Origin of the sequence: Vibrio caribbeanicus ATCC BAA-2122, from assembly GCF_000165125.1 — a bacterium.
Classification (GTDB): domain Bacteria; phylum Pseudomonadota; class Gammaproteobacteria; order Enterobacterales; family Vibrionaceae; genus Vibrio; species Vibrio caribbeanicus.
In genome coordinates, this window is sequence record NZ_AEIU01000068.1 from 1 (window position 1) to 57,671 (window position 57,671).

49 protein-coding genes and 1 tRNA gene (1 of these 50 running past the window's edge) are annotated in these 57,671 nt (G+C 43.3%); 33 read left to right on the plus strand and 17 right to left on the minus strand.

The genetic code is table 11. The annotated features are described in order from the left end of the window. Nucleotides 1-43 precede the first annotated feature (43 nt). Together RH40_RS08070 and RH40_RS08075 are read left to right on the plus strand one after the other, a co-directional pair. Nucleotides 44-134, plus strand: a tRNA-Ser gene (locus tag RH40_RS08070). A 225-nt stretch (nt 135-359) separates the two neighbouring features. Continuing rightward, nucleotides 360-1,058, plus strand: coding sequence for an ester cyclase (locus tag RH40_RS08075; RefSeq protein ID WP_009600943.1), 699 nt, complete (start codon nt 360-362; stop codon nt 1,056-1,058). A 71-nt stretch (nt 1,059-1,129) separates the two neighbouring features. Here RH40_RS08075 and RH40_RS20035 read toward each other — a convergent pair whose 3' ends face one another. The 4 genes from RH40_RS20035 to glnA all read right to left on the minus strand — a co-directional run bounded on the left by RH40_RS20035 (nt 1,130) and on the right by glnA (nt 6,283). After that, nucleotides 1,130-1,879 carry a class I SAM-dependent methyltransferase gene (locus RH40_RS20035; RefSeq protein ID WP_009600944.1) on the minus strand — a complete coding sequence of 250 codons (750 nt, stop codon included), beginning with the start codon at nt 1,877-1,879 and terminating at the stop codon, nt 1,130-1,132. Nucleotides 1,880-2,192: 313 nt separating this feature from the next. Beyond that, the gene (gene glnG / locus RH40_RS08085; protein ID WP_009600945.1) at nt 2,193-3,596 is read right to left on the minus strand and encodes a nitrogen regulation protein NR(I); all 1,404 of its coding nucleotides are present in this window, start codon (nt 3,594-3,596) and stop codon (nt 2,193-2,195) included. Next, nucleotides 3,589-4,665: a nitrogen regulation protein NR(II) gene (glnL, locus tag RH40_RS08090; RefSeq protein ID WP_009600946.1), complete on the minus strand. Its 1,077-nt coding sequence runs from the start codon at nt 4,663-4,665 to the stop codon at nt 3,589-3,591. Before glnL ends, glnG begins: the two co-directional genes overlap by 8 nt. A 208-nt stretch (nt 4,666-4,873) precedes the next feature. Then, on the minus strand, nt 4,874-6,283 hold the full coding sequence (gene glnA / locus RH40_RS08095; RefSeq protein WP_009600947.1) for a glutamate--ammonia ligase: 1,410 nt from the start codon (nt 6,281-6,283) through the stop codon (nt 4,874-4,876). Nucleotides 6,284-6,763: 480 nt separating this feature from the next. Between glnA and typA the strand changes: the two genes are divergently transcribed. The 9 genes from typA (at nt 6,764) to RH40_RS08140 (ending at nt 16,794) form a co-directional block, all read left to right on the plus strand. After that, nucleotides 6,764-8,593, plus strand: coding sequence for a translational GTPase TypA (typA, locus tag RH40_RS08100; RefSeq protein WP_009600948.1), 1,830 nt, complete (start codon nt 6,764-6,766; stop codon nt 8,591-8,593). A 391-nt stretch (nt 8,594-8,984) separates the two neighbouring features. Further along, nucleotides 8,985-10,661 carry a peptide ABC transporter substrate-binding protein gene (locus tag RH40_RS08105; RefSeq protein ID WP_009600949.1) on the plus strand — a complete coding sequence of 559 codons (1,677 nt, stop codon included), beginning with the start codon at nt 8,985-8,987 and terminating at the stop codon, nt 10,659-10,661. 15 nt (nt 10,662-10,676) lie between these two features. Beyond that, entirely contained in the window at nt 10,677-11,603 is a 927-nt protein-coding gene (locus RH40_RS08110; protein WP_009600950.1) for an ABC transporter ATP-binding protein, read from the plus strand. Between the two features lie 2 nt (nt 11,604-11,605). Continuing rightward, nucleotides 11,606-12,433, plus strand: a complete 828-nt coding sequence (locus RH40_RS08115; RefSeq protein WP_009600951.1) for an ATP-binding cassette domain-containing protein — start codon at nt 11,606-11,608, stop codon at nt 12,431-12,433. 31 nt (nt 12,434-12,464) lie between these two features. Then, complete coding sequence (locus RH40_RS08120; RefSeq protein ID WP_009600952.1) at nt 12,465-13,433, plus strand: ABC transporter permease; 969 nt, start codon at nt 12,465-12,467, stop codon at nt 13,431-13,433. Beyond that, nucleotides 13,430-14,338, plus strand: a complete 909-nt coding sequence (locus RH40_RS08125) for an ABC transporter permease (RefSeq protein WP_009600953.1) — start codon at nt 13,430-13,432, stop codon at nt 14,336-14,338. The genes RH40_RS08120 and RH40_RS08125 overlap by 4 nt, the downstream gene beginning before the upstream one ends. Nucleotides 14,339-14,504: 166 nt before the next feature. Next, nucleotides 14,505-15,419 (plus strand): virulence factor BrkB family protein, encoded by a 915-nt coding sequence (locus RH40_RS08130; RefSeq protein WP_009600954.1) that lies wholly within the window; start codon nt 14,505-14,507, stop codon nt 15,417-15,419. Next, nucleotides 15,391-15,825, plus strand: coding sequence for a D-aminoacyl-tRNA deacylase (dtd, locus tag RH40_RS08135; RefSeq protein WP_009600955.1), 435 nt, complete (start codon nt 15,391-15,393; stop codon nt 15,823-15,825). The genes RH40_RS08130 and dtd overlap by 29 nt, the downstream gene beginning before the upstream one ends. A 45-nt stretch (nt 15,826-15,870) precedes the next feature. Beyond that, a complete protein-coding gene (locus RH40_RS08140; protein ID WP_009600956.1) occupies nt 15,871-16,794 on the plus strand; it encodes a bifunctional GNAT family N-acetyltransferase/hotdog fold thioesterase in 924 nt (307 codons plus the stop codon). Here the strand turns inward: RH40_RS08140 and RH40_RS08145 are convergent. The 4 genes from RH40_RS08145 to hslR form a co-directional block, all read right to left on the minus strand. Next, the gene (locus RH40_RS08145) at nt 16,782-18,683 is read right to left on the minus strand and encodes an AsmA family protein (RefSeq protein ID WP_009600957.1); all 1,902 of its coding nucleotides are present in this window, start codon (nt 18,681-18,683) and stop codon (nt 16,782-16,784) included. The two genes, RH40_RS08140 and RH40_RS08145, sit on opposite strands and share 13 nt — an antisense overlap. 112 nt (nt 18,684-18,795) lie before the next feature. Beyond that, nucleotides 18,796-20,424, minus strand: a complete 1,629-nt coding sequence (gene pckA, locus RH40_RS08150; RefSeq protein WP_009600958.1) for a phosphoenolpyruvate carboxykinase (ATP) — start codon at nt 20,422-20,424, stop codon at nt 18,796-18,798. Between the two features lie 321 nt (nt 20,425-20,745). Continuing rightward, entirely contained in the window at nt 20,746-21,624 is an 879-nt protein-coding gene (gene hslO, locus RH40_RS08155; RefSeq protein ID WP_009600959.1) for an Hsp33 family molecular chaperone HslO, read from the minus strand. A gap of 29 nt (nt 21,625-21,653) precedes the next feature. Continuing rightward, nucleotides 21,654-22,040, minus strand: coding sequence for a ribosome-associated heat shock protein Hsp15 (gene hslR / locus RH40_RS08160; protein WP_009600960.1), 387 nt, complete (start codon nt 22,038-22,040; stop codon nt 21,654-21,656). A gap of 366 nt (nt 22,041-22,406) precedes the next feature. On the opposite strand from hslR, the gene gspC reads away from it, so the two are divergent. From gspC to RH40_RS08220, 12 genes are read left to right on the plus strand one after another with little or no spacing between them, the layout of a single operon-like run. Then, on the plus strand, nt 22,407-23,291 hold the full coding sequence (gspC, locus tag RH40_RS08165; protein WP_009600961.1) for a type II secretion system protein GspC: 885 nt from the start codon (nt 22,407-22,409) through the stop codon (nt 23,289-23,291). A 39-nt stretch (nt 23,292-23,330) separates the two neighbouring features. Next, on the plus strand, nt 23,331-25,355 hold the full coding sequence (gspD, locus tag RH40_RS08170) for a type II secretion system secretin GspD (RefSeq protein WP_009600962.1): 2,025 nt from the start codon (nt 23,331-23,333) through the stop codon (nt 25,353-25,355). Continuing rightward, nucleotides 25,355-26,845, plus strand: coding sequence for a type II secretion system ATPase GspE (gene gspE, locus RH40_RS08175; RefSeq protein WP_009600963.1), 1,491 nt, complete (start codon nt 25,355-25,357; stop codon nt 26,843-26,845). The genes gspD and gspE overlap by 1 nt, the downstream gene beginning before the upstream one ends. After that, complete coding sequence (gspF, locus tag RH40_RS08180; RefSeq protein ID WP_009600964.1) at nt 26,845-28,071, plus strand: type II secretion system inner membrane protein GspF; 1,227 nt, start codon at nt 26,845-26,847, stop codon at nt 28,069-28,071. Before gspE ends, gspF begins: the two co-directional genes overlap by 1 nt. Nucleotides 28,072-28,110: 39 nt before the next feature. After that, nucleotides 28,111-28,548 carry a type II secretion system major pseudopilin GspG gene (gspG, locus tag RH40_RS08185; RefSeq protein WP_009600965.1) on the plus strand — a complete coding sequence of 146 codons (438 nt, stop codon included), beginning with the start codon at nt 28,111-28,113 and terminating at the stop codon, nt 28,546-28,548. Between the two features lie 6 nt (nt 28,549-28,554). Then, the gene (gene gspH, locus RH40_RS08190) at nt 28,555-29,163 is read left to right on the plus strand and encodes a type II secretion system minor pseudopilin GspH (protein WP_009600966.1); all 609 of its coding nucleotides are present in this window, start codon (nt 28,555-28,557) and stop codon (nt 29,161-29,163) included. After that, complete coding sequence (gene gspI, locus RH40_RS08195; protein WP_009600967.1) at nt 29,147-29,503, plus strand: type II secretion system minor pseudopilin GspI; 357 nt, start codon at nt 29,147-29,149, stop codon at nt 29,501-29,503. The genes gspH and gspI overlap by 17 nt, the downstream gene beginning before the upstream one ends. Continuing rightward, complete coding sequence (gene gspJ / locus RH40_RS08200) at nt 29,490-30,137, plus strand: type II secretion system minor pseudopilin GspJ (protein WP_009600968.1); 648 nt, start codon at nt 29,490-29,492, stop codon at nt 30,135-30,137. The genes gspI and gspJ overlap by 14 nt, the downstream gene beginning before the upstream one ends. Next, complete coding sequence (gspK, locus tag RH40_RS08205; protein ID WP_009600969.1) at nt 30,130-31,149, plus strand: type II secretion system minor pseudopilin GspK; 1,020 nt, start codon at nt 30,130-30,132, stop codon at nt 31,147-31,149. The genes gspJ and gspK overlap by 8 nt, the downstream gene beginning before the upstream one ends. Continuing rightward, the gene (gene gspL, locus RH40_RS08210; protein WP_009600970.1) at nt 31,109-32,320 is read left to right on the plus strand and encodes a type II secretion system protein GspL; all 1,212 of its coding nucleotides are present in this window, start codon (nt 31,109-31,111) and stop codon (nt 32,318-32,320) included. The genes gspK and gspL overlap by 41 nt, the downstream gene beginning before the upstream one ends. Before the next feature lie 11 nt (nt 32,321-32,331). Next, nucleotides 32,332-32,823 carry a type II secretion system protein M gene (locus tag RH40_RS08215; RefSeq protein WP_009600971.1) on the plus strand — a complete coding sequence of 164 codons (492 nt, stop codon included), beginning with the start codon at nt 32,332-32,334 and terminating at the stop codon, nt 32,821-32,823. 5 nt (nt 32,824-32,828) lie between these two features. Beyond that, nucleotides 32,829-33,593 (plus strand): type II secretion system protein N, encoded by a 765-nt coding sequence (locus RH40_RS08220; RefSeq protein WP_009600972.1) that lies wholly within the window; start codon nt 32,829-32,831, stop codon nt 33,591-33,593. A gap of 18 nt (nt 33,594-33,611) precedes the next feature. On the opposite strand, the gene envZ is transcribed toward RH40_RS08220, so the two are convergent. From envZ to RH40_RS08250, 6 genes are all read right to left on the minus strand, one after another. After that, the gene (envZ, locus tag RH40_RS08225) at nt 33,612-34,916 is read right to left on the minus strand and encodes a two-component system sensor histidine kinase EnvZ (RefSeq protein ID WP_009600973.1); all 1,305 of its coding nucleotides are present in this window, start codon (nt 34,914-34,916) and stop codon (nt 33,612-33,614) included. Nucleotides 34,917-34,983: 67 nt separating this feature from the next. After that, nucleotides 34,984-35,703: an osmolarity response regulator transcription factor OmpR gene (gene ompR / locus RH40_RS08230; protein ID WP_009600974.1), complete on the minus strand. Its 720-nt coding sequence runs from the start codon at nt 35,701-35,703 to the stop codon at nt 34,984-34,986. A gap of 178 nt (nt 35,704-35,881) precedes the next feature. Next, nucleotides 35,882-38,161, minus strand: coding sequence for an FdhF/YdeP family oxidoreductase (locus tag RH40_RS08235; RefSeq protein ID WP_009600975.1), 2,280 nt, complete (start codon nt 38,159-38,161; stop codon nt 35,882-35,884). Beyond that, nucleotides 38,161-39,051, minus strand: a complete 891-nt coding sequence (fdhD, locus tag RH40_RS08240; protein WP_009600976.1) for a formate dehydrogenase accessory sulfurtransferase FdhD — start codon at nt 39,049-39,051, stop codon at nt 38,161-38,163. The genes RH40_RS08235 and fdhD overlap by 1 nt, the downstream gene beginning before the upstream one ends. A 178-nt stretch (nt 39,052-39,229) precedes the next feature. After that, the gene (gene greB / locus RH40_RS08245; protein ID WP_009600977.1) at nt 39,230-39,718 is read right to left on the minus strand and encodes a transcription elongation factor GreB; all 489 of its coding nucleotides are present in this window, start codon (nt 39,716-39,718) and stop codon (nt 39,230-39,232) included. Between the two features lie 42 nt (nt 39,719-39,760). Beyond that, a complete protein-coding gene (locus RH40_RS08250) occupies nt 39,761-40,534 on the minus strand; it encodes an IclR family transcriptional regulator (protein WP_009600978.1) in 774 nt (257 codons plus the stop codon). Between the two features lie 149 nt (nt 40,535-40,683). Here RH40_RS08250 and pta point away from each other — a divergent pair, with 149 nt between their 5' ends. Beyond that, nucleotides 40,684-41,697: a phosphate acetyltransferase gene (gene pta / locus RH40_RS08255; RefSeq protein ID WP_039954464.1), complete on the plus strand. Its 1,014-nt coding sequence runs from the start codon at nt 40,684-40,686 to the stop codon at nt 41,695-41,697. A gap of 425 nt (nt 41,698-42,122) precedes the next feature. Here the strand turns inward: pta and RH40_RS08260 are convergent, their stop codons facing one another. Together RH40_RS08260 and RH40_RS08265 are read right to left on the minus strand one after the other, a co-directional pair. Next, nucleotides 42,123-43,838 carry a cobaltochelatase CobT-related protein gene (locus RH40_RS08260; protein WP_009600981.1) on the minus strand — a complete coding sequence of 572 codons (1,716 nt, stop codon included), beginning with the start codon at nt 43,836-43,838 and terminating at the stop codon, nt 42,123-42,125. Beyond that, nucleotides 43,835-44,815, minus strand: coding sequence for an AAA family ATPase (locus RH40_RS08265; RefSeq protein ID WP_009600982.1), 981 nt, complete (start codon nt 44,813-44,815; stop codon nt 43,835-43,837). The genes RH40_RS08260 and RH40_RS08265 overlap by 4 nt, the downstream gene beginning before the upstream one ends. 242 nt (nt 44,816-45,057) lie before the next feature. Here RH40_RS08265 and xsc point away from each other — a divergent pair, with 242 nt between their 5' ends. The 8 genes from xsc to RH40_RS08300 all read left to right on the plus strand — a co-directional run bounded on the left by xsc (nt 45,058) and on the right by RH40_RS08300 (nt 53,742). Next, nucleotides 45,058-46,869 carry a sulfoacetaldehyde acetyltransferase gene (xsc, locus tag RH40_RS08270; protein WP_009600983.1) on the plus strand — a complete coding sequence of 604 codons (1,812 nt, stop codon included), beginning with the start codon at nt 45,058-45,060 and terminating at the stop codon, nt 46,867-46,869. Between the two features lie 289 nt (nt 46,870-47,158). Beyond that, entirely contained in the window at nt 47,159-47,332 is a 174-nt protein-coding gene (locus RH40_RS20805; protein ID WP_009600984.1) for a hypothetical protein, read from the plus strand. A 28-nt stretch (nt 47,333-47,360) separates the two neighbouring features. Continuing rightward, entirely contained in the window at nt 47,361-47,780 is a 420-nt protein-coding gene (locus tag RH40_RS08275) for a nuclear transport factor 2 family protein (protein WP_009600985.1), read from the plus strand. A 57-nt stretch (nt 47,781-47,837) separates the two neighbouring features. Beyond that, nucleotides 47,838-49,289 carry an NAD(P)/FAD-dependent oxidoreductase gene (locus tag RH40_RS08280; RefSeq protein WP_009600986.1) on the plus strand — a complete coding sequence of 484 codons (1,452 nt, stop codon included), beginning with the start codon at nt 47,838-47,840 and terminating at the stop codon, nt 49,287-49,289. Between the two features lie 169 nt (nt 49,290-49,458). After that, complete coding sequence (locus RH40_RS08285; protein WP_422636336.1) at nt 49,459-50,367, plus strand: TRAP transporter substrate-binding protein; 909 nt, start codon at nt 49,459-49,461, stop codon at nt 50,365-50,367. A gap of 72 nt (nt 50,368-50,439) precedes the next feature. Next, on the plus strand, nt 50,440-50,967 hold the full coding sequence (locus RH40_RS08290) for a TRAP transporter small permease (RefSeq protein ID WP_009600988.1): 528 nt from the start codon (nt 50,440-50,442) through the stop codon (nt 50,965-50,967). 11 nt (nt 50,968-50,978) lie between these two features. After that, nucleotides 50,979-52,319 (plus strand): TRAP transporter large permease, encoded by a 1,341-nt coding sequence (locus tag RH40_RS08295; protein ID WP_009600989.1) that lies wholly within the window; start codon nt 50,979-50,981, stop codon nt 52,317-52,319. A 256-nt stretch (nt 52,320-52,575) separates the two neighbouring features. Next, nucleotides 52,576-53,742: a nucleotide sugar dehydrogenase gene (locus RH40_RS08300; protein ID WP_009600990.1), complete on the plus strand. Its 1,167-nt coding sequence runs from the start codon at nt 52,576-52,578 to the stop codon at nt 53,740-53,742. Between the two features lie 74 nt (nt 53,743-53,816). Here the strand turns inward: RH40_RS08300 and RH40_RS08305 are convergent, their stop codons facing one another. Beyond that, nucleotides 53,817-55,697, minus strand: coding sequence for a putative ATP-dependent zinc protease (locus RH40_RS08305; protein WP_009600991.1), 1,881 nt, complete (start codon nt 55,695-55,697; stop codon nt 53,817-53,819). Between the two features lie 219 nt (nt 55,698-55,916). Here RH40_RS08305 and RH40_RS08310 point away from each other — a divergent pair, with 219 nt between their 5' ends. Next, nucleotides 55,917-57,671 carry the 5' portion of a Tex family protein gene (locus RH40_RS08310; RefSeq protein ID WP_009600992.1) on the plus strand. It continues 549 nt past the right edge of the window, so the window shows 1,755 of its 2,304 coding nt (coding positions 1-1,755); its start codon is at nt 55,917-55,919; its stop codon lies off the right edge, out of view.

Consider the following 57,671-nt stretch of genomic DNA (forward strand, 5'->3'; position numbering starts at 1 on the left):
AATTTCGCACTTTTAGCATCCCAGCTGAGTGCAAACAATTTGTGGAGAGATGGCTGAGTGGTCGAAAGCACCGGTCTTGAAAACCGGCAACCGTTAATAGCGGTTCTAGGGTTCAAATCCCTATCTCTCCGCCACTATATAAAAAAGCCGCTGTTATTCAGCGGCTTTTTTGATCTCACAATCCAGTGTTCTGCTACTTCTTTTGATGTTGTGAGAAGATTCCTACCAAAGCTGGGGTTACTATTTTTTCTTCTATATGAAACAATGATTTTTTGTGCTGACCGTTTTTATCTAAAGTCTTCTAATTAGGCACTTAGTAGAGGTCTGCATCCTATTGTCATTATAAAATAGAACTCAGTATGAAACATCGAGATCCAAAGATTCGTTTGGCGAAAAATTTTATGGAGCACGTATGGTTAGAGCGCTCTCATGAAGGTTTAGATGAGTTTTTATCCTCTAAAGTGTTGGTAAAATCTCCAGTAAAGCAGAATGTAGGTGTAGATACCCTGGAAAGTGCATTTTCTGTCTGGTTTAGAGGTTTCCCCTGCCTACGTTACCGAGAAAAGAAAATTCAAATTATTGATGATAGGGTAAATATAGATTGGGAAGTAACCGGTAACCATTTAGGGAAGTTCTTTGGTTTCACGGCTACGGGGAAGCCTGTTCAATACTCTGGTAATACGGAGCTTGTCATGTTTGACGGGAAGATACACTTGTACAGTGCGGATGTGAAACTCTCTTCTGTTATTCAACAAATTTCCCCAGATGCTATTGTAACACCTCCTACAGCAGGAGATGATATTCACATGAGAGTGAACCAAATCCTCGCTTTAAACTTAACAAAAAGACAAATAGACTGCCTTGCTCTACTTTGTTTGCGCTGCGATAACTCGATTATTTCATCCAAACTTAACATTAGCTACAACACATTTAGAACACACATTGAAAGAACATTGCCGTTTATTGGCCTGTCATCCAAAAAGGAGGTATTCGATTGGGCCTTATCTAATCATGTTCTTGAACTACTGATTCATATTGCTTTAGAGAAGGTCCGATAGTGTTTTGCTTTTATGCCTGTCTATACTCGTCTTATTTGTATTTTTATCAAGGCTTGGGTTGAGTCTAACTATCAAGATGCGATAAAAAAAATGGTTTTATATGACATAACGACTTTATCTGCCCCTTTTTGTTGGGATAACTCTGCGTACTTTGGGTACCAATCATGGATTAGGTTGTGCCCGAAGTGACTACAATGAGGGAGCCAGCCAATTATATAATCTTTAAAGCGCTTTACTTCAAAAAAAACGGTTTGTCGTTCTTCTTGCCATATCTCTATATTTTGAAAACCAGCATCGGAAAGTAAATCAAACATCTTTTCCTTGGTATGGAAGTTATATGGGTTCCTGAACGATTTGGCACGTTCAGTGTATCCTGGTAGAGATTCACACCATTCGGCTGCCTCCCATAATTCATCGCACCTTGGATAAATTAACCCTATGAATGTCCCCTCTGCGTTGAGCCGGGAACGTATAGAACCCAGAGCTTTTTCAATATTGGCAATCCAGTGTAAGCAATTGAAACTAGTGATAATATCGTACTTTGAGTTGTGCAGCTGAAGCTCTTCAGCTTTTTGGTGTATAAATTGGCAATTGGGATACCGTTCTGAGGCGAACTCTACCATAGCAATAGAAGCATCAACTCCAGTCACTGTTGCACCCATATTACTAATAGAGTGTGAAACTTTTCCATCTCCACAGCCTACATCGAGAACTTTTTTATTTTTAAAACAGATATTTAGTTTATCAATTAAATATCTGGATTCACTTGCTTGAACCGATGAGTTTTTACTATAGTGCTTAGCATCACGAAATATAGCCATATATTTACCCTGTGTAGTCATTTTTTGATGACAAGATTGGAATACCTACCGTGTTATATTATTTATCGTTGCGTCGGGATTATAAATACCTAAATTTTAGATAGTTATACGCAAAAAGCACGCTTTGGAGTGTATAAGAAATGTCATCTTATGCATTCAAATATTTGTTTCGAATGAATTCCGGTCAATTTTCAATTGACTGGTAAGCTATACTTTTTCTTCGGAGTTGGTATATCTCAGGGTTTTTCCATAGAGCTCTGTTCAAAAGCCAATTGGTGTTTGTGCCCCATTTTTGTAGTGATGGGGCTTTTTTTTAATAAAGTTCTTTCAATTTTCGCGTGAGCGTATTTCGTCCCCACCCTAACACCTTTGCTGCTTCTTGTTTGTGGCCATTGGTGTGAGTTAGAGCTGCTTCTAAAAGTATCTTTTCAAATTCTGGGAGTGCGCTAGAGAGTATCTCTTGCTCTCCTCTCATTAAAGAGTCTTTTGCCCAACACGATAATTGTTGTTGCCAAGAGTTAGCTGAATGTGATTCGGTATCAACTTTAATTTTTTCTTCAAGAAGGTCGAGAGGAAGGTCACTTGGCAATACTTCTGTTCCGCTCGTCATAACCGTTAGCCAACGGCACACATTTTCCAGCTGTCTTACGTTTCCCGGCCAATCTAATCGACTGAGAGTCTCGATCGTACTCTGGTGGAGTATTTTTATATCTACATTTAGCTCGTTGGCCGCAAGTGCTAAAAAATGTAATGTCAACTTTTCGATATCTTGTTTGCGTTCCCGCAAGGCTGGTATTTTGATCCGAATAACGTTGAGGCGATGGAAGAGATCCTCACGAAAGTCACCCGCATAGACTCTGTGCTCAAGATTTTGGTGTGTTGCTGCTATGATTCGTACATTGACTTGGATCGGTGAATGTCCGCCTACCCGGTAAAATTGTCCATCGGCCAACACCCTTAGAAGTCGGGTTTGAATATCCATCGGCATATCGCCAATTTCATCCAAAAATAAGGTGCCCTTATTCGCTTGCTCAAACCGTCCTTGACGGATATTGTTTGCTCCTGTGAAAGCGCCTTTTTCATGACCAAACAATTCTGATTCGATGAGATCTTTGGGAATCGCAGCCATGTTTAAAGCGATGAAAGGTTCATGTGCTCTTGGGCTGTGTTGGTGCAATGCTTTGGCAACTAATTCTTTACCTGTGCCAGACTCACCGTTGATGAGCACCGATATGGAAGAGCGTGACAAGCGTCCGATGACTCGAAAAACTTCTTGCATGACAGGCGCCTCTCCGATGATCTCGGATGGTTGCTCTTGCTGTTGCTCTGAGTTATCTGAAAAACTCTCGTTGCTATGCAGAACGGCGCGCTCTACGAGCGTCAAGGCGTCATCGACATCAAACGGTTTGGGTAAGTATTCAAATGCACCTGTTTGATAAGCGCTTACGGCTGCGTCCAAATCTGAATGAGCAGTCATAATGATTATTGGTAGCTCTGGCCTGATTTGAGCAATGTTTTTTAGTAGTGTTAACCCGTCCATGCCTGGCATGCGAATATCAGAAATAATAACATCAGGCCTCTCATGCTCAAGGCTTTTAAGGACATCTTCCGCATTGCTAAAAGTTTCACATCTGATGTCCGCGCCTGTTAGCGTCTTATTTAAAACCCAACGAATAGAACTATCATCATCGACAATCCACACATAACCTTTATTCATTTGGCTCACCTTTGATATGATGTTTAATTGGCAAATAGGTGGTAAATATGGTTCTTCCTGGCCAGCTTACAACTTCAATTTTTCCTTGGTGCTGGTCAATAAGGTTTTGGGCGATTGAAAGCCCCAACCCGGTTCCTCCTTCTCTACCACTTACCATGGGGTAAAAAAGCGTGTCTTGTAAGTCGGTTGGAATTCCGGGCCCATTATCTATCACATCCACCTTGGCCGCGAGCTTGTGGTTTTGTCCATGAATGTTGGTTTGATGGACAGTCCGTGTTCGAATAATAATTCTTCCGGCCTCGTGGTTGGCAAGAATTTGAGCAGCGTTACTAATAATATTTAGGAATGCTTGTTCGATTTGATCAGGAACCATGAAGATTTCGGGTAAGCTCGGATCATAATCTCTTTCTATCTTTAGGTTTTTACCTATATCTAATTCAAGTAGCTGACGAATTTTCTCTAAGACCAGATGAAGGTTTGCACGCTGTTTTTTACCCGGCTTTTGTGGTCCGATAAGGCGATCAACAAGAAGGCGTAAGCGGTCTGCCTGCACAATAATCATTTGAGTGTATTCTTTTAGTTCGGGGTTGGGCAAAGCACGTTCCAGTAACTGAGCGGCACCTCTTAGTCCTCCGAGGGGGTTCTTTATTTCGTGTGCCAAGCCACGAATTAAAAGCTTGGCTGCTTGTTGTTGGACGTGCTGATTGAGCTCTTGCGATATCCGTCTCTGTTGATCGACTTTGCGCATTTCCGCAATGAGCATCGCATCACCTTGCCATATTATCGGGCTTATTGTGACTTCTACCCTTTGATGGATACCATTAATAATAAATGTGACGTCACTGTCAGTGATGCTTTGACCATTTTGCAGAGGTTGGTTAAGAAGCTTGAGATCTAGAGACGAATGTTGAATAAGGGAAGAAAAAGGGTGGCCTACTATCTTTCTAAGACTTTGTGTAAAAAGCTGCTCAGCTGCAGGGTTTGCGTATTTAATCAAGAGCCCATCATCTATTATCAAAACAGCCGTAACTTGATTGTCGACGATAACTGTACCCGATTCATTACTCACTGATTAACTCCCTTTACTGCATATACGTAATTTGCACCAAAATGGTGCGAGTGCTTTTGAGTATGAACGATCCCTTAGAATAGAAACAGTAAAATTTGTGATGATGACTTCAATAGGTTGTTAGTGTCTTAAGTTAGGTGGCAGAACTCTGTGTGCAATTGACACGTAGTGAGAGAGCTCGCCAATGGCGAGCTTTCTCGATACTTGATTAAACTGAGTAATAAAGTTCAAACTCAAGAGGGTGTGTGGTCATGTTGACTCTTTCCACGTCCTGCGATTTCAAATCAATGTAGGAATCGATAAAGTCATCAGAGAATACATTGCCTGCAGTTAAAAACTCTCTGTCTGCGTCCAAGCACTCTAATGCTTCCTTCAGTGAGTACGCGACAGTTGGGATCTCAGCTGCCTCTTCGGCAGGTAGATCGTAAAGGTCTTTATCCATTGCATCACCAGGGTGGATTTTGTTCTTAATACCATCAAGGCCAGCCATTAGCATGGCTGCAAAGCATAAGTATGGGTTGGCGGATGGATCGCCAAAGCGTATTTCTATACGACGGGCTTTAGGGCTTGGAACTACCGGAATGCGGATTGAAGCACTACGGTTACGTGCAGAGTAAGCCAGCATAACAGGTGCTTCAAAGCCTGGAACTAACCTTTTGTATGAGTTGGTCGATGCGTTAGCAAAAGCATTGATTGCTTTCGCGTGTTTGATAATACCGCCGATATAAAACAAAGCCATCTCAGACAGGCCACCGTACTTGTCGCCAGCAAATAAGTTGACACCATCTTTTGCCAAAGACTGGTGAACATGCATACCGCTGCCGTTATCTCCTACTAAAGGTTTTGGCATAAAGGTTGCCGTTTTGCCAAATGCGTGAGCAACATTGTGAACGACATACTTATACACCTGAATTTCATCGGCTTTAGCAGTAAGAGTATTAAAGCGAGTTGCAATTTCATTTTGGCCTGCAGTTGCTACCTCATGGTGGTGAGCTTCCACGACTTGTCCCATTTCTTCGAGGATCAGGCACATTGCGCTACGAATGTCTTGCGATGAATCAACAGGCGCTACTGGGAAGTAGCCACCTTTAACGCCCGGTCTGTGGCCTTTATTACCACCTTCGTAGTCCGAACCTGTGTTCCAAGCCGCCTCAACATCGTCTACCTTAAAGAAAGAGCCTGACATGTCGGTGGCGAATTTGACATCATCGAACAAAAAGAATTCTGGTTCTGGGCCGACAAGGACAGTATCGGCAACCCCTGTTGTGCGCATGTAGTCTTCGGCGCGTTTGGCGATCGAGCGCGGATCGCGGTCATAACCTTGCATTGTTGCTGGTTCTAAAATGTCACAACGAATATTAAGGGTTGATTCTTCGGTAAACGGATCGAGAACGGCAGATGCTGCGTCTGGCATCATGACCATATCTGACTCGTTAATGCCTTTCCATCCTGCAACAGAAGAGCCATCGAACATCTTGCCCTCTTCAAAAAAGTCCGTATCGACTTGGTGGGCTGGGATTGAGACGTGTTGCTCTTTGCCCTTAGTATCAGTAAAGCGCAGATCGATAAACTTCACTTCGTTTTCTTGGATGAGTGACAAAACATTTTCTACAGACATCGTGGATAACCTCCAGTGTTTAAAATCGATGTGACTAAATTTAAGTCGTAAACTTAGCATTGTTTAATTCTATTGCAATGTGATTAAACTATGCTGAACTTTATTTTGCTAGAAACGTGCCAAATTAAAGATTAATTTTAATCATTAAAAATCAATAGCTTAATGTAAAGCCTTTGTTTTTTATATGATAATTGCACCATTGCAGATCATTTCTTGCACTATTTTGGTGCAAATGTGGGTTGAACTAAAAAGCTAGCACCAAAAAGAAGCAAATGACGGTAAAAAGACCAAAATTACAGTCAGGGAAGCGGGATTTTCTGAGAAGAATAAATATTTTCGTGAATCACAGCGAATGAGATCACATATTTCTGGGTTTTTCGCTAGAATCTGGTACATTACGGTCGTTTTTTTAATCAAACATGCAATGCTCGCTGATTAAACAGTTCGTAGGGTTGCTCTTTTAAAAGTGAATTAAGGTCCATGGCTACTCCACAGATTGATAAATTAAGAAATATCGCGATCATCGCACACGTTGACCACGGTAAAACCACTCTTGTTGACAAGTTATTACAGCAATCAGGCACTCTCGAATCTCGTGGTGAAGCTGAAGAGCGTGTCATGGACTCGAATGATATCGAGAAAGAGCGCGGTATTACCATTCTTGCTAAAAATACGGCGATTAACTGGAACGATTACCGTATCAATATCGTTGATACCCCAGGACACGCAGATTTCGGTGGTGAAGTTGAGCGTATCATGTCCATGGTTGATTCGGTGCTGTTGATTGTAGACGCGGTTGATGGCCCGATGCCTCAGACTCGCTTTGTTACTCAGAAAGCATTTGCCCATGGTTTGAAACCTATCGTGGTGATCAACAAGATTGACCGTCCTGGAGCGCGTCCTGACTGGGTGATGGACCAAGTTTTTGACCTATTCGACAACTTAGGTGCAACAGATGAGCAGTTAGACTTTAAAGTCGTTTATGCATCGGCGTTAAACGGTTGGGCTTCGCTTGATGAGGGAGAAACTGGCGAAGATATGGAACCACTTTTCCAAACTATCGTAGAGGAAGTGGCAGCACCGCAAGTAGACCTTGATGGCCCATTGCAAATGCAAGTATCTCAACTTGATTATAGCTCGTATGTGGGTGTCATAGGTGTTGCACGTGTTACCCGTGGTAGCGTGAAACCAAATCAGCAAGTGACGGTTATTGGTGCTGACGGTAAAACTCGCAATGGCAAGGTTGGCACGGTCATGGGTTATTTAGGCCTAGAGCGCCACGAAGTTGAACAAGCTAATGCTGGGGATATTATCGCAATAACAGGCCTGGGTGAGCTCAAAATTTCTGACACCATTTGTGCGCAAAACCAGGTTGAAGCTTTGCCTGCACTTTCTGTTGACGAGCCCACAGTGACCATGACTTTCCAAGTTAATACTTCTCCATTTGCGGGTAAAGAGGGCAAGTTTGTCACCTCTCGCAATATCCTAGAGCGTTTGGAAAAAGAGCTTGTTCACAATGTAGCGCTGCGTGTTGAGCAAACCGATGATCCAGATAAATTCCGTGTTTCTGGTCGTGGTGAGCTGCATCTTTCAATTCTGATTGAGAACATGCGCCGTGAAGGCTTTGAGTTGGCCGTATCTCGTCCAGAAGTTATCATCAAAGAAGAAGATGGTCAGTTAATGGAACCGTTTGAAACCGTGACTATTGATGTGATGGAAGAGCATCAGGGCGGTATCATGGAAAATATCGGTTTGCGTAAAGGTGAGCTGAAAGATATGTCTCCAGATGGCAAAGGTCGTGTGCGCATGGACTTTGTGATGCCATCTCGCGGTCTTATCGGCTTTCAGACGGAATTTATGACACTAACTTCTGGTTCTGGTCTTCTCTATCATACTTATGATCATTACGGGCCTCACAAAGGCGGTAATATTGGCCAACGTATTAACGGCGTACTGATCGCTAATGCAGCGGGTAAAGCACTGACTAATGCGTTATTCAACCTTCAAGAGCGCGGACGTCTCTTTATTGGGCACGGTGTTGAGGTTTATGAGGGCATGGTTATCGGAATCCATAGCCGTGATAATGATCTTACCGTGAATGCACTTAAAGGTAAGCAATTAACGAACGTGCGAGCTTCTGGTACTGATGATGCGCAGGTGTTGACACCGCCTATCTTGATGACGCTTGAGCAGGCACTTGAGTTTATCGATGATGATGAGTTAGTTGAAGTGACGCCTGAGAGTATTCGTATCCGCAAGAAGTTCTTGACGGAAAGTGATCGCAAACGAGCGTCACGAGCAGCGAAATAGCGACGTTAGATAAAATAAGTTAACAGAAAAGCCCTAAGTCATGTACTTAGGGCTTTTTTTATTTCTGCAGTGTCCAAAGTAGAGACTATCTCCCTCATTGCCTTATCGGCATTTTCGCTTTTGTATAGTTATTAAACGTTTATAGCTCCTCAGTAAAGTGATGGGCACATAGACAAGCCAAGAAACTTGAGTTTAAAAGAAACCTAGTGCATATTGTTTGGCCAATACACGGAACGTATTGCACTAGAGATAGATATTGGAATGAAGATTGCGCTTTCACTGAGCCAGTGTTGCAGATAAGCAATGATTCCATTTATACCCAAAGACTTACTCAAGTAGGGTAGTACTCAGTTCTTTAGGCAAAAGACGATAATAAGATAGGGAGTATCATATGAAGTTTAAAAAAACGTTAGTGGCCATCACTTGTACAACAGCGCTGATGAGTGGCTCATTGTTTGCCGCCTCCGATAAACTGACCATCGGCATGTCTCAATATCCACCCACCATCCATCCACATATTGATAGCAGTGTTGCAAAAACCTACATCAATGGTTTCTCTCAACGTTCTACGTTGGGTTATGACAAAGATTGGAATTTAACCTGCTTTTTTTGTGAGCAAGTGCCTACGTTTGAAAATGGCTTAGCCAAGATTGTTGATAGGCCTAATGCCAAAGAGGGAGAGAGTTCACAGGGCATTAAAATGACGGTCAAACTTAGAAAAGATATTTTCTGGGGAGACGGCAAGCCGGTGACTGCTCAAGATATGGCGTTTTGGCATCAAGTGGTTACAACGCCAGAAGTACAAAATAATCCGAGCCTTTCCGTTTACAAACATATCGAACGGCTGGATGTGATCGATGACTACACTGTCGATGTCTATATTGATAAAGTGACCTTTGAATATAACTCCGCGTATACGCCAGAGACGTTACCCAAACATATCGAAGAGGCGATTTTTAAAGCCAACCCGAAGGAATATCACTTAAAGACTAAATATGTGACTGACGTAGGTGAACCCGGTCTCTACAACGGCCCTTATGTTATTGAACAGACGAAAAAAGGCCAGTTTATTAAACTGGGTTTGAATAAATTTTGGCAAGGAAAAACGCCGCACTTCGATCAAATTACTTTAAAAGTCATTACAGATACTCAAGCGCTGCAAGCAAATTTATTATCGGGGGATGTGGACTATATACCTGGTGAAATGGGGCTAACACTCGATCAAGCTTTGCAACTGAAAAAGCGTTATCACGATAAATATCAGGTTGATATCCGCCCAGCTGCTTTGTATGAGCATTTGGATTTACAATGGAAAAACCCTCAAATTCAAGATTTACGTGTACGGCAAGCCTTGCTCTACAGCTTAGATCGCGAGTTGCTTAATCAAAAGCTATTTGAGGGGAATCAACCCGTTGCTACATCAAGTGTTAGTCCGCTAGACGCCACCTTCTCCACTGAAACGCCAACTTACCCTTATGATCCAGAGAAAGCCAAAGTTTTGCTTAAGGAAGCGGGTTATCAGATGGTAAATGGCGTTCAGATGAAAGACGGCCAGCCTCTTGAGTTGGAGTTTATGACCACCTCAGGTAATAAGACGCGTGAGCTGGTACAGCAATTTGCCCAAGGGCAATGGAAAAAAGTTGGCATAAAAGCGGTGATAAATAATCAGCCAGCTAGAGTTTATTTTGGCTCGACGCTTAACGAGCGTAAACATAAAGGCTTAGCTATGTTTGCTTGGTCAAGCTCACCCGAGAGCTTGCCCGACACTGTGCTTCATTCTGCACATATTCCAACCAAAGAAAATGGTTGGTCTGGGCAAAACTATGGTGGATACGTGAATCCCAAAATGGATCAAATTATTGAAAAGATTGAAGGTGAGGTCAATGTCGAAAAACGCAAAGAGTTTTGGAAGGAGTTTCAAAACTTATATGCAACCGATCTTCCGGTATTGCCACTCTATTACCGCTCAGAGAACTATATTTTTCCAAAATGGTTGACGGGTGTAGAGCCAACCGGGCACATGTTCTACTCCAGCTTCTGGGCTGAAAACTGGACGCGGGCAAACTGATAGGTTGGAGTGTCTATGAGTGAAGTAATACTAGACATTCGCAATATGAATGTGGCCTTAGGGCCACATCTCGCGGTAAAAGATGTCAATTATCAGATACATGCTGGTGAAATACTGGGTATTGTAGGAGAGTCGGGTTGCGGTAAATCACTCACATCTCTCGCAATCATGGGCCTTTTAGATAACAAACTAAATCTGTCTGGGGAGATCCTTTTTCAAGGTGAAAACTTGGTTGGAATGAGTGAGGCTCACTATCAAAGGGTGCGTGGTGAAGGCATCGGCATGATTTTTCAAGAACCAATGACCGCGCTGAATCCTGTGGTTACAGTGGGTGAACAAGTCGCAGAAATGTTCCTTGTTCATGAGAATGTTTCGAAAGCAGAGGCGATGAATCGAGCGATTGAAATGCTTAAGCAGGTTCACATTCCTTTTGCAGAAAAGCGCGCTAAAGCTTACCCCCATGAGCTTTCCGGAGGCATGCGTCAAAGAGTGATGATCGCGATGGCCCTGGCCTGCAAGCCGAAAGTGTTGATTGCCGATGAGCCGACAACCGCGCTTGATGTTACGGTGCAAGCTCAAGTTCTTGATTTATTGGAAGAGCTCAGAGAGACCACCGGTACGGCTATTCAGTTTATTAGCCATTCTCTTGGTGTTGTCTCCCAGATCTCTGATCGTGTGATGGTGATGTACGCAGGTCAAGTTGTTGAACTGGCGGACGTCAATGATATTTTTGATAACCCTCAGCACCCTTATACTCAGGCTTTACTTGATACAATTCCCCGCGTAGGTGTCGATATTGAGCGTTTACCCGCGATCCCCGGAAGCGTTCCGCCACTCGATCAGCGCGGAGAGAATTACACGTTTCGAGACCGTTGTCCTGACTTATTTAACCATTATCAGCAGGTTGCCAAAGAGCGCAATCTAGGCATTAGGAGTAAATAGTTTTGGCACTTTTAGATGTAAATAATTTGCAAAAATACTACTTACTTGAAGCGGGCTCGATATTGGGGCGCAAAGCACAACATCTGCACGTTACTAAGAATGTATCTCTAAAGCTTGAGGCAGGGAAAACTTTGGCTATTGTTGGGGAGTCTGGCTCAGGTAAATCGACTCTGGGTCGAATGATCAGCATGCTAGAGCGTCCAGAATCCGGTGATATTTTTATTGCAGGTCAGGAAGTCTCCCGACTTAGTTCCAAACAACAACGACCCATTCGCCAGCGGATAGGTCTTGTCTTCCAAGACCCTTACTCTGCCTTAAACCCTAGGATGCCGATCTTGGACTCACTCATCGAGCCGATGAAAGTCAATAAAGTGGGAAACCGAGCAAGTCAGCGCGCGAGAGCGCTTGAAGTACTGGAGTGGGTCGGTATGCACGAGGATGTTCTCACCCGATACCCACATGAGTTTTCTGGTGGTCAAAGGCAGCGAATTGCCATTGCTCGAGCCTTAATGCTAAAACCTGACTTGATTATTGCTGACGAACCTTTGTCGGCTCTCGATGTGTCTGTTCAATCACAAATTCTTAATTTGTTTAAAGACTTGCAACAGCAGCATGGTATTGCCTTTTTCTTTATCAGCCATGATATGGCGGTGGTTTATCATCTTGCTCATGAAGTGATCGTGATGAAAAGTGGTGAAATTGTCGAGCAAGCGTCAAGGGATGAATTTTTTGCCTGTCCTAAGCATCCTTACAGTCAAGAGTTACTCAATGCTGTTCCCGATATCAGTAACGCCAGACGGCGTAAACGAGAAGAGAGAATGTCTGCATGAGTTTTATAGATAAATATTTAAGGAGAGTGGTATGAAGAAGTTTCTCATTTCACGCCTTTTGCAAATGTTGCTAGTTCTATTTTTAGCTTCGTTTGCTGCTTATAATTTGATGGGGTTAATGCCCGGCGATCCAATTGACTTATTGGCGCAAAGCAATCCTCATTTAACACCGGAAGATCTTGCGCGTTTGAAAGCTGAGCAAGGATTAGATAAACCTATTTACCTGCGTTATTTTACTTGGCTAGGCAATGCAATACATGGCGATCTCGGTTATTCACGGATGTTTTCCCAGCCTGCGTTGGACGTGCTTTGGGAAGCAATGAAAAATACCCTGTTATTGGTAGGCAGTGGAACGCTATTGTCAATTTTGATTGCTTTACCACTTGGGGTGATTTGTGCCCTGAAGAAAAATAAAGTTACAGACTATGTCATAAGTGGACTGACCTATGTTTTTCTCTCCACCCCTGCAGCGTGGCTAGCGTTAATGCTGATCATGATGTTTGCCGTAATACTACCTATTTTTCCTGCTGGTGGTACTGGAGAAGCTGAGGATGTCGAGGGGTTGGCGAGGTTAGAATATATGATTTTGCCGATCTTAAGTTTGACATTGCTTAGTATTGCCTCTATTTCTCGCTTTATGCGCTCTTCAATGCTGGAGGTATTTAGACAAGATTATGTTCGCACTGCGAAAGCAAAAGGCTTGTCTTCAATGCGTGTTTTGGTGAAACATTGTATCAAAAACGGTATGTTGCCCATGATTACCGTACTCGCTATGGATGTAGCGGGACTAACGAGCGGTGCTGTTTTGACCGAGACGATTTTTAGTTGGCCTGGTATTGGTAAGCTGACGGTGGACTCAATTAATGGCAATGACTACAACGTTGCGATGCTATGTTTTATGGTCGCTACTGCTGCCATTCTAGTGATGAATTTTATTGCTGATATTTTGTATTCGAAAGTGGACCCTCGAATTGATTTAACCAAGGGAGGTATCCAATGAGTTATATTGCAAAGCGAAGCCAAAATCCATGGTTTCAGGTCATACAGCGTCTTTCTCGGCACAAACTTGCTATGACTTCGTTCGGCTTTTTAATGCTATTAAGTCTACTGTGTTTCGGCGCGAATACGATAGCTGATTGGCTCAATGTGGATCCTTATGCTGACGATCTTTTTTCTCGTTTTGCATTACCAAGCGAATCACATCTTCTTGGCACAGATGAGTTGGGTCGGGATATTTTTACCCGTTTACTGCTGGGTGGCCAAGTATCCTTGACCTTTGCGTTTATGGCCGCTCTGACAACCTCGATAATCGGCACCATTATGGGTGTCATTGCGGGTTATTATGGTGGCCGTATTGACGCGCTGATTATGCGTAGCGCCGATTTTATTATTAGCTTGCCTGGGATCATGTTGCTGATTCTGATTCAAAGCGTTGATTTAACAAAGTTGGGGTTCTCTGAAGAGTTGGTGCGTAGCGATAGTTTTAGTATCTATCGCCTAGTGGTTGTATTGTCTTTGTTAGGCTGGCCATTTGCGGCTCGTTTAGTGCGCTCAAATACGTTGTCAGTTAAACATCGAGAGTATGTTCAGGCTGCTATTGGTTATGGAGCTAGTCACTGGTTTGTGATGTTTAGACATATTGTTCCTAACGTTATTGCTCCTGTTATCACTGCAACTACATTGGGAATTGGTGGTGCCATATTGACAGAAAGTGCATTGAGCTTTCTCGGTTTCGGTATTAATCCTCCGACGCCGTCATGGGGTAATATGTTGCAAAATGCACGTGAAGCGATGTGGCTTTACCCAATGGCAGCTGTCTATCCTGGCTTGATGGTACTAATGACAGTTATTACCATCAACTTTTTGGGTGATGGCTTGCAAGAAGCGATTGATCCCAAGTCGTAACAATATACTGTGTTCATTAATTAGGTCCGATCGAATGCATTCGTATCGGACTTTTATTTTTGTGTTAGATGTCCTATTGAATCCGTTTCAATTATGATTGAGCGAGGTGAATATTGTAGCAAGTCGATATCATGGGCATGTTCAAAAAGACAGATGGAGTACAATAATGAAAATAGAGCCTTATGTTGATCAACTCTTGTTGTGCTCTCGTTATGTTGTCAAGAGGATTGGGTATGACAGAATCAATGTCAATGCGGGTTATTTAGCCTACATCACTCTTCTCTCCATTGTTCCAATGTTGACCGTGTTACTCTCAGTGCTCTCTTCATTTTCTGTGTTCCAAAACACAGGAGACGCTATTCAAGATTTTGTCATTACTCATTTTGTGCCCGCTGCGGGTGATGCAGTGAAATCTGCCTTGTATGAATTTGTCAGTAATACCGGAAAGATGAGTGCTGTTGGCGGTGGCTTTCTGTTTGCTGTTGCTTTAATGCTCATTTCGAATATCGATAAAAATTTAAATTACATTTGGAGAGTAACTGAAAAACGTCGAGCCGTTTTTTCGTTTTCTATGTACTGGATGATATTGACACTTGGTCCAATTCTAGTTGGGATGAGTATTGTGATGAGCTCCTATTTAACATCACTCAAATTAATTAACAATGAGGCACTGTCTTTACTGTATGAACTTATACTCCGCTGGTTACCTTTTATCTTATCTTTTGCTGCATTTGTTGGACTTTATCTCTTAGTCCCCAATAAAAGAGTTAAACTTTCTCACGCGGTTATCGGCGGGGTGATTGCGGCATTATTATTTGAGATGAGTAAGAAAGCTTTTGCTTTGTATATTACACAATTTCCCTCTTATCAGTTAATTTATGGTGCCCTGGCTGCGATACCCATATTATTTATTTGGGTTTATCTGTGTTGGCTGATTGTTTTGGTAGGAGCTGAAATAACAGCTGCTCTGGGTGAGAGAGAGTTGTGGAGCGAAACAAAAGAAGTGGTAAAATGCTCGTCTATAAAAGCAGAGATGCAAAAGGAGCTACCAAATGATTGCACTGATTCAAAGAGTGAGTGAAGCCGCTGTACGTGTAGAAGGCCAAGTTATCGGTGAAATTAAAAGTGGTTTACTCGTGCTTCTTGGTGTTGAGAAAGGTGATGATGAAGAGAAAGCCCGACGTTTAGTTGAAAAGGTGACTAGCTACCGAGTATTTGGTGATGAAGACGGAAAGATGAACCTGAACGTCAAACAAATTGAGGGAGAGGTTTTAGTGGTCTCGCAGTTTACGCTTCCAGCAGATACTAAAAAAGGCACACGACCTGGATTTTCTCGAGGCGCAGCTCCTATGGATGCTGAACGTCTCTATGAGTACTTTGCCGATCAGTGTGAAGGTATCCTTGGTACTGAACGTGGTCAATTTGGCGCTGATATGAAAGTATCGTTAGTCAATGATGGGCCAGTGACATTCTGGTTGCAGGTATAGCCAATAGAAAATTAGGCTTTATGCCTCTCTTAATTAAGGATTAATATGTTCAAGCTTATAACGCCCACGACAGAAAACCAGCTCAATAAATATTTTCACTTTCGCTGGCAAATGTTGAGAGAGCCTTGGCAAATGCCTATTGGCTCTGAGCGCGATGAATATGACTCGATGAGCCATCATCGAATGATTGTTGATGGTCGTGGCAGAGTTATGGCTATCGGTAGACTGTATATCACTCCAGACTGTGAAGGTCAGATCCGTTATATGGCGGTAAAAGGAGCAAGGCGAAGCAAAGGTATGGGCTCGCTGGTCCTTGTCGCTTTAGAATCTCTCGCCCGTCAAGAGGGCGCGAAGCGTCTAGTGTGTCGTGCACGTGAGGACGCAATCTCTTTTTACGCTAAAAATGGCTTTGAGCCGCGCGGTGAGATGAATGACGAGAGAGGCCCGATGCGCCATCAGCAGATGGTCAAGCCTCTCGACCCAATGGCGAATGTGTTACGTAAGCCTGAATGGTGCTCTGAATTGCAGGATCGTTGGGAACATCAAATACCAATTAGCGACAAAATGGGGATCAAAATAAATCAATATACGGGCTATCAATTTGAATGTGGTGCGCAACTAAACCCAAATCTTAACCCACACAATACCATGTTTGCTGGCTCCGCATTTACGTTGGCGACGTTAACAGGCTGGGGCATGATTTGGTTATTGATGAAAGAGCGTCATCTCGAAGGGGATATCGTATTGGCTGATAGCCAGATACGCTACCGTAATCCTGTTACAGAAAACCCTATTGCATTAACTTCGCTTGATGGTATCAGTGGTGATTTAGATCGTTTGGCATCGGGACGTAAAGCTCGCATTGTTATTCATGTGCGTATCCAAAGTGGTGATATCGAGGCTGTCGAGTTTAAAGGGACTTATATGCTTTTACCTAATTATAAAGCAACACTGGGTCACAACGGCTGATGCTTCCAATGTCTTGTTGTTTTTTTCGTACAGATGTCCTTAATGACATTAACTCTACCTATAAGGTCGGACCATAGTTCAAAACAAGGCTGTTTATCGTGAAAAATAAAGCTTGAAAACTCAGAGTTGGTCAAATCTAAGTGTCCGGCAACCTGTTTATGATTCGCAATATCAATCCGTCCTCTGTCTGCTAAGACAGAGATGGCATCAAGGTCCAGTGCATGCTGATAATGACTTGTGCCGTCAAGGTTATCTGCATCAATAGCAACTTGCCTTAGCTCTATGTCTGCCTGACCAGACAAACTGTTAGAGAGCATCAAATAATCGCCAGATAGACCTTTGAGGTTAAGATTGAGCTCTGCCAGTCCTGTGAACCTTATCGGTAGGGCCCGTTCAATATTATAGTGATTAAGCGGTATACCATCAGCATAAAGATTGAGCTGCCAAGGCTCACTAACAATCCGACGATTCCATTGTCCATTGGCTTCGATGTAGCCTTTTTCAAGAGGAATGAAGGCGCGGTTAAGTTTTAGCACCCCGTCGTTGGCCTCGAGCTTAACTTGAGCTTGGTTAGATATAAGGTTATCAATACTGGCAGAATTGGCTGCTAGCTCTAATTTACCTGACCAAAGCCCAATACGCTTATTTTTTATCAAGCTTAAGTGGCTCCCTTCTATACCAAGCCCCGTTACTTGCCAGTAGGGCTTTTCTAATACTTGGATAAATTGGCTATTTTTAACCTCAAGTTGGTCTATGTTCAATGACATGAGGGGAGATATCATATCTGAGATACTCATGACAATATGGTTGGTGTTATCTAGCCATTTTACGCCCAAGATAGACAGCTGCGTCAGATGTACATGGTTGGGGGAAAAAGTCCCTTTCACCTGCAGTCTTCCTTCCTTGATATCAGTATCAAGCTCAGCCAGTGTCATTGTATTTTCGTGTAGCTTCAGTTTGGCTTGTGGCGAGATAAAATCGATATTTTCAAAGCTGATTTTGTCAGCATTAAATGATAAATAGCCGTCGCTTTGTTGCCAGAGGGGCTGATTAAGCGCAATATTTTCAAAAGAGGCATCTAAATGCTCTACTTGCCATTCTTGGTAGTAAAAGGAGCTATTAATAAAATCTAAACTGTTAATGTGATCTATGGGTAAGTTGAGTGCTTTGGTAGAGTTTATTAAGTTCTTAATTGAATCTTCCTTTCCCAAACTCAGGTCTTTGACGGTAACATTGACCAATGACCATTGATTTTTGTATTGTTCTGCCTGTCCGGAAATTGCGGCTCCTTGCCATTCAAAAGAGCTGGCTAAGACAGTACTATTGTATTTTTGACTTCTCATATTGATAAAAAAGTCGTTAAGTGCTGTTCCGTGTATGTAAAGTTGATCTGTACGTAACTGTATGTTTCCGTATGGTAATTGTTGAGCATCATCCTCCCAAGTAGGCTGTGAGATTTGCAAATCTGCATCTCTGGCTGACCAACCATCACCGCTAATGTCTGAATGTTTGAAGGCGAGCTGGTGAATTTGCAGGCCCTGTAAAAAATGGTGACTTAAGTCGTTTGAAGCAAGGGTTGCACCTTCAATTAGAATAGAATCAAAGGTTAACTTTCCCTTTTGAATCGGTATAGAACCGAACCATAGTGTCAGTTTAGGGAGTCTTAATTGAAGCGAATCCCCATTAAGTGATACGTCATCGAGTGTTAACTGGTAAAGGGACGTGTACTCCACGTTTGATGTGGAGAGGGTGTAGGGTGTCAGCCGGTTGACAAGTTGTGAGATAAGTTGAGGCGCATAATGAGTTTGTATCACAACATAGGCCGTAAATAGGGGTATTGTGATGATAAGCGCGACACATACAGTAAAAACGATCAATGCCTTTTTCACGATAACTCACTTGTTTTAAATGACTTGGTTTAAGCTTGAAACATTTTTAGCTCGCAGGCAACAAAAAAGCCCTTCGATTGAAGGGCTCCGTGTTGTAATTATGAGATGGTTATCACTTCAATTGAGGTCCCGCAGCAACCAGTGATTTACCTTCCTCATTGTCGGTATACTTTTCAAAGTTACTGATAAAACGAGTAGCTAGATCTTGGGCTTTTTCTTCCCAATTTTTAGCGTCAGTGTAGGTATCTCTCGGGTCAAGAATGCCGGCATCAACGCCATTGAGATGTGTTGGTACTTCGAGGTTAAAGATTGGAATATGCTTGGTTGCAGATTTTTCAATTGAACCGTCTAAAATAGCATCAATGATACCACGAGTGTCCTGGATAGAAATTCGTTTACCGCTACCGTTCCAACCCGTGTTAACAAGGTAAGCCTCAGCACCTGCCGCTTCCATCCTTTTTACTAATACTTCAGCGTATTTTGTTGGATGCAGGGTAAGGAATGCAGCACCAAAGCAGGCTGAAAAAGTCGGAGTTGGCTCTGTGATACCACGTTCGGTTCCTGCAAGCTTAGCTGTAAAACCTGACAGGAAGTGATATTTAGTTTGTTCTGGTGTTAATTTAGACACAGGAGGTAGGACGCCAAAAGCATCTGCTGACAAGAATATTACTTTAGTGGCATGGCCGCCTTTGGATACGGGCTTGACAATGTTTTCAATGTGTTCGATGGGATATGAAACACGAGTATTTTCTGTTTTTGAGCCATCATCAAAGTCTATCGTCCCATCTGCAAGCACAGTAACGTTTTCCAGAAGCGCGTCTCGACGTATAGCATTGAAAATATCAGGCTCTGCTTCTTTCGATAGCTTAATCGTTTTTGCATAACAACCACCCTCGAAGTTGAACACGCCATCGTCATCCCAACCATGCTCATCATCTCCGATCAGTGCACGTTTCGGATCCGTTGATAGAGTTGTCTTGCCAGTGCCAGAAAGACCAAAAAAGACCGCGACATCGCCTTCTTTGCCCATATTCGCACTACAGTGCATAGAAGCGATATCTTGCAACGGAAGGAAGTAGTTCATCATGGCGAACATACCCTTCTTCATCTCACCACCGTACCAAGTACCGCCTATAAGCTGCATACGTTCAGTAAGGTTAAAAACGGTGAAATTCTCAGAATTTAGTCCATGCTCCTGCCATCTTTCGTTGGTACATTTTGCACCATTCATCACCACGAAGTCTGGTTCGAAATTCTCTAACTCGGCTTCACTTGGTCGGATAAACATATTTTTTACAAAGTGGGCTTGCCATGCGACCTCTGTAATGACCCTAATGCTAAGGCGAGAGTCTGGATTTGCTCCACAATAGCCGTCAATGACAAAGACTCGTTTGCCAGAGAGTTGATCGGTAACTTGCTGCTTTAAATCATCCCAAACCACTTTATCTATGGGCTTATTATCATTTTTGACTGCGTCCGATGTCCACCACATGTGCTCTTCGGTTGTGCTGTCCTTGACAATATATTTGTCTTTAGGCGAACGCCCGGTAAAAATACCAGTATCAACTGAAATAGCACCTGAGTTAGTAAGGATTCCTTTCTCATAACCAACTAAGTCTGGACGAGTTTCTTCTTCAAATAGCATTTCATAGCTGGGGTTATGAATCACTTCTTTAACGTCTTTAAGGCCGTGTTTGGTAAGATCAATCGATACAGTCTTAGTATGTTCCATAACGGTCATGGGTGCTCCTCGTGGAAGTGTTTTGTAGGGGATGTAATTATTTTTTATTGCTCATTATACGTGCGCTATCCTGAAAACATGTAGAAATGCGCTTAAGCATATCTTGAGCTGTCAAAAGGTTTGTAGCTATCTGTTATGGGCGTGAGTTATTTTATCTCTTACGCAAAGGTTTGCGCCAGAAGAAAATGCATTATTAATTGACAAAAAATAAGTAGTTTTTTTATTACACAATTATGCTGATTTGTGTGACAAATGTCACATAAAAAGCCGAATAAACTCGGCTTTATTAAACATAATTACTGCTTTATTGAACGATAAAAATTAATGCAGCGTTTTATTGTCATTGCTTGGTATATCGAACAAAGCGTCTACTTCATTTTTATCAAATGTGTAGTTGGTGCCGCAGTAATCACAATGCAGAGATATGCTGCCTTCTTCAGCAACGATACTATTGACTTCATCACGATCAATGGTGCGAATGGCTGCTGCACTGCGTTGGCGTGAGCATCCACAGAAAAACGTGACAGGTTGCGGGTCGAAAATACGCACCTTTTCTTGATTGTATAGCCGATACAGAAGTTCATTCACTTCCAAGCCAAAAAGCTCATCGGTTTTGATGGTATCGGTCAATTTTTCTAGATGGTCGAAATGTTCCTCTGAGTCGTCAGCATCAGGCAAAATTTGCAATAGCATTCCGGCAGCTTTCGTATCGCCTGAACTGTCTTGCCCAGCTCGCAACCATAGTCTTGTCCGTAATTGTTCCGAGTTTGCAAAGTAGCCTTCGATAATTTCTGAGAGATTATTACCATCCAATGCCACGATTCCTTGATAGCGTTCCCCTTGTTTGGGGTCGATGGTAATGACTAGGTGGCCCTTACCCAGCATGTCATGGATAGAAGCTTCACCATCAATACTTCCATCAAAACGAGCTACACCACGAACTTTTTGCTCATGGTCACCATTGATCACAGCAAGAGAAACTGGGCCGTCCCCCTGAAGCTGTAAAGTGATTGAACCCTCAAACTTAAGTGTCGCGGTCAATAATGTCGTCGCAACCAAAAGTTCGCCGAGCAACCCTTGCAGTGGTACTGGGTAATTTTTATTGGCGATAATACTTTGATAAGCGCTATCAAGTTGTACTAATTCGCCACGTACAGAGAGGTCCTCAAATAAATAGCGATTCAAAACATTGCTTGCCATGTGGCGATTCCTCGTGAATAGGGTTTAACCTATTGATGTTTAAATTTAATAATATCGCGCCGCTGTTTCTTATCAGGCCTACGTTCAGGGCTTGGATTGTGGGCGTGCAGCTTACGTTGAGCTGCATTTTCTTGGCGTTTGTTGATGCTTTCGGTAGTCTCGGAATACAGTGTCTGTGCTTCAGGGGCACCGCGGCGTTGGCCAGAAATCCTTTCAATAATGATGGTTTTTTCCTCGTGCCCTTGCCTTAAAGTGATAGTTGCCCCAGTTTCCACTGTCTTACTTGGTTTGGTACGTTGGCCGTTGTAATGAACTTTACCGCCATCGATCATATTTCTTGCGATAGATCGTGTTTTATAAAAACGTGCAGCCCAAAGCCATTTGTCGAGACGAATTGTTTCATTGCTCAAACTCATTTTTATATAAAATCCTATTCGCTTAGCGAGTATTTCCGCTCTAGTCCTGTAACAATGGTGACGCGTGTAACATTTTTCAAGCGAGATCTCTAAATTTCACAGTCCAACAAGTGACGGGGAAGCAAATTATGTTTAATTTGATGCATATTTTCACAATAATTTTGAATTATTTAGTGTGATTCACAAATGAGCGCATTGATTCAGAGAGTTTATGACAAGCCTTTGACAGTTTTAGATTTAGCTTATTACATATTTTGTTATAATGATTCGCTACACCATTGAAAAATAATATTAACTTTTTCAATAATTGAATGAGTTTGAGGCGATATTCACACAACCAAAAGAGACAGTGAAGTGAAGCACAAGATGGTCAACACGCTACAACAGTTTGGCGAATCAATAAAAGAGCTGGGTGTCCAACAGCGGGCGAGTGAAGTTTGTACTGTGATTCTATTTATGTTGAGCGCATGGATCGTAGGACAGATGGTTTGGCAGCCATGGAGTGCTGCAAGTCTTACGAGTTGGCAGCCTGCCAGTCCGTCGAGAACTGACGGCATAGATCCCGAAAAAATGGATATTAATCAATTGCTTAATGGTAACTTGTTTGGTAAATATCAGGCAGACGCGCCGGTCGTTGAAAAGCCTAAAGTTCAGGATGCTCCTAAAAGTCGTTTGAATGTGGTTTTGGTCGGCGTTGTGACAAGCTCGGAGCAAAATAAGAGTCTAGCTGTGATTGCTAATAGAGGAAAGCAAGCTACTTATGGTATCGGCGAGGTTATCGCCGGAACGAGGGCCAAGTTGGTTCAAGTTCATGCTGATAGAGTGATTGTTGATAATTCAGGCCGCGACGAAACTGTCATGCTTGAGGGCATAAAATACAGTAAATCCAGCGAAAAAAACGAGCATCATTCACGCCCCAAACAAAGTGAACCAAAGGTTTCATCCGATAGCCTAGCAAAAATCCGAGACGAAATTCGTCGTGATGCAAAACAGATTTTTCAATATGTGCGAATGTCTCAGGTGAAAAAAGAGGGCCTAGTAATAGGATATCGTTTGTCACCAGGTAAAGATAAAGCGTTATTTGATTCAGTGGGACTTAGGTCAGGTGATATTGCCATCGCAATTAATGGGCAAGCCCTTCAAGATCCTGCTGCCATGGGAGAGGTATTTCGAAGCTTATCTCAATTAACAGAGCTGACGTTGACGGTAGAGCGTGATGGGCAGCCTTTTGAAATCTATATCGAATTATAAGGCTATCGCTCAAGCGTTAGTTGATCTGAGGAGTACAAAGTGAATCATTGGCTTAAAAAAAGCGCATGGCTTTTAGCAGGAAGCTTGCTAACGTCACCGATGACAGTGTTAGCGAACGATTTTAGTGCCAGTTTTAAAGGAACTGATATCCAAGAGTTTATTAATATTGTTGGACGTAATCTTGAAAAAACAATCATAGTTGATCCTTCGGTTCGCGGTAAGGTCGATGTAAGAAGCTATGATATGCTGAGTGAAGAACAATATTACAGCTTCTTTTTGAATGTTCTTGAAGTGTATGGCTTTGCTGTTGTTGAAATGGATAACGGTATTTTAAAGGTCATCAAAGATAAAGATGCGAAAACATCTGCCGTTCCTGTTGTAGGAGATGGTCTTATAAAGGGCGATGAAGTCGTTACACGTGTAGTTGCGGTTCGAAATGTCTCTGTGCGTGAGCTCTCCCCATTACTAAGGCAGCTTAATGATAACGCGGGAGCCGGTAATGTGGTTCACTATGATCCTGCCAATATCATTCTCATTACAGGCCGTGCGGCGGTAGTAAATCGCCTTGCTGATATCATTAAACGCGTAGACCAAGCCGGTGATAAAGAGATCGAAGTGGTTGAATTGGCGAATGCTTCTGCGGCGGAAATGGTTCGTATCGTTGAAGCTCTTAACAAAGCTAAAGACTCGAAAAGTACACCTGCTTTCTTGCAGCCAAAACTTGTGGCTGACGATAGAACGAATTCAATATTAATTTCGGGTGACCCTCAAGTTCGCAAGCGTTTAAAGAAACTGATTAAACAGCTTGATGTTGAAATGGCTTCAAAAGGCAACAACCGAGTTGTGTATCTAAAATACGCTAAAGCAGAAGATCTTGTCGATGTTTTAAAGGGAGTTTCAGACAACTTAGAAGCTGAAAAATCGTCGGGAACAAAAAAAACTCAAGGCTCTAAGCGTGGTGATGTTGTTATCGCAGCACACGTCGAAACGAATGCGCTGGTACTGACTGCGCCACCGGATATTATGATTGCACTGCAAGATGTGATTGCTCAATTGGACATCAGGCGCGCGCAGGTGCTTATCGAAGCCTTGATCGTTGAAATGGCAGAGGGTGATGGTATTAATCTGGGGGTGCAATGGGGCTCGCTTGAGAGCGGTGCATCGATTCAATTTGCCAACTCTGGTACGCCAATTGGGCAGGTGATGGTAGGTGTTGAAGAAGCAAAAGAGCAAACCAGTACCGAATATTACACAGACAAAGACGGTAACCGTCAACCCTATAATGTGACAAAACCCGGAGATTATTCCACACTCGCTTCAGCTTTAGGCAGCGTCAATGGAGCTGCTTTAAGTGTTGTAATGGGAGATTGGATGGCTCTGATCAGTGCGGTTTCAACTGACTCTAATTCAAATATTCTCTCCTCTCCAAGCATTACCGTCATGGATAATGGTGAAGCTTCATTTATTGTCGGAGAAGAAGTGCCAGTTATTACAGGCTCTGCCGCAGGCTCTAATAATGAAAATCCTTTCCAAACCGTAGACCGTAAAGAAGTGGGTATTAAGCTGAAGGTCGTGCCTCAAATCAATGAGGGGAATTCAGTTCAGCTTAAGATTGAACAGGAAGTCTCAAACGTACTTGGCGCTAACGGTGCTGTAGATGTGCGCTTTGCTAAACGCCAGCTCAACACATCAGTGATGGTGGAAGATGGCCAGATGATTGTCTTAGGTGGCTTGATAGATGAGCGGGCTTTGGAAAGTGAGTCTAAAGTACCGTTACTTGGTGATATTCCTTATCTTGGTCACTTGTTTAAATCGACGAGGACTCAGGTTGAGAAAAAGAACCTAATGGTGTTCATCAAACCAACCATCATTCGAGATGGCGTAACCGCAGATGGTATCACTCAGCGCAAGTACAACTTTATTCGTGCAGAACAGCTTTACAAAGCTGACCAAGGCTTGAAATTGATGGAAAATGGCAATATCCCTGTACTGCCTGAATATGGTGAAGATATTCAGCATCCTGCGGAGATTCAGGCATTTATACAACAGATGAGTAAGCAATAATGGATATGGTGGCTGGCTCAACATTTAAACGCTTGCCTTTTAGCTTTGCTAATCGATATAAATTGGTCCTCGAGCCCAAAGAGAGTGAGCTGGTACTTTATTACATTGCTCCACTTGCCATAAAAGCAATAACGGAAGTAAGAAGGGTGTGTGGCCAGAGTTTTACTTTACAAGAAGTAAGTAAGGAGCTTTTTGATAGTAAGCTCACGGAGGCATACCAAAGAGACTCGTCCGAAGCTCGGCAATTGATGGAAGACATTGGCGCGGATAACGATGACTTCTTTTCTTTAGCCGAGGACTTACCACAAGACGAGGATCTGTTGGAGTCCGAAGATGACGCTCCGATTATTAAATTGATTAATGCCATGCTCGGTGAAGCGATCAAAGAAGGTGCCTCTGATATTCATATCGAGACCTTTGAAAAAAGCTTGTCGATCCGCTTTCGAGTTGATGGTGTACTTCGTGATGTCCTCTCCCCGAGTCGAAAATTAGCGCCTCTTTTGGTTTCGCGAGTCAAAGTAATGGCAAAGCTCGATATTGCAGAAAAGCGAGTTCCCCAAGATGGACGTATATCACTGAGAATTGGTGGGCGAGCAGTCGATGTGCGTGTCTCAACAATGCCATCTTCACATGGTGAGAGAGTGGTTATGCGACTGCTCGATAAAAATGCAACCCGGCTAGACTTGCACAGTTTGGGGATGACTCCGGACAATCATGATACTTTCCGTAACATGATTAAAAGGCCACACGGTATTATTTTGGTCACTGGACCAACGGGTTCCGGTAAGTCGACCACCTTATATGCAGGGCTCAGTGAAATAAATGGTAATGAGCGCAATATATTGACCGTCGAAGACCCTATAGAGTTTGATATCGATGGTATTGGCCAGACTCAGGTCAATCCTAAAGTTGACATGACATTTGCTCGCGGTTTGAGGGCTATTTTACGTCAAGACCCAGATGTGGTCATGGTTGGTGAAATACGCGACCTCGAGACAGCACAGATTGCTGTTCAAGCGTCTCTTACGGGCCACTTGGTAATGTCCACTCTCCACACCAATACTGCTGTGGGTGCAATAACTCGCTTGAGAGACATGGGAATAGAGCCCTTTTTGATCTCTTCATCGTTACTTGGTGTGCTTGCTCAGCGCTTGGTTCGGACTCTATGTCCTGATTGCAAAGAGCCTTATCAGGCCGATGAGGAAACAAAAAAGCTGTTCTCAATGATGCCTGAAGAAACCCTGACTTTATATCGGGCTTGTGGATGTGAAAGCTGTAATTTCAAAGGTTACCGCGGTCGTACCGGGATTCATGAACTCTTGCTGGTGGATGACAGTGTGCAATCATTGATTCACAGCGAAGTTGGAGAGCAAGCCATTGAAAAACAAATTCGTGCTCATACACCAAGTATTCGTGATGACGGTTTAAGTAAGGTACGTAAAGGTGTTACCTCGATAGAGGAAGTCATGCGAGTGACCAAGGAAAGCTAATGGCGGCATACGAATACAAAGCGTTAGATGCGAAAGGCAAATCGAAAAAGGGTGTGATAGAGGGCGATAATGCGCGCCAAGTTCGCACTCGTTTGAAAGAGCAGGGGTTAGTCCCTGTTGACGTTAAAGAAACAAGGCAAAAAGCCAAACAACAGAGCAAGAACGGTTCTTTATTTGCATTCAAACGAGGCTTGAGCACACCTGATCTGGCTTTAATTACGCGGCAGCTCTCAACACTAGTGCAGTCTGGTATGCCGCTTGAGGAGTGTCTCAAGGCCGTTTCGGAACAATCAGAGAAACCAAGAATTCGCACTATGCTTTTAGCAGTTCGTTCCAAAGTGACGGAAGGTTATACCCTAGCTGACAGCCTAGCTGATTTTCCGCATGTCTTCGATGAGCTTTTCCGCTCTATGGTCGCAGCGGGAGAAAAGTCGGGTCATCTTGATGCAGTGTTAGAGCGTTTGGCTGATTATGCAGAGAATCGACAAAAAATGCGCTCAAAGTTACAACAAGCGATGATCTATCCGATAGTCTTGGTGGTTTTTGCGGTCGGTATTGTCGCGTTCTTGCTGGCGGCCGTTGTGCCAAAGATAGTCGGGCAGTTTATTCAAATGGGTCAGGAGCTTCCACAGTCAACACAGATCTTGTTGTCTGCAAGTGACTTTATCCAAGACTGGGGACTTGTCTTACTCTTGGCTATGGTGGTGGTGGGGTACTTATTTCGATTTGCATTAAGTAAACCAAATCTCAGAATGGCTTGGGATAGAAAAGTCATCGCCATGCCTCTTATAGGAAAGATAGCCCGAGGCCTAAATACGTCACGTTTTGCTAGGACTCTTTCGATATGTACTTCGAGTGCTATCCCTATCTTAGATGGTATGCGTGTTGCAGTCGATGTGATGTCGAATCACTACGTGAAAAAAAAGGTACTTATCGCCACAGATAATGTTCGGGAAGGAGCAAGCTTACGTCGTGCTCTCGAACAAACCAAACTATTTCCCCCTATGATGCTGCATATGATTGCCAGTGGTGAACAAAGTGGTGAGCTTGAGGCAATGCTAACTCGTGCTGCTGACACGCAAGATAGCAATTTTGAGTCCACAGTGAACATTGCTTTGGGAATCTTTACGCCAGCATTAATTGCGGTGATGGCTGGTCTGGTTTTATTCATCGTTATGGCGACCCTAATGCCTATTTTAGAAATGAATAATTTAATGAGTTCTTAATAGCTTACTTTAGATAGAAGAGTTTTAATGGAGAGTACGATGAATAGAAAAATGAAAAAACAATCGGGATTTACGTTACTAGAGCTGATGGTAGTCATAGTTATTTTAGGGATTCTGGCGAGTTTTGTCGTTCCTAATTTGTTGGGCAATAAAGAAAAAGCGGATCAGCAAAAAGCGGTGACGGATATTGTTGCTCTTGAGAACGCGCTGGATATGTACAAGCTTGATAACAGTGTTTACCCGACTACTGAGCAAGGATTGGAAGCATTAGTTTCTGCCCCATCTCCTGAACCGAGAAACTATCGTGCAGGTGGTTATATCAGACGTCTACCGACGGATCCATGGGGAAATGACTATCAATACATTAGTCCTGGTACTCAAGGAAATGTCGACATTTTCACCTTAGGTGCTGACGGTGAGGAAGGTGGAGAAGGTATCAATGCCGATATTGGTAATTGGAATATTCAAGACTTTTAAATATTGATGTTGCCTCAAACTTTCATTGTGCGCCGTGACAATGGCTTTACTTTGCTGGAGATACTGCTGGTACTTCTACTGGTATCTTTAGCATCGGTCGCCGTGATTTCTACTTTGCCTAATCGTGCCGAGGATAATGCGAAAAAGTATGCTCAGGCTTTGTTTCATCGCGTGCAGTTACTGAATGAAGAAGCGATGCTTAGTGGGCGAGATTACGGCCTGCATATCAATGAAAAAAAAGCGCTCTACGATCTTATGTATCTGGACTCTAAAGGTTGGCAAAGGTTCGATAAACAAGATATGCCCGGCCAAACAAAGTTACCAGACAATCTATCGATAGTATTAACTCTTGGAGGGGATGTTTGGGGTAACAAAGAGCGTCTTTTTAACCCTACGAGCTTGTTCGACGAAGAGATGTTTGCTGAGTTAGAAAAAGAAAAAGCACTCCCTCCTCCTCAAATATTTATTGTTTCAAGTGGTGAGGTAACACCGTTCTCACTCTCGATTCACTCTCAAGGAAAAAGTGAGCCAGTAGATGCTTGGCGGGTGGTTGCCAAAGAGAACGGCCAAATAATTCTCTTGAAACCGGGAGAGGTGGATGAGCAGGCAAAATAGAGGCTTTACATTGTTGGAAGTACTCGTTGCATTAGCTATTTTCGCGACGGCTGCGATCGCGACCATTCGTTCGGTAAGCCAACATATTAATACGTTGAATTTTCTTGAGGAAAAAACCTTTGCATCTATGGTTGCAGATAATCAAATGACCCTTGTCGCTCTCTCAAAAGAGAAACCAAGTAAGAAAAAGGGGAAAGAAAACTTGGCAGGTAGGGATTGGTTTTGGTCTATTGAGCCTATTGCAACGGAGGATGGGATCTTGAGTGCTTTTGATATCAAAGTGTCCACAACGGAAAAAGGCTCACCTGTTATAACGGTAAGAGGCTATGTACCCAATTAAGCGCAGGAACACAGGCTTTACACTTATTGAAGTTCTGGTTGCTATTGCCATTTTTGCCAGCTTAAGTGTCGGTGCTTACCAGGTTCTAAATCAAGTGCAACGTAGCAATGAAGTGTCAATTGAGAGAAGTGAACGTCTCAAGGAGTTGCAAAGAGCTTTGGTGTTTTTGGACAATGACTTTCGTCAGATGACCATGCGCCAGTCTCGAACCAATGGAGAGGAGCCCTCGCCATTGCTTATTCAGTGGAAAGACTATCTGTTGGATTCTGATGAAAAAGGCGTCATGTTTGTTCGTGCTGGATGGCATAACCCACAGCAACAGTTTCCCAGGGGAGAAGTCAGTAAAGTTGGCTACCGGATAAAAGAGAAACAGCTGGAAAGAGTGTGGTGGCGATATGTGGATACACCATCTGGTCAAATGGGCGTGGTTATGCCTCTTTTAACTCAGGTGGAGTCATTCAAAGTTCGCTTTTGGGATGGCTCTGCATGGAAAGATGAATGGGACAAAAAGCTCGCTTTGCCTGACGCGGTAGCATTGCAATTAAACTTGAGTGATTATGGCATGATAGAGCGATTTTATCTGACGCCTGGTGGCGATCTCAAGCTAGAAAAAGAGCAGAATAAAAATGAATAATCGTCAGCGTGGTGTTGCGCTTATCGTTATTTTGCTATTGCTTGCTGTGATGGTCAGTATTGCTGCGAGCATGGCAGATAGGCTATTTAGCCAGTTCAAGCGCGCCAGTAACCAAGTCAATCACCAACAGGCCTATTGGTACAGTGTCAGTGCTGAGGCTTTGGCAAAAGTTGCGCTTGAGCAAAGCTTTAAAGACTCAGATACGATTAATCTGTCTCAGCCGTGGGCAATAGAAGAACAAACCTACCCACTGGATAATGGGACAATTAAAGGCCGCGTTGTTGACATGCAGGCATGTTTCAACATTAACGCATTGTCAGCCGATTTACGCCCACAAGGTGAAACCGAGCGTGTACCTTTTTTAGTCGAAGTATTACAGCGTTTATTGGAAGAAAAAGAAGTCAGTCAAGATGCTGAGACGATAGCACAGTCACTTTGGGAATATGTAGACAAAAATAATACGGCTAATAGTCCAATGGGTGTGGAAGACAGTTATTACGAATCTATGTCTCCCGCTTATTTAACAGCAAATGCTATGTTGTCTGACAAATCAGAGTTACGGGCGGTTAATCAGGTTTCTGGTGAGGTGATGCAAAAAATATTACCGTATATCTGTGCCATACCGTCGACGGATCTGCGAATCAATGTAAACACGCTCAAAGAAGAGCAAGCGGCACTACTGGTTGCTTTATTCTTTCCTGTATTAAGTGAACAAGATGCGGTGAGTATACTCAAAAATCGTCCTTACGATGGTTGGTCAAACATTGATGATTTTTTCAGAGAAGGACAGTTGACCAAGGTCTCGGAGGAGTTGAGTAAGCAAGTGAAAGGTTATTTAGACGTAACCAGCTCCTATTTTGAGTTGGACGCAGAGCTATTGGTTGGGGATTCTCGAGTCAGAGCTCGCAGTCTTCTATTTAGTGAAAATAAAGAAAATGTGATGGTGATTGGCCGTCGCTTTGGAGGTATCGGTGAACGAGTTTCTGATCGTTCGACTGAACAAAAAGGCTGAGCAGGCTGCACAGTGGCTGGTTTGGTCTGAAGCGCAGGGCGAAGTTATTGCCAGTGGTGAGTTACCTAGTAAAGAGAACATCGGTGATCTGGCAACTTATGCACAAGGGCGTCGAACAATATTGTTATTGTCGGCACAGAATACCGCGATAACTGAAATAGAAATACCTTCCGGTGCACAGCGTCAAATAGAGGGTATGCTACCATATTTGTTGGAAGACGATCTAGCTCAGGACGTGGACGAGCTTCATTTCACCTTACTACAAAAGGATCAAGGTGTTGCTCAAATATGTGCCGTTGATTCCGCTTGGCTGAGTGATGTCCTGGATGAATTTGCTGGCATCGGTTGCCAAGTTTACAAGGTATTGCCTGATGTATTGGCTTTGCCAGACACTGAACAGATGTCTGCAGTGGAGATTGATGGACAGTGGCTGATAAAAAAATCCAAATACTCTGGGATTTCAGTAGATAAAGATTGGCTTGATTTAGTTGTAAACTCCGATTGGGTTCAGCAAGACGAAGACTACCTTAACTTGATCGCATTTTCGTCTTTGCCTCCCCTCAATCTAGCCGAGGGGCAAAATTGGCAAAACGTTGAGCCGGTTATGGTTATGCAGTTATTGTCACAGCAAGCCGTTTCATCCAATATCAATTTGCTCACGGGAGTGTTCAAGCCCAGTTCCTCTCTGGGAAGATACTGGAAAGTATGGCGTAAGTTCGCGATTGCGGCGATGGTGCTGTTGTGTGTCACTGTGGTTGATAATATTTCGACCACCAGTCGTTATGAAGCTGAAGCTGCCAACTACCGGGCTGAAAGTGAGCGAATTTTTCGTCAGTCCTTGCCCGGAAAAACCAAGATTCCTCACGTACGATTTTTGAAGGAAGAAATGGGTAAAGAGGCCAAACGTCTGGCCGGAAGTAGTGGCGATGCTGCATTTTTGAGCTTGATGAACAAATTACCACCTGTATTAAACCAAGTCCCGACATTGAGTATGTCAAATTTTAAGTATGATGCTGGCAAAGATGAAATTCGCATTCAAGCTCAGAGCAAGGATTTTCAAACCTTTGAGCGTGCTGCAGAACTGTTGGCAAAAGAATTTCAAGTTGAGCAGGGCCAGTTAAACCGATCTGGTAGTCAGGTAAATGGCTCATTTGTTTTGAAACCCCTATGAGATGAGAGAGAATGAACAAGTTATATCAGTCACTAACAATCTGGTTTAAGGCCTTATCTCAAAGGGAACAACGCTTAGTTATCATTGGTTCCGCATTGGTTTTACTCGGAGGGTTATACTGGGGTGGGATTAAGCCGTTTAATGAACGTGCAGAGATGGCTCAAGCAAAAATCACCTCCGAAAAGCAACTGCTGTCGTGGGTGACTGCGAAAGCGAACGAAATACAACAATTGCGAGCGAGTGTTGGCAATGGTGCTTCTGATTTGCCCATTAACCAAGCGGTTTCCTCAAGTGTATCCCGCTTTAATATAGAGCTCATTCGTATGCAGCCCAGAGGCGACCAATTCCAAGTCTGGATAGCACCAATACCTTTTAATAAATTTATTGCTTGGCTGGCGTTTCTCCAAGAGGATTATGGCATTGGCGTGGTGTTTCTTGACCTAGATAAGGGTGAGAAAGAGGGGTTGATTGAAGTAAATCGCTTGCAGTTGAGCCGAGGGTGAAGCCGATGAAAAAGAATATTATTACTGGCTTGGGTGTCTTTTTTGTCTTTGTTGTCAGTGTTATCGCACATATCCCAGCTCCCTTAGTTCTCCAAAATATGCCTTTACCCCAAGGCATGGTATTGGATGGTGTTGAGGGAACAATTTGGCGTGGTAAAATACAGCGTTTATCATACGACGGCCAGAGTTTGGGTAATTTTGACTGGCAAATTCGCAGTGTATTTTTGCTTTTGGGTAAAGTGGAGGCACAGGTACGCTTTGGGCGCGGAAGTGACATGGCCATTCGAGGTAAAGGTACTATCGGATATTCATTTCGAGGTCCATATGCTGAAAACTTTATCGCCTCGCTGCCTGTGGGTGAGTTGATGCGTTATGTACCTAGCGTTCCCGTCCCAGTTGATATCGCAGGCCGTATTGAATTGAACTTAAATTCTTTTCTCTATCAGTCACCTTATTGTGAAAGCGGTAAAGGTAGCTTGGTGTGGAACACAGAGTCTGTTGGTACTCCGGTAGGAAGTTTAAAGTTAGGGCCTGTTATTGCAGACTTGTCTTGTCAGAGTAATGACTTGAATGTTGCAGGAGAGCAACAGAGTGACGAGGTGCAGAGCAGTTTTATCGCTTCGCTAAATGGCGATGGAAGTTATACCGCTGAGGCTTGGTTTAAGCCCGCTGCGAAGTTTCCTAGCGAGCTCAAGCAACAATTAAAATGGTTACCAACTCAACCTGACGGGGATGGTAAGTATCAATTTACCTACCAAGGCCGTCTTTAACTCGTGGTGAGTGTAGGTTTACTTTGTGGGTAGGCGCAGAAGTGCGCGTACCCCTCCTTCACTACGGTTGCTCACACTGATAGTGCCATTGTGCTGATTGGCAATGCGCTTGACGATTGCAAGGCCTAGCCCAGTCCCTTCACTGCCTCTTGCTGTGTCTCCCCGAGTAAAGGGCTCTAAAAGCTTGGTTATTTGATCTTGCTGAATGCCAGGACCATTATCTTCGACTGATACCCAGACTTGCTTCCCATCTGCACTCATGCCAGTGGTGATGCTGACCCAGCCATTTCCATAGCGAATCGCGTTAACCACCAGATTGCTGATAGCTCGCTTAATGGCAATCGGGTTTGCATAGATGTCTTTCAACGTGTCTGAAAAATTAACTGCCACTTCGACATGATAATTTCCCTCGGATGAAGCAATCTCTGAGGCAATGTCATTGAGGTTTACTGCCAAGAAAGCTTCCTGACAAACGGGCTTAAGGTAGTCCATGAATTGACTGATAATTTGATTGCACTCTTCAGTGTCGCTGATGATCCCTTCTGCGAGGTAGCTATCTTGTGGGGACATCATTTCTGTTGCGAGTCGAATTCGAGTTAGCGGTGTTCTCAAGTCATGGCTTATACCAGCCATTAAAAGCGCTCTATCTTCTTCGAGAGCCTGAATGCCCTTCGACATTTGATTAAATGCAAGTGTTACCGAGCGAATTTCGGAGGCCCCTTTTTCGGGTAATGGCGGAGGGATTTCTCCACGGCCCACATCTTTAGCTGCTCTTTCAAGTGAGATTAAAGGACGATTTTGCAAACGAATAAATAGCCAACCGCCCGCAACAATAAGCACTGCCATAATGAGGCTATTCCGAAATAGGGGAGTAAAGTCTTCTTCTTGTAATTCAGACAAGGGAATACGCATTAATGAGTCTGGCATTGCTGCAATTTTGATCCATAAGACATAACTCTCTTCACCAAGCATCATACGTACATCTGTGGGAGACCCTAACTCTTGTGTCATCTCCTTGCTCATTATGTCTATTTCAAAAGCGTGGAAATACTCTTCGGCTATTGGGCTAGAAATCGGATGTATTGTTACCCCAAGGCGTTCAAGAATGTGTCGCCTGAGTGGGGCATCCATTGATATTTCAGCTTCAGGGTTTTTTGTATCATCGAGCATTAAGCCGATCTCATGACCGATTATTTTATTGAACTGCTTTAAGCTGGGGAGTAAAGCGTAATTGAACACGGCGTAGTATGAGTAAACTTGGCTTGCAATGAGTAAGGTTACAAAGATAATAATGAGTTGAGTGAAAGAACTGCGAATGCGCATAAAAATCACCTTAATAGAAAACAAAAGTGCGAGATAGTTATCTCGCACTTGTGGCCGTTAGAGTCGATTACGCTTCTTTGCCATCTGGCACAAACACATAACCTAACCCCCACACAGTCTGGATATATCTTGGTTTACTAGGGTCGACCTCAAGCATCCTACGTAGACGAGAGATTTGAACATCAATTGATCGTTCCATAGCTGAATATTCGCGGCCACGGGCCATGTTCATCAATTTATCTCGAGACATAGGTTCTCGTGAGTTGGTTACTAATGCTTTTAGTACTGCAAACTCACCAGAGGTCAATGGCATAGATTCCTCGCCACGGAACATCTCACGCGTGCCTAGGTTTAGGCGAAACTCGCCGAATTCTACCACGGACTCTTCTGTACTCGGTGCTCCGGGTAACTCGGTGGTTTGCCTACGTAACACCGCTTTTATTCGCGCGAGTAGCTCGCGGGGGTTAAACGGCTTGGGCAAATAGTCGTCAGCGCCTACCTCGAGACCTACGATTCGGTCAATCTCATCCCCTTTAGCAGTAAGCATAAGAATGGGAAGAGTATTATTTACGTGGCGTAAGCGACGGCAGATGGATAACCCATCTTCACCTGGTAGCATCAGGTCTAACACCATTAAATGGAAAGTTTCTCGCGTTAGAAGCCTGTCCATTTGTTCGCCATTTGCGACACTTCGTACATGAAATCCTTGCTCTGATAGATAACGTTCGAGTAATGAACGCAGACGTGCATCGTCATCGACCACTAAAATTTTGTGACTTTCTTGCATAGAACCTACTTGCACTTAAAATCTAGATATCCTTGTAAAGGTAACACTGACGGTGAGCTTTTCGCTTGTTCTAATTGTTACACTTTATTTCCTATTTGCGCCCTACAATGATGATTTCATCTTTATAAAGCAAGCTACTGTCGCTGAGTCAAGCATATAGAGGTTATTTGAGTATATGCTAAATTTTCAGACTCGATGCCTTCTCTAATATAACAGGAATTGACTTGGAAATGGGAGTGAAACTCTGTTCCCCATAGCTATCCAGTGCCACCAATGGATTTGTTTCCGGGAAGTAAGCCGCGAGGTTACCTGCTGGTATATCGTAACTGACCAGTTTAAATTCGGTGACTTTGCGTTGTTTTTCATTCTCGCCCCAACAAGCACTGATATTGACCAGCTCTCCACTTTTCATACCAATGAGATTAAGATCTTCTGGACTAATAAAGAGGACTTTTCTCTCACCGAATACTCCGCGGTATCTATCATCAAAACCGTACACTGTCGTATTATATTGATCGTGAGAGCGAATGGTTTGCAAGACAAAAACAGGGTCTTTTGCTTGTTTGGGTTTTTGCCATTTTAAAATAGACTCAGGCAGTGGGTGAGCGATGAACTGCGCTTTTCCAGTCATAGTCTGCCATTGGCGCTCAGCGGCTGAATTACCAAGATAAAATCCACCGGGTTCTTTGAGTCTTTCATTGAAATTCTCAAATCCTGGGATAGTACGAGCGATATGATGGCGAATTTTTCCATAGTCGGTGACTAAGTCCTGCCAATCAATAGGGTCTTTCCCAAGCACAGCGTGCGCGATTCCTGCGATGATTGCTGGTTCTGAGCGCATGTTGGCGGTATCGCTATTGACCACCCCTCCGGAGGCATGAACCATACTGAATGAGTCTTCTACGGTTACTTTTTGCGCGCCAGCTTTTTGCATATCCACATCTGTCCGTCCAAGGCATGGCAATATCAGGGAGGTTTTACCGGGTGTAACATGAGTGCGATTGAGCTTGGTGGCAATATTTACGGTTAAATCACATGAAGACAGTGCTTTCTTCGTCAGTTCAGTATCCGGTGTGGCAGCAGCAAAATTTCCACCCAGTGCAATAAATACTTTGCTGTCGCCTTCAGCCATTGCTTTTATGGACTGAACGGTATTGTGGCCTATCCCTTGAGGGGGCTTGAACGAAAACTCCTTCTCAAGTGCATCCAATAGTTTTTGTGGTGGCTTTTCATCAATACCCATGGTTCTGTCGCCTTGTACATTACTGTGCCCACGCACAGGACAGACTCCGGCTCCTTTTTTACCAATTTGACCAGTTAATAATTGTAAATTTGTCATTTCTTGGATGGTTGCCACAGAGTGATGATGTTGGGTAATGCCCATGGCCCAAGTGAGTATAACGCGCTGGCTTTTAGAAAAAACGTTCGCGGCAAGCTCAATTTCTTTTTGACACAATCCGGATTGTTCAATGATCTCCTCCCAAGACGTTTTTTCAACAGACTCAATATATTGGTCGAAACCTTGGGTATGTTGTTCAATGAACTCAGTATCGAATATAGGGGTGACCTTGTTCATGGCAACTAGTGCTTTGCTGATACCACGCACCGCTGCCATATCTCCCCCCAATTTTGGAGTAAAGTAGTGATGTGTGAGCTCGGTGCAGCCTCCAGTGAGCATTTCGTTTATGGCCTGTGGGTTCGTAAAACGTTCAAGTCCTCGCTCTTTTAAGTTGTTAAAAGTGAGGATTTTGGCTCCTCGTTTTGCTGCGCTGCGTAACGTGTCGAGCATCCTTGGATGATTGGTACCAGGGTTTTGACCAAAGACAAAGATGGCATCTGCATGTTCAAAGTCATCGAGGGTCACTGTACCTTTGCCGACGCCGATAGTCTGTTTGAGAGCCACACCACTTGCTTCATGGCACATATTTGAGCAATCGGGGAAATTATTGGTACCAAATCGTCGTACAAACAGCTGATAGAGATAGGCCGCTTCATTACTTGCTCGCCCAGAGGTGTAAAACTCTGCTTGATTTGGGTCTTCAAGTGCTTGAAGGTGCGCTGCGATTAGTGAGAATGCTTGATCCCATTCAATCGGTCGGTAGTGATCAGATTGAGCATCGTAGATCAAAGGCTCACTCAGGCGGCCTTGTTCCTCTAAAAAGTAATCACTTTGCTTGGTGAGCCAAGAAACAGGATAAGTGGCAAAAAAGTCTGCTCTGACACGGCGAGCTGTGGCTTCCCAATTGACCGCTTTCGCCCCATTCTCGCAAAACTTAAAGCGACGCTTTTCCTCGAGTTCGCCCCAAGCACACCCTGGACAGTCAAATCCGTCATGCTGATTGGTCATCAACAAGTTACGAATGTTGCGGATAACATTTTCACTTTTGACCAAATGTTTGGTTGTACTCGCAAGCGCGCCCCACCCGCCAGCGCTGCCATGGTATTTTTTGACTGTCATTAATGATCTCTCCTTGAATTTTCTCTGGGCGGATTGGTTTGTTCACGAATCAGGCGTTGTGCACCGCTGTAGAGATTAAATGTTTGTTTTTTGCAAAAGCCAATTAAGGTGATGTTGAATCGCTGCGCCATTTGAACGGCGAGCTGAGTGGGTGCGCCAACAGCGATAACCACAGGGATCTGGGCGGCTATCACTTTCTGCATCATTTCCACGCTGACACGGCCACTCAATACAGCGATACTTTGGCTCATGTCAGGTATATTTAATTTTGTGCACATGCCAATCAGCTTATCTAGGGCGTTGTGGCGTCCAGCATCTTCAGCGATGGCCAAGCAATCTCCGAGCTGATCAAATAATGCGCAGCTGTGTGAAGCCCCAGTGATATCGAAAAGGTTTTGCCTTTGTCGTAACTTGTCAGGTAGGGAGACCACAAGGGTATGGGTCAACCAAGCCGACGTTGATTCAACAGCAGTGAAGCCGCGCATTTCAAGTAATGAAATTAATGACTTTCCACACAATCCACAACTCGAGTGAGAGGTTTGCCGTTGAGTCTGAAGGTCATCAATGTGAACGTCTGGACTCAACTCGACAATAGCAGAGTGAGGATTATTCGCCTCATGGTGGATAGATAGTATTTGGTTTGAGCTGTGAATGATACGTTCAGAAAGGAGTAGCCCTGTAATAAGTGCTTCGTCTTGGCCCGGTGTTCTCATCGTAGAAAACCAATACTGCTCTTGTTCATTATTGTGATGTTCCTGATGGAGCCAGAGCGTTAGAGGTTCTTCAACGATCACTGTGTCGACTTGAGGCTGAGACTGATGTTGAGAGACGTAAAGGCGATGGACTTCTTTTATTGAGTCGTTTGATGCTTGTGTCTTGGTTTTAATCATTATTTGCTCACTAACTGAAGAGAGACAAAATTAGCATACAACATCCGCTTTGAAAGGCGACCAATGTCTAAAAAATCAACATCAAATACCCTGCTAGGGCTCCGAAAATAAGAAAGCCCCGCTATTTGTGCCGATATGATCAGGGAATAATCTCATCGTGATTAGAGGACATCGTAGCTCAGCTTGATGAGGGGCGCTCATAAGATATTGCATTGATAAACCATTCTTTTTCACCCTCTGGTGTGTGAACGACAAACTCGTCATCAACTTCTTTTTTCAATAGAGCACGCGCCATGGGTGAATCGATGGAGATATACTCTTTGGCATCACCATAGATTTCTTCAGGACCAACAATGCGAAACTTTTTGGTGTCGCCTGCGTCATTTTCTATTTCTACCCATGCTCCAAAAAAGACTTTACCTTCTTGTTGGGGGGAATAATCGACAATCGTAACCTCAGGCAAGAACTTGCGTAAGAATCGAACTCGGCGGTCAATTTGTCTCAGTAAGCGTTTGTTAAAGGTGTAATCGGCATTCTCTGAGCGATCACCAAGACCTGCAGCCCAAGTAACAATTTTTGTTACTTCAGGGCGTCGCTCATGCCAAAGATAATCATGCTCAGCTTTTAGTTTATTGTAGCCTTCTCTAGTTATGAGTTTGGTTTTCAATTCAATACCTTAGTTATTTGTTAATGGTTTGTAGCTATTGAGCTATTCTACTTCAAGCCTTGCCAGTGCTTTCGCTGCTCGTTGTAGTGCAGGTAAAAATTTTATTGCATCGTCTGGAGTAACACGAATCACGGGTGCTTGAATGGCTAACCCTAAATTTGATTGCCCAGACGCTGATGGAATGAGAACAGCGATGCATACCAAACCAGGTAAAAATTCTTCATCATCGATGGCAAAGCCATGAATTTTTGCCTCATCAATATTTCTTTCTAGTTCTAAGGGATCAGTAATGGTACTCACTGTATATTGGGTCAGTGGAGCATGTTTGAGCAACCGATTCCTTTGAGGTTTAGACATATGAGCTAAAAACAGTTTGCCAGTAGCAGAGCAATGAATGGGTACTCTCGAACCTGCGTGGAGGTGGAAACGCAGTGGCGCTTCTGTTTCCGCGCGATCTAGATAGATAATCTCTCCCCCTGATAATGCAGTTAGGTTGCAACTTTCACCAACTTCAGCCCTAAGATTCTCTAAAATTGTTCGGCGAGCACTGTGCATAGTGCTATTGAGAAGTAAGTGTTCGGCTAATTTTCTTAGTCTTATCCCGGAACTGTAGTGTTTTTCATCACCATCTTTTTGAATGATACCTGCAGACTCTAGCTGTTGCAGCATGCGGTGAAGAGTAGGTTTTGGTAATCCAGTTTCCTCGACTAATCCCTGTAAGGAGAGACATTCGTCTTTTTGTGCGATGACTTCGAGCAAAGAAAAAAGTCGCAGTGTGGGAGTGTCTCCCTGAATGTGTGCTGTTTCTGTCGTCATATATTGAGAGATCCACGCCAAATGAGCAAAGCTATGATTCTAGCGTTGAAATAAAAAATGATCCATTTTTGTATAAAATACGATCTTTTATCGCTTGTGAATGTAATATTTGGTAGATTATGGAACAAATTGTTCCATTTGGTTGTTTTATGAAGGCGATAGAGAGAATTATTAAACAAGCTCAACAAAGACCAATGCGCATAGCGCTGAGTGAAACAGAAGATGCTCGCGTGTTGGGCGCAGCGCGCAGGGTAACGGATATGGGGGTTGCTCAGGTAACCTTGGTTGGTGACTTACTTCAGACTCAAGCTGCCGCTCAGAAATATAACGTCAGTTTACAGGGCATTAATCTAGTTTGCCCTCATACATCGGTGGATCGGAACGAATTTGCTGAGCATTGGTATTCACTCCGGAAACACAAAGGGTTAAATTATGAACAGGCCTTGCTCGAAGTTTTAGACCCTTTGACCTTTGCTAACTTAATGGTCAAGTTTGGACGTTGTGATGGCACAGTGAATGGTGCAGAACATGCCACTTCTCAGGTCGTACGGCGTGCTCTGCAAATTATTGGTCCTGCACCAGACTGCGAATTGGTTTCAAGCTTTTTTATCATGATGCTGTGTGAACCTTTTCATCACCTAAAAGGGGGACTGATTTTCAGTGATTGTGGCTTAGTCATTGAGCCAAACTTTAAAGAGCTTGCCGCTATTGCCATTTCTGCAGCCAGCAGTGCGAGAGAACTGTTGATGGTAGAGCCTAAATTGGCCATGTTGTCTTTTTCTACCAATGGTAGTGCCAAGCATGAAAGTGTGGATAAAGTTCGCTATGCGGCAGAGCTGGTTAAAAAAGCATGCCCACAGATTGCGGTGGATCAAGACATTCAATTGGATGCTGCGATTGTTGAGGAAATTGCAGCACGAAAACTACCAAAGTCAGAAGTGAAAGGGCAATCTAATGTATTGATATTCCCTAACTTAGAGTCGGGCAATATCGGCTATAAATTGGCTGAGAGGTTAGGAGGTGCTGTCGCGATTGGCCCTTTATTACAGGGGCTTAGGTACCCTGCCAATGATTTATCACGAGGCTGCAGTTTCCAAGATATTGTCCATGTTATTGCGGTTACGGTTGTCCAAGCTCAGCATATCCATATCCAGATGAGTTAAGTGGCCTCTATGGATGACATGACATCGTTTCCGGAGTGGTCGCTGGTGTACGGTTACTTAATTTATTTAAGTAACTCGGTGAGAGACATCATGCAGGTATGCCTTGGTGTGATGATATTCATTTCAGGTGGATACTTTCTCTTGAAAATGTCTGTACGTTCCTAGCGTTCTGGCTTCTTGAACTTTTTTGTTTTCAGGAGTCGAGTAGGTTTGACGGTAGGGCTGTTACCTTAGCATCTCGAAGTGCATTTGTTTTGATGACTGACGGGAGCGATGTTGAAACTCTATTGCTTGCGCTAATTTGTCTTCTTGTGGTCATACTCACTGTTTGGCGAGCAAAAAAGTTCCCACTTCTTTAAAGCGCACAACAGTTAACCAGAGGCATCTTTGGATTACTGGTTTTTGTTGGCCTTTACCTAATGTTATCAGCGTCGATGGCGATTTTTTCTTTTAGTTAGAGCTTGTTTTAATTGCTTCAGAATAAAACGACACAGGGTAAAAATGTTCTCACATTTATCATCAATGGTCATATTATTGGTATAATATTTACTCAGATCGACGCCTAGCCCAAGTCCGAATATAAGCGTATTTTGCTCGGCAACGCTGTCTATTAAATGTTGGTCGAGATAGTCGTCGTGATTAGTCATAGCTGTTGCCGTATCCATAGGGCCACCATCAGAAAATACCAACAATATCTTTTTATCTGATGGATGATGATTTAATCGCTCACAAGCAAAATTAACCGCCTCACCATCAATACTTTCTTTGTATAGATCGGCCTTTCTCAGAGCAGCAATCGAGCGTCGACCATCATGATAGGAATCTTGGAATGATTTAAATACAATATGGCGTGTTTGATTCAGTCTGCCTGGTCGGCTGGGCTTACCTTGGGCTTGCCACTGTTTGTAGGCTAAACCTCCGCTCCAGCTTACAGTGGTAAAACCAATGATTTCCATCGGTGTATTGGTCAGTTTTGCGCTGGTTAGCAGCGTATCAATGATAAGGCTGATTTTTCCAGCGTGCTTTTGCATTGAGCCCGAGCAATTGATTAATATAGAAATGGCAGGAGTTTGACGTGTCAGGGTATTGAGCTGAAAAAAGACATCGTTGCTTATTCCAGAAGTGATGACCTGTGTCAGACGATGAGAGTCGAGGTATCCCTCTTCGCAGCCGTAGCGAGGCTTTATTTGATATTTTGTAGCGGCAAAGTGGGAAAGTATGGTAGTGAGAGGTTTTTGATTAATTTTTTGTGAGTTAAGTTCATCATCCATGTTTTGACGCAGTGTTTTTAGCAGTGTTTCTCTGACCAATGATTGAGCGGTGCGAATTTGGTCAAAATCACGAGTGTAGACTTTATAGTGGTATGGTGCTGACAATTCATTTTGGTAAAAAGAGTGGTTAGCTACGTCATCAAAATCGCGTTCATTGATTAATATGGTATTGTGATTCCAGAGCTTAAGCTGGAATTTTTGTTTGCGTGAATGCTGATGTTTATGCGTTTTTTGTTCGTTAGCGAGCAATTTGCTCACTTGCTGGATGAGATGTTTTGCTTCTATGGCATAGGAGATTTGGTCTTGCTTAGTTCGTTTCAATGTAACTAATGCGTGGCCAATTATCGGAGCTAGATTGGTCCTCGTTGCTTCGATAACTTCTGAGATTGTAGGATTAAGTTCGTATCCAACCAGTCTGGCATAAACCATTTGAATGACGCTAAATAGGATTAAACCAGAGCCAGATTCTGTGAGCCCAGACTGATATGAAGATAAGCTCCAATGAGTAAAATTAGCCTGAATATGCTTAGGTAAACCCTGAAAATAATCGGGGGTCAGAGATTGAACTCTTATCTGTTCAAAGAAATCAAACAAAAGAATATCAACGGGATTTGTCGGTCTGTAGTTTTTATGGATGTGTGGATCTGATAAGTCTAGATTCAAAGCTATCGAGTCCAGCTTTCCTTTAAGCACAATATCGTTCATAGCCTCGCATGGCAGGATAAGGTTATTGATGTGACAAGCCAAATGCGATAGTGGCTTGGCTTTGTTGTAGATAACTTGACCACGATAATGAAGACCCGTTTGCTGGCTTATTGCACGAGCGACAGCAAAAGATCGCTCCATCAAGATTTTTTGTCTCTCATTCATGAAGCAAGCTCCTTCTGAATTGGTAAGGTTGCTTCGGGGGAGCCGTCAAAGCACCGCTGGTAATATTCACTAATCAGAGCTCTTTCTTCTCCATCACAGCGATTAAGAAAAGAGAGCCTAAATGCACTTGCGATATCGCCCAGAAGGTCAATGTTTTGCGCCCATGTGATCACGGTTCGAGGCGACATTAGAATTGAAATATCCCCAGCTTCAAACCCACTTCGGGTCAGTTGAGCAGTAGCAACCATCTGCCGGGCTAGGCGGCGTCCACTTGGATTATTTAAGTAAGGCGCTTTGGCTAACACGATACTGACTTCGTGTTGGGCACTGAGGTAGTTGAGTGTGGCGATCACTGTCCATCTATCAAGTTGGCTTTGGTTGAGGACGTGCGTCCCTGAGTACATACCATAACTATCACCCAACCCCAGCGTATTACAGGTAGCAAATAAACGAAAGTTGCGATGAGGAGTCATCACTTTACCTTGTTCAAGTGATGTATATTGGCCATTTTGTTCGAGTAATTGCTGAATTACGAACATGACATCTGGACGGCCTGCATCGTATTCGTCAAGTACCAAAGCTACGGGTTTTTGGAGGCATTGGAGTAATAAACCCTCTTGAAATTTTGTTACTTGATGACCTTGCTCAAGTACAATACTTTCCTTTCCGATCAAATCTAGGCGGCTTATCTGGCCATCCAAATTTATCCTCATGCATGGCCAATTTAGTCTGGCGGCGACTTGCTCTATGTGTGAGGACTTACCTGTTCCATGTAGCCCTTGTATCAGGGTGCGTCGATTAGCACAAAAGCCAGCCAAAATTGCCAGTGTCACATCAGGGTCAAATTGATAATCAGGATCAATGACTGGTACAGCCTCACTGGTGCTTTCGAAAGCACACACCTGAAAATTGGTTTTGAACCCAAAAGTTTGTTCAACATTGATTGGTTGTTGCGGTGCTGTCAGGTTTTGGTTCATGAACATTTTCCTTTGTATGACAGAGACATATGAACTCTTTTCGCGATCTATACCAAGACATTTATATAAAGCGATATTTTTTGTACAAATTAAATTCTTACAATGTGATCTACTTTAATTATTTGGAACAATATGTTCCATTTTATTTAAATTTATTGACGATGATAAATGGTGAGATTATGGTCTAAATGTCCATAAACGAGACATTTTATTCCGAAAAATAAAAAGAGAGAGGTCGTAGGATGAGCGAGCGAGAGAAACGAGAGGTAGTTTCTGGTAATGCCAAGATGACGCCATCAGAGGCATTTGTTGAAACCATGGTTGCCAATGATGTGACTGATATGTTCGGCATCATGGGCTCGGCCTTTATGGATGCGATGGATATTTTTACGCCAGCAGGTATACGTCTAATTCCTGTTGTCCACGAGCAGGGTGCTGCTCATATGGCTGATGGTTATTCGCGAGTATCAGGGCGTCATGGTGTGGTTATTGGTCAGAATGGGCCAGGAATTAGTAATTGTGTCACTGCCATTGCTGCTGCTTATTGGGCACACAGTCCCGTTGTTATTGTAACGCCTGAAACGGGCACCAAAACCATGGGTTTAGGTGGGTTTCAGGAGTGTAATCAGTTGCCTATGTTCCAAGAGTTCACTAAATATCAAGGGCACGTTACTCATCCAGCTCGGATGGCTGAATTTACAGGGCGTTGTTTTGATCGAGCAATGAGTGAAATGGGCCCGACTCAACTCAATATACCGCGCGACTATTTTTATGGTGAAATTGAAACTGAAATTCCACAACCCTCTCGTCTAGACAGAGGGCCTGGGGGAGAAAAATCTCTTGAACAAGCCATTGAACTGATTGCTGAGGCACAATTTCCGGTGATTATTTCTGGCGGTGGTGTGGTGATGGCAGATGCTGTAGATGAATGCGTTTTGCTCGCTGAGCGACTGGGTGCACCTGTCGTTAATAGTTATCTTCATAATGACTCTTTCCCTGCAAGTCACCCCTTATGGTGTGGTCCTCTTGGCTATCAAGGCTCTAAAGCAGCAATGAAGTTGATTGCCCAGGCTGATGTTGTGATTGCCTTGGGTACTAGACTAGGGCCTTTCGGTACCCTTCCCCAGCATGGTATGGATTATTGGCCTAAAAATGCCAAGATAATTCAGATTGATGCAGACAATAAAATGCTTGGTTTGGTGAAGAAAATTTCCGTTGGTATCTGTGGTGATGCGAAAGCTTCGGCGATTGCATTGGTTGACCGCTTAGCCAGTCTATCTCTCAGTTGTGATGGTAACAAGCCAGCCCGTTTGGATAAAGTTGCCACCGAGAAAGCACTCTGGGAGAAGGAATTGGACGAGTGGACACACGAAACGGACACTTTTAGCCTAGATATGATTGATGAGAACAGTAAGGAAACGCCTTTTTCTGGGGGAGAGTACTTGCACCCTAGAATGGTATTGCGTGAGCTAGAAAAAGCCATGCCAGCAGATGTCATGGTCTCAACCGATATCGGTAACATAAACTCTGTTGCAAACAGTTACTTACGTTTTGAAAAGCCGCGTAGTTTTTTCGCAGCGATGAGTTTTGGTAATTGTGGCTATGCTTTCCCAACCATTATCGGCGCGAAAGCCGCAGCACCTCATCGCCCAGCAGTTTCTTACGCAGGTGATGGCGCTTGGGGGATGAGCTTGATGGAAACCATGACTTGTGTGCGTCACGATATTCCGGTGACGGCAGTGGTATTTCATAATCGCCAATGGGGGGCAGAAAAGAAAAACCAAGTCGATTTTTATAATCGCCGCTTTGTTGCAGGAGAATTAGACAATCAGAGCTTTGCTGAGATAGCGCGAGCTATGGGCGCTGAGGGGATAACCGTTGATAGGCTTGAAGACGTAGGCCCTGCATTGAAAAAAGCGATTGATATGCAGATGAATGAAAGAAAAACGACCATCATCGAAATAATGTGTACGCAAGAACTTGGCGACCCATTTCGACGAGATGCATTATCTAAACCTGTTCGTTATTTGGACAAATATAAAGACTACGTCTGAATTTAATATTTAAAGGTGTGCATCATCACACCTTATTAGATTTTTCTTATTAAATAGAATCAATATAAAAGAAAATTTTAGAAATAATTAGTAAGAAATAAAATAACATTAGATTGTTTTTTTTCTTAGATATTTATTATTTGATATTTATTCTTTATTTAAGATTAATAATTGAAATTCTAAATTATTATATTGTTAACTTTGATATTGGATCTTTTTTATATTTGTGGGTAGTAATAAACGTAATCGTCACTGTATAGCTGTTAATTATTTAAAGGTTATTAATCTAATGAAAGTAAGTGATAACGATGTGAAAGGTTATTCAATATCCAAAGAAAACAAAGCACCTAAGTTATTGGGAGAAATAAGTCCTGATCCCAATGAAATAGAGCAGGATGATAAGGGTGAAATAATATTAGAGCAATATGGAAGACGGTATCATCCAGATTTTGACTTTGATTAGTTTTAAGTTTTTATAATTCGAGGTAATTATGTGTACAAAAGAACTTTCTTTATTAAAAGACTATGAAAATACAGTTAGCGTAGGTTTTTTACAATCATTTAGTGATGCTTGGAATAGCCATGATATCGATAGGTTAATGAGTTTCATGTCCGAAGATTGTGTATTTCATACAGTAGCTGGAGAGGGGGTGTTAGGAAATTCAATTGAGGGTTATGAAGCAGTGCGTGAAAGCTTTGCCGCCGTATTTGAACGTTTCCCTGATGCAACGTGGAGCGATCCAATTCATTTTGTGTGCGGTGATAGAGCAATAACAGAGTCAACCTATTCAGCAACCAACCCAGATGGCAGCGTAACTTGTGCACGTATGGTCGATGTTTTTACGCTCAAAGATGGCAAGATTCAGGTTAAAAATGCGTTTCGCAAGAGTCGTCCTTTGCAGTCAGCTTGACGGATTATTTGCCAGGGACATATCGATTGAGAATGCAACGACTAGGAGAGTCGAACGATGAGTTTAGTAATCGAACGCTCTAGTGTAGAGACTAAATCTGTTGAACAGAGCACAACTCAAGCTAGAGATATTTATGATCCTCAATATGATCCATTGAAGGATTCATCCCCAGGTCACGGTCGAGAATATGCACCGACCTATTGGATTGATACTGCAGGTACTATCCCCAAAGATGATGGGCCAATACTAGCGGACATTAGTACAGACGTTGTGATCATTGGTTCTGGGCTAACAGGGTTAAGTACGGCTATCCATCTTGCACAAACGTATGGGGTCAAAGCCACCGTTTTAGAGGCTAATAGGGTGAGTTGGGGATGCAGCACTCGAAATGGTGGTCAGGCGCAATGTGCGTCTGGTCGTTTAAAACGTTCTCAATGGATTAAACGTTGGGGCTTGCCTACAGCACTTAAAATGCATCAAGAGTGTGTCGATGGGATGGAAACGTTTAAAGCGCTCATTGCCGATATTGACTGTGAGCCTCAACACGGTGGGCATCTTTATATTGCTCACCGAGACAAGGTTATGCCGGAGCTGGAAAAAGAGGCTGACTTACTGCGTAAAACTTTTAATTATGATGCTGAAGTGCTAGATGCTGATACGGTTAAACGTCACTATGTGAATGATCAAGAAGCTGCCGGAGCAATGCATGAACCTGAAGGGATTGGTATACATGCTGGCAAGCTAGCGTTTGGCTATTTAAAAAAAGCTCGAGAACTTGGGGTGCGAATCCACCCTGCTAGCCCCGTACTTGGATGGAAAACGCATAAAGGTATTCATTATCTCCAAACACCGGGGGGCGTGGTTAAAGCGCATTCTGTTGGTGTTTGTACGGGAGGTTACACAAGCCAAGGGCTTCACTCGGAATTAAAAAACCGCTTAATGCCAGTGTTATCAAATTCTATGGTCACTCGACCATTAACCGACAATGAGGTCAAAGCGTGCAATTTCAAAACCCATCAAGTAATCACTGATACGCGAGTACTTCGTCACTACTACCGACTGCTTCCTGATAATCGAATTCAAATTGGGACTCGCAGTGCTATCTCTGGCCGACAGGCACCAAAACAAAAATATGAGGATATGTTGAAGCAAGACTTATCACGTAAGTTCCCCGCTTTATCCAACATTGATATTGATTACTCTTGGTGGGGCTGGGTGGATGTAAGTCACGATATGATGCCGAGAATTTGTCAGCCTGATCAAAGTAAATCGATATTTTATGCACTGGGTTATGGTGGTAACGGCGTCATGTATTCAGCACAGGCGGGTAAACGCCTTGCCCAGTGGATTGCTGGCGAAGGAGCTTTGCTAGATTTACCCATTTGTACCACTCCATTACCGTTTCCGAATGTTGCAGAAGTTGTTGAATCACAGACATTCGCCCCTTTCAGACGCCTCGGCCAAAGTTTTCTTTACCAGTGGTACCAGCTTAAAGACGAAGTATTGTAATACCAATAAACACAGCCTACTTGTGAGGAGAGGCTGACGAATGGACAAGATGTCTAGAGTAAAAATAAAGGCGAATAATATGAGAAATATAAGGAAGATTTGTCATTTTTGTATAGTGGTATTTTGGGCGTTGATTGGCACTCAGATTGCAGTGGCTAAAACGTTTAAAATGGCCATTGGCGATGCGGCAGGTGGGACGCAGTGGGAATTGGGGACAAAGTTTCGTGATCTCATGACAGAAAGCAGCCAAGGTAAAGTGAACATAGAGTTATTCCCCAATGGTCAACTCGGTAATGAACAGGATACCGTCAATAATGCGGCAATTGGTTTATTGGACTTTTCGATTTTGGCTATCAACAACGTGACGCCGTTTTCTCCTACGGTCGGCTTACTGACCATGCCTTATTTAATCCAAAGTACTGAAGAGGCGGTTGAGCTTACTCAAGGTAAGACAGGCCAAGAGCTGACAGAAAACACTATAAGAGATGCTGGAGTACGAATTATTGGATGGGCGTATTCAGGTTTTCGAGTCTTAACTAACTCTAAAAAGCCAGTACGTTCTCCTGAAGACCTTAAAGGTCTAGTGATCCGAGTGCCTCGAAATGAAATTATGATTGCTTCTTATCAAGCATGGGGTGTAAATCCTACTCCAATGGCTTGGTCTGAGACATTTACTGGCCTTCAGCAAGGCGTGGTCGATGGTCAAGATAATCCCTATATCACGGTTCATGCGATGCAATTTAATGAAGTACAAAAATACGTGACTAACCTGCGTTATATCTTCTCTCTTGAACCTCTGGTGATCAGTGAGAGCATCTTTCAGCAGCAGCCTCAAGAGCTGAAAAACATGATAGTTGATGCGGGAAAGAAAGCATCTGAGCACAGTGTGATGTTTTTATTGGAAAAAGAACATCAGATCCGGCGAGCTTTAGAGCAAAAAGGGATGGTTTTTTACGAGCCAGCCGATGGCGAGCGAATCTGGAAAGAGCAAGTGGTGAAATCGGTTTGGCCTAAATTTTACTCCAGTATTGGTGGGCGTGAGCAGGTTGATAAAGCGCTTCACGTATTGGGTCGCTGATGGTTGTCACGTTGTGGAAAAAAGTGGGCATAACTTGGAGATGCCCATTGGTGTCATTAAGGGAGTCGTGAGATGTTTCTAATAAAAAAGCATTTAAATAATATTGAAGAATACATGTGCGCCATATTATTGTCTGGGTTTGTTATTTTGATGTTTGCTCAAATTGTTTCTCGGCAAATATTGTCTTACTCCATTGCCTGGGGGGATGAGGTGGCAACCTACATGTTCGTCTGGTTTGCTTATTTGGGGGCGGTTGTGGCAACAAAATATGGTTCACACAATCGGGTAACTTTTCATTTTAAGTTTTTTCCCAACTGGGTGAGGCTGGTCAGTGAAACCATCGCTGATATGATCTGGTTGCTGTTCAACGGATATTTTGTCTTTCTGAGCTATGACTTTGTCTTTAATAAAATGAATGTGTTTTGGAAGTCTCAGACCACAGGCATTGCAATGAAGTACATCTATCTTATTCTTCCCGTTGCGTTTGCACTCATGATGATAAGAATTGTATGGAATATGGTTCAACGTTTTAGCAACGGCACTGAGGAGAAAAATACCGCCAACACAGTCCACATGGCTCAGTCGTTGAAATCTCGGTAGGGAGTGGTGCAATGCAAGAATATTTAACGATTATCTTATTTGGCGGTTTTTTACTACTTTTGTTCATCGGCGCGCCCATCACAGTCTCTCTAGCTGGGGCTTCGATGTTTGCTTATCTGGTGTTGGATAAAAATCCCATCGCCTTAGTTCAAATAGCCTTTACTTCAGTGGGTAATTTTCCTTTGATGGCCCTACCGGCGTTTATTCTCGCTGGAGCTTTGATGGAAGCGGCTGGTATCTCTAAACGTTTGGTTGATATTGCCGAGACTTTAGCTGGGCCAGTTACTGGCGGTTTAGGGGCTGCGACCGTTATGGCATGTCTGTTTTTTGGTGCCATTTCAGGTTCGGGGCCGGCCACGACGGCAGCCGTTGGTATGCTAATGGTACCAGCCATGGTTAAGCGTGATTATGATAAGAGCTACGCTTCTGCGGTAACCGCGGCATCTGGAGGTTTGGGGATCATCATTCCACCATCGATTCCGCTAGTTATCTTTGGTATCGCTGCGCTTGGACTCTCTGCGCCACCGGAAGCTGTGGCTAAATATGGCAATTTTGATACGTTATCGATCACCAAACTATTCGTTGCTGGCGTTATCCCAGGTTTTATTATGGCTTCGACCTTAGTTTTGACCAATTACATCATCTCGAAACGTAAAGGCTACCGCGGCTTGTCTAACCAATGGGCTCTATCATCTGTTGGCTATGCATTTCGCCGTGGCTTCTGGTCGATACTCGCTCCATTTTTGATTTTGGGTGGTATTTACAGCGGTGTTTTCACTCCAACGGAGTCGGCTGTTGTTGCGATATTTTATTCACTTGCTGTTGGTTTTTTTATTCATAGACAGTTGTCAATGAATCGAGTACTTGATTCTCTATTAACCACAACTCGCATCTCTGGGCGGGTTTTGTTGATTCTATTTGCCGCGAGTGTGTTTGGTCGTTTGCTGATAGAACAGAGAATACCTGTGGCTGTTGCCGACTCATTATTGGGGTTAACGGATAATATGTATTTGGTTTGGTCTATGATGATTATGCTTTTGTTATTCGTCGGTATGTTTATGGAAACGCTAGCAGCAATAATGATCATAGTTCCCGTTTTGTTACCCATAATGTACATGCTTGGTGCAGATCCAACCCATGTTGGTATTGTCGTGGTATGTGCTTTGTCTATCGGTTTTGCCACCCCACCTTTGGGAGAAAATATTTTTGTTGCCTCAGGAGTTGGTGGAGCGACGGTCGAACAGATAACGGCGAAAATACATCCATTTGTTATTACTTCAGTGTTTGGCGTATTTTTAATTGCCTTTTTCCCTGCTCTCAGTCTCTGGCTACCACGCTTGGTTGGGTTTTGACAGTTTGTTGCTGATTCATAAGCAAGCAGAGTCATCTTTTTACAGTGTTAGTGAGATAGCTATACCCAAGAAAAACGCTTGGGTATAACGTCGCTGCGTAATGATTTAAATTTGCACTTATCTTTATTAATGTAATGAAAAATTATTGTTTCTATTCGTAATTTTGATACACCCCCCGGTGCTAACATATCCAAAATGTTGAAAGTTTATACACAAATAATATCGAACTTTCCTTCAGTAAATAATGGAGTTTTTGGTGAAAATAGCGATTGTTGGTACGGGATATGTAGGATTGTCGAATGCGATGTTGTTGGCTCAAAACCATCAAGTCGTTGCATTAGATATTGTTCAGGCAAAGGTAGATCTTTTGAATGACAAAATATCGCCTATTTCGGACGGGGATATAGAAGAATTCTTAGCAAATAGAGACCTATCTTTTCAGGCCACAACTAATAAAGAAGAGGCCTATATAGGGGCGGAGTATATTGTGATTGCAACGCCAACAGATTATGACCCTGAAACAAACTATTTCGATACTTCCTCGATTGAATCCGTTGTGCATGATGTTGTGAAACTGAATCCAGAGGCGACAGTTGTGATTAAATCAACCGTTCCTGTAGGTTATACCGAACATCTCAAGACAGCACTTCATTATGAGAACTTGCTTTTTTCTCCGGAGTTTTTGCGCGAGGGAAAAGCGCTGCATGACAACCTGTATCCATCACGGATTATCGTTGGGGAACAAAGTGAACGTGCCCAAGCTTTTGCTAATTTACTTGTCGAGGGGGCAATAAAACAAGATGTTGAGGTGTTACTGACCCATTCAACGGAAGCTGAAGCTGTAAAGCTCTTTTCGAATACGTATCTTGCTATGAGGGTGGCCTACTTTAATGAGCTTGATTCGTATGCAGAGTTGCGAGGCTTAGATACAAAACAAATAATTCAAGGTGTTGGATTAGACCCCCGTATCGGTAGCCATTACAATAATCCTTCTTTTGGCTATGGCGGTTATTGTTTGCCGAAAGATACCAAGCAATTGTTAGCTAATTACCAAGATGTTCCCAATAACATTATCAGTGCAATTGTTGATGCCAACCGTACTCGAAAAGATTTTATTGCCGACTCTATTCTAAAGCGGACTCCTAGCGTGGTTGGTATCTATCGCTTAATTATGAAGTCAGGTTCGGATAATTTTCGGGCCTCTTCGATACAGGGAATTATGAAACGTCTCAAAGCAAAGGGAGTTACTGTGATAGTGTATGAGCCTGTGTTGGAGGATGATGAGTTTTTCCACTCAAAGGTTGTGCGCGATATTGAAGAGTTTAAGCAGCAATCGGATGTCATTGTCTCCAATCGCATGGTGGCAGAACTTTCTGGTGTTACTGAGAAGGTATACACTCGAGACCTATTTGGTTCTGATTGATTGCCACTCAATGCGTACAAATAAGTATTAAAAATCGTAACCACCTTGTGAACAGCAAGGTGGTTTCGCTTTGATTAAAGCGCCTCAGTCAGTAGATACTGCTCATCACTAGAAACAAGAACACCATGTTTTAAAAAGTTTCTCCCCAGTATCATGCTGTATTTAAAGCGTCGCCTGTCTTGCAGATTGACTTGTACTTTTTTTTCTAAGGCACCCACTTTAATGGTCATCTCGATAATCGGGCGTACAGTGGCATCTTGACGATTTTTTTCAGTAATCTTGATCGTATCAACCACTTTCGCTGTGATTCTTTCTTTTACTCCAAGATCGTTGCTGTAAGTAAAACTAACCATAGAACGGCCATCTTTTTCGAATGGCTTGATGTCATATGCACTAATAGAACTTACATCGGCGCCAGTATCTAACTTGGCAGGAAAAGACCTACCCAGAGCTTGAACAACTTCTACGTTACCAGCTTTTATTATCGGGTATGGATTAAGTAAGTGTTCACCACGATTGTTGATAAGCACATGATCATATAGCTTTGAACCAATAATAATGTGATCATCACTTGGTTTTTCGCTTCGTTTGAGTGCATAAGCTTGCTCTTTCTCTTGTCCATGGATGGCGAAGTTTCCAAGGACAACAGGGCGGATTTCACTGCCCACCACAAGCTTTTTAACAATAGGTTTAAAAAACTCCTGCTTCTGACCCTCTGAATTTTTTAATGTGTAACGGACCCAATCTTTATCATTCTTTTTGGTGATTTTATAATCTGAGACAACCAGTACTGATGTTTGCACTGTGAGTGAAGGCGATGCGGGGATGAGGATATTATCGAGTTTGAGTAACTCGTTGCTTGACACTTGTATGGCGTTGGGAAAGTTTTCGGCCGTTTTTATTCCTTTTTTCAATAAATTGCGAGTGCCAAGGTCAATCATAAAATGACGATTGAGGGTATTTTTGCCTAAGCGAATTTGGCTATTCAATTCACTACGATCCGTTAAATAGACCAGCCAATGTTGAGTTCTATTGTGGCCAAGTGAGACGGGAACATAGACCAGCGGGCGAGGCTTACCACCGACATTGAGCATTCGAATCAAGGGAAGCGTTAATTGCCTCGTGTTCTTTTTACTGTCATTGATAGTGAAAGAAACTCGTTGTGAACTGGCATCAATATCAATATTCCTTGCATTGAGGGCGCTGTAGCGGTGTTGTATCGAATAGCTCACTTTTTGTGACAGCCCTTCAATTTGGACCTGTTCTTTTTTGCCGAGAACAATAGCGCTCGATTCTGTTTGAAGGTAATCATATCCGGCGAGAACCCAAGCATTGTGTTTAAGGAAAGTTTTACCTATTAAGATGGGTGTTGAGAAGTGTGCACGGTCAGTCAGATTGACCTCTGTGGTCACGGTCTTATCAGCGATGGAGAGAGGTAGAGTGATGGTTGGGCGCAGTATCGGCTTAGTGTCGGTGCGATTCCGAATAACACTAACACGCTCAAGAGGGCGTGTTATTTGAATTTTTTCACCATTGTAAGGATGTGTAATGACGAAGTTGACACTCACTTGGTATGGCTTAAAAAGGTCACCAGTCCAGTTGCTTCTTGAAACTCGATCAATGGTATCGACCTTGATTAGCTTCTCTAGCAGGGCTTGATCGGTAAGCTGACGGAGTTTTGGGTGAGTACTTGTAATATGGATATTGGTTGCGTGAATTGATGTTGTATCAGCACCAGTATCAATTTTCCCTGCAAAAGGAACATGCTCAAGTTGTTTAATATCATCGAAGTAGACTTGCTCTGTTCTGCCCAAGATAATTTTATCACTGAGTGCATTGATTGCGCTGTTGTGCATCATATTGGTAAGAGTTTGACTGTAGTGCTCTTGTGCATGAAGGATAAAAGATACCAATGGCATTACCGATACAAAGAAAATTCCAACAAATTTTTTCATGCTTCCTCATTACGTTTATCGTCATTAACCGCTCTGTTTGTTTAGTGTACTCATACCGATTTTAGTTCTAAATGGGTACTCCCTCTGACATAAGATTCACACCCCCGACAAATCTTGACCTGAGGTTTGCGATTGAGTGATTTTCTATCGAACAAGGATTGGTTTTTGGCAGGAGACCCCAATATATTGGTGAGGTGAAAATAATGAGAGAGTTAGCGTATGAGTCAAGCTATCTGTAATTTAATTGCTCAAGAGTTAAGTGTAAGGCCCGAGCAAGTTTCTGCGGCGGTAAACCTGATTGATGACGGTAATACCGTCCCCTTTATTGCAAGGTACCGTAAAGAAGTAACGGGGGGCCTGGATGACACTCAATTACGCAATTTGGATAGTCGTTTGGCTTATCTACGTGAGCTTGATGATCGTCGTCAAGCTATTTTAAAGTCGATCCATGATCAGGGAAAAATGACCGCTGAACTTGAAGTTCAAATTCATCAAGCAGAGAGCAAAACTCGCTTGGAGGATCTGTATTTGCCGTTCAAACCGAAACGTCGCACTAAAGGACAAATTGCGATTGAAGCAGGTCTTGAGCCTCTCGCTGATCGACTATGGAATGATGAACACGTTGAACCGGAATCAGAGGCTGCTGAGTTTATCAATCAAGGTGTCGCTGATACTAAAGCGGCATTGGATGGTGCGCGAGCCATCGTGATGGAGCGTATTGCGGAAGATGCGGATCTGTTAGAAAAGGTACGTGTTTACTTAAGTAAAACCGCACAGTTGAGCTCAAGAGTGGTTGAAGGTAAACAAACGGAAGGTGAAAAATACAAAGATTACTTTGAGCATGATGAATTGATGGGAAAAGTACCCTCGCACCGAGCACTCGCGATGTTGCGTGGTCGAAATGAGGGCTTTTTGACTCTGGCTATGAGGGCAGATCCAGATCAAGAGGAAGGTGTTCGCCAGTCTTATTGTGAGACCATCATCAGCGACCATTATGGACTTTCATTCACTGATCGCCCGTCAGATGCATGGCGCAAACAAGTGATCAGTTGGGCCTGGCGAATAAAAATTTCCATGCATATGGAAACAGAATTGATGGCAATCATGCGAGAGCGCGCTGAAATTGATGCTATCGATGTTTTTGCCACTAACCTAAAAGATCTATTGATGGCAGCGCCAGCAGGTCCTAGAGCGACACTCGGATTAGACCCGGGCTTACGAACTGGCTGTAAAGTGGCGGTGGTTGACGGAACAGGTAAAGTGCTTGCGACTGAAACGATTTATCCACATCCCCCACAAAAGCAGTATGAAAAGTCGTTACAGATCATTGATGCACTTGTGCGTGAGTTTCAGGTTGATTTAATCGCTATTGGTAACGGCACTGCTTCACGTGAAACAGACAGCTTTGCTTCTGAGTTAATCTCGCGCGGTAAGCTGGCTGTACAAAAAATCATGGTCAGTGAAGCCGGAGCGTCTGTCTATTCGGCTTCTGAACTTGCAGCGAAAGAGTTTCCAAATCTCGACGTGTCTTTGCGCGGAGCCGTTTCTATTGCTCGACGCTTGCAAGATCCACTCGCAGAGTTGGTAAAAATTGACCCTAAATCTATCGGTGTGGGTCAATATCAGCATGATGTCGGTCAATCAATGTTGGCAAAGCGTCTTGATGCTGTTGTGGAGGATTGTGTGAATGCGGTCGGTGTCGATGTTAATACGGCCTCTTCAGCACTACTGACTAGGGTTGCAGGGCTATCTAATACACTGGCACAAAATATCGTTGATTACCGCGATGAAAATGGTCGATTTGAGTCGCGCTCAGTGCTAAAAAAAGTCGCTCGTTTGGGGCCTAAAGCCTTCGAACAATGTGCTGGGTTTCTTCGCATTATGAATGGAAAGAACCCACTTGATGCATCTTCTGTGCACCCGGAAGCCTATCCAGTGGTTAAGTCGATTGCAGAAAAGAACCAACGTGACGTT

Coding starts and splice junctions, on each gene's coding strand:
- RH40_RS08110 (WP_009600950.1), top strand. CDS start 10,677: ATGAGTGAAGTAATACTAGACATTCGCAATATGAATGTGGCCTTAGGG.
- RH40_RS08275 (WP_009600985.1), top strand. CDS start 47,361: ATGTGTACAAAAGAACTTTCTTTATTAAAAGACTATGAAAATACAGTT.
- gspJ (WP_009600968.1), top strand. CDS start 29,490: ATGTACCCAATTAAGCGCAGGAACACAGGCTTTACACTTATTGAAGTT.
- gspF (WP_009600964.1), top strand. CDS start 26,845: ATGGCGGCATACGAATACAAAGCGTTAGATGCGAAAGGCAAATCGAAA.
- fdhD (WP_009600976.1), bottom strand. CDS start 39,051: ATGATTAAAACCAAGACACAAGCATCAAACGACTCAATAAAAGAAGTC.
- RH40_RS08250 (WP_009600978.1), bottom strand. CDS start 40,534: ATGACGACAGAAACAGCACACATTCAGGGAGACACTCCCACACTGCGA.
- RH40_RS08215 (WP_009600971.1), top strand. CDS start 32,332: ATGAACAAGTTATATCAGTCACTAACAATCTGGTTTAAGGCCTTATCT.
- RH40_RS08125 (WP_009600953.1), top strand. CDS start 13,430: ATGAGTTATATTGCAAAGCGAAGCCAAAATCCATGGTTTCAGGTCATA.
- gspI (WP_009600967.1), top strand. CDS start 29,147: ATGAGCAGGCAAAATAGAGGCTTTACATTGTTGGAAGTACTCGTTGCA.
- RH40_RS08280 (WP_009600986.1), top strand. CDS start 47,838: ATGAGTTTAGTAATCGAACGCTCTAGTGTAGAGACTAAATCTGTTGAA.
- RH40_RS08295 (WP_009600989.1), top strand. CDS start 50,979: ATGCAAGAATATTTAACGATTATCTTATTTGGCGGTTTTTTACTACTT.
- gspK (WP_009600969.1), top strand. CDS start 30,130: ATGAATAATCGTCAGCGTGGTGTTGCGCTTATCGTTATTTTGCTATTG.
- RH40_RS08075 (WP_009600943.1), top strand. CDS start 360: ATGAAACATCGAGATCCAAAGATTCGTTTGGCGAAAAATTTTATGGAG.
- pta (WP_039954464.1), top strand. CDS start 40,684: ATGAAGGCGATAGAGAGAATTATTAAACAAGCTCAACAAAGACCAATG.
- envZ (WP_009600973.1), bottom strand. CDS start 34,916: ATGCGCATTCGCAGTTCTTTCACTCAACTCATTATTATCTTTGTAACC.
- RH40_RS08130 (WP_009600954.1), top strand. CDS start 14,505: ATGAAAATAGAGCCTTATGTTGATCAACTCTTGTTGTGCTCTCGTTAT.
- hslO (WP_009600959.1), bottom strand. CDS start 21,624: ATGGCAAGCAATGTTTTGAATCGCTATTTATTTGAGGACCTCTCTGTA.
- gspE (WP_009600963.1), top strand. CDS start 25,355: ATGGATATGGTGGCTGGCTCAACATTTAAACGCTTGCCTTTTAGCTTT.
- RH40_RS08105 (WP_009600949.1), top strand. CDS start 8,985: ATGAAGTTTAAAAAAACGTTAGTGGCCATCACTTGTACAACAGCGCTG.
- RH40_RS08140 (WP_009600956.1), top strand. CDS start 15,871: ATGTTCAAGCTTATAACGCCCACGACAGAAAACCAGCTCAATAAATAT.
- xsc (WP_009600983.1), top strand. CDS start 45,058: ATGAGCGAGCGAGAGAAACGAGAGGTAGTTTCTGGTAATGCCAAGATG.
- RH40_RS08120 (WP_009600952.1), top strand. CDS start 12,465: ATGAAGAAGTTTCTCATTTCACGCCTTTTGCAAATGTTGCTAGTTCTA.
- typA (WP_009600948.1), top strand. CDS start 6,764: ATGGCTACTCCACAGATTGATAAATTAAGAAATATCGCGATCATCGCA.
- gspH (WP_009600966.1), top strand. CDS start 28,555: ATGTTGCCTCAAACTTTCATTGTGCGCCGTGACAATGGCTTTACTTTG.
- RH40_RS20035 (WP_009600944.1), bottom strand. CDS start 1,879: ATGGCTATATTTCGTGATGCTAAGCACTATAGTAAAAACTCATCGGTT.
- RH40_RS08260 (WP_009600981.1), bottom strand. CDS start 43,838: ATGAATGAGAGACAAAAAATCTTGATGGAGCGATCTTTTGCTGTCGCT.
- gspC (WP_009600961.1), top strand. CDS start 22,407: ATGGTCAACACGCTACAACAGTTTGGCGAATCAATAAAAGAGCTGGGT.
- RH40_RS20805 (WP_009600984.1), top strand. CDS start 47,159: ATGAAAGTAAGTGATAACGATGTGAAAGGTTATTCAATATCCAAAGAA.
- pckA (WP_009600958.1), bottom strand. CDS start 20,424: ATGACCGTTATGGAACATACTAAGACTGTATCGATTGATCTTACCAAA.
- RH40_RS08290 (WP_009600988.1), top strand. CDS start 50,440: ATGTTTCTAATAAAAAAGCATTTAAATAATATTGAAGAATACATGTGC.
- glnG (WP_009600945.1), bottom strand. CDS start 3,596: ATGAATAAAGGTTATGTGTGGATTGTCGATGATGATAGTTCTATTCGT.
- RH40_RS08285 (WP_422636336.1), top strand. CDS start 49,459: ATGGCCATTGGCGATGCGGCAGGTGGGACGCAGTGGGAATTGGGGACA.
- glnA (WP_009600947.1), bottom strand. CDS start 6,283: ATGTCTGTAGAAAATGTTTTGTCACTCATCCAAGAAAACGAAGTGAAG.
- RH40_RS08235 (WP_009600975.1), bottom strand. CDS start 38,161: ATGACAGTCAAAAAATACCATGGCAGCGCTGGCGGGTGGGGCGCGCTT.
- RH40_RS08265 (WP_009600982.1), bottom strand. CDS start 44,815: ATGAACCAAAACCTGACAGCACCGCAACAACCAATCAATGTTGAACAA.
- gspG (WP_009600965.1), top strand. CDS start 28,111: ATGAATAGAAAAATGAAAAAACAATCGGGATTTACGTTACTAGAGCTG.
- hslR (WP_009600960.1), bottom strand. CDS start 22,040: ATGAGTTTGAGCAATGAAACAATTCGTCTCGACAAATGGCTTTGGGCT.
- RH40_RS08220 (WP_009600972.1), top strand. CDS start 32,829: ATGAAAAAGAATATTATTACTGGCTTGGGTGTCTTTTTTGTCTTTGTT.
- dtd (WP_009600955.1), top strand. CDS start 15,391: ATGATTGCACTGATTCAAAGAGTGAGTGAAGCCGCTGTACGTGTAGAA.
- ompR (WP_009600974.1), bottom strand. CDS start 35,703: ATGCAAGAAAGTCACAAAATTTTAGTGGTCGATGACGATGCACGTCTG.
- RH40_RS08305 (WP_009600991.1), bottom strand. CDS start 55,697: ATGAAAAAATTTGTTGGAATTTTCTTTGTATCGGTAATGCCATTGGTA.